Origin of the sequence: Pseudomonas fluorescens group sp., assembly GCF_020093335.1 — a bacterium.
GTDB classification, from domain to species: domain Bacteria; phylum Pseudomonadota; class Gammaproteobacteria; order Pseudomonadales; family Pseudomonadaceae; genus Aquipseudomonas; species Aquipseudomonas petroselini.
Window position 1 is genome coordinate 1 of record NZ_JAIOKW010000013.1, and the last position, 57,671, is coordinate 57,671.

The following is a 57,671-nucleotide window of genomic DNA, read 5'->3' on the forward strand; positions in this document are numbered from 1 at the left end:
TGCCCAGGTGGTGAAATTGGTAGACACGCCAGCTTCAGGTGCTGGTGATCGCAAGGTCGTGGAAGTTCGAGTCTTCTCCTGGGCACCAAATTCAGATCAAACCCGCGAAAGCGGGTTTTTTCGTTTCTGGGGTTTGAAAAAATCAGCGTGGAAACTTCCCCAGCGATTTGCCCCTCGTCCGCACTTGAGAAGTTTTATCGTTTATCCTTGTAAGTATTTGTTGCATACAAGTGAGGAACACCCCGGATGATGATCCGCGATACCCGTCTCAAGACATCCCTTCTGCGTGGCCTGACCATCACCCTGCTCGGCCTGACCCTGCTCTCGCCTACCGCCTATTCCGCCGACAAGGTCTCATTGACCCTGTACAACGGCCAGCACAAAGAGGTCGGCGACGAACTCGCCAAGGCCTTTGAGGCCAAAACCGGTATCCACGTCAACGTGCGCAAAGGCAGCAGCAACCAGCTGGCCAGCCAGGTCGTCGAAGAAGGCGACCGCTCCCCCGCCGACGTGATCTACACCGAAGAGTCGCCGCCGCTGAACAAACTCGGCGAGCAAGGCCTGCTGGCCAAGATTGACGCCAGCACACTCGACGTATTGCCCAAGGACTATGTTGGCGCCCATGGCGACTGGATGGGCGTGACCGCACGCACCCGCGTCGTGGCCTTTAATCCGAAACTGATTGCTGAAAAAGACTTGCCCAAGTCGGTTCTGGATTTCGCCGGTCCCGAGTGGCAAGGCAAAGTCGGCTTTGTCCCCACCAGCGGCGCCTTCCAGGAACAAGCCGTGGCGATCATCAAGCTGCACGGTCGCGAGGCGGCTGAAGAATGGCTGACCGGTTTGCGCGCTTTCGGCAAGGTGTACAGCAACAACATGGTCGCCCTCAAGGCTGTGGAAAATGGCGAAGTGGCCACTGTGCTGGTGAATAACTATTACTGGTTTGCCCTGAAAAAGGAAAAAACCAACCTGGATTCCCAACTGCATTACTTCACCAACGGCGATGCTGGCGGCCTGATCACCGTGTCCTCCGCCGCCGCATTGAAATCCAGCAAACATCCCAAGGAAGCCCAGCAACTGCTGGCATTCATGGCCAGTGAAGAAGGCCAACGCGTGATTACCAACACCTCGGCGGAATACCCGCTGCGTAAAGGCATGGAATCCAACCGCGGCCTCAAGCCTTTCAGTGAGCTGCAACCGCCGAAAGTCACCCCCGCCGACCTGGGCAACGCCGAAGAAGCCCTGGACCTGGAACGTGACGTTGGCTTGAACTGATGAACCCATCGCTACCCGCTTCCGCCCTGCACGGGGGGTTGCGCCCAAGGCGCAAGCGCCCGTCGATCTGGCTGGTGCTGCCCGTCCTGTTCCTGGTGGGCTTGAGCCTGCTGCCGCTGGTGTATGTCGGACTCAAGGCCTGGCAGGCCGGCTGGGCGGAGGCGGTGCATCTGCTGTGGCGGCCGTATGTGTTCGGGTTGCTGCGCAATACCCTGGCATTGATGGTCGGCGTGACGCTGGTATGCGGCGTGGTCGGCCTGTCCCTGGCCTGGTTGCTGGAACGCAGCAACCTGCCGGGGCGACGTATCTGGGGCGTGGTGCTGTGCCTGCCGTTTGCGGTACCCGCCTTTGTCAGCAGCTTTACCTGGGTGTCGCTCAGCGCCCATTTCGAAGGGCTGGGCGGCGCCATCCTGGTGATGAGCCTGTCCAAGTACCCGCTGGTGTTTCTGCCGGTGGCGGCGACATTGCGCAATCTTGATCCATCCCTGGAGGAGTCTGCACGAACGCTGGGACTGAATCGCTGGGGCGTGTTTTTTCGGCTTACGCTGCCTTTGCTGTGGCCTTCGCTACTGGCGGGAGCCCTCTTGATCGCCTTACATATGCTGGTGGAGTTCGGCGCCTTGTCGATCATCGGCCTGCAGACCTTTACCACCGCGATCTATCAACAATTCGAGCTGGAATTCAGCAATGCCAATGCCGCGATGCTGTCGGCAGTGCTGCTGATGATGTGCCTGACCCTGCTATGGCTGGAGCTACGGGTACGCGGCAAGGGCCGACATGTTCGTATCGGCCAGGGCGCTGCGCGGCATGCAGAGCAGGTGCGACTGGGCAAGTGGGCACCGCTCGGCCAAGCCTATTGCCTGGCGCTGGCAATCATCGGCAGTGGCATTCCGCTGGGGATGCTCGGTTATTGGCTGGCGGTGGGCTCTTCCGCCGCATTCCCGGTCGCCGAGATCAGCGAGGCACTGCTGTCCTCCCTGGCGCTGTCGCTCGGCGGCGCCGCACTGTGCCTGGTATTGGCGGTGCCGGTGGGGCTGCTGGTGGTGCGCCACAAAGGCCAACTGGCGATCTGGGCCGAGCGTCTGCCGTACTTGCTGCACGCGCTGCCCGGTTTGGTGATTGCGCTGACGCTGGTGTACTTCGCACTGCATTACGTGCCGGCGCTGTATCAGACGTCGGCATTGTTGCTGATCGCGTATGCGTTGTTGTTTCTACCGCTGGCTCAGGCACCGATTCGTACGGCCCTGAACAAGGCGGCGCCGCAACTGGAAGAGGCCGCACGCACGCTCGGGGCGTCGTCGTTCAGCGCGTTTTGTCGGGTTACCTTGCCGATTATTTTCCCGGCCTTGGGCGCGGCGTTTGCGCTGGTGTTCCTGGATGCGATGAAGGAATTGACGGCGACATTGCTGCTCAGTCCGACAGGGTTGAATACCTTGGCGACAGCGGTGTGGGCGCACACCTCGAATGTGGAATTCGCGGCGGCGGCGCCGTATGCGGCGCTGTTGATAGTGGTGTCGGGGTTGCCGGTTTACCTGCTCACGACACGGATGTATTTGAGCCGCTGAAACCGCTATCGGGGGCAAGCCCCCTCCCACAGTTGACCGAGTTCCAACGCTGGAATGCAGGTAAATGTGGGAGGGGGCTTGCCCCCGATGAGGTCGGTACAGGCGATACTAGGCCCTGAACTGCCCCAAGCTCGCCTTCAACTGCGCTGCCAACCCATCCAGCACCTTGCCACTGGCCGTCGTTTCCACCACCGCCTGCGCAGCCCGCTCGGCCTGGGCGTGGATCACCTCAACCCGCCCACGCACCGCATGCGCACCTTGCGCCTGATGCTCAGCCGCGCGCGTCGCCAAGCCAATCGCCGCATGCACCTGCTCCACCGAAGCCTGCACCGTCTGTTGCAGGCGCACGCTGTCGCGCAGCACCAGCAAACCTTCGCTGGCCTGGCGCCCGGCCTTACCGATGGTTTCCACCGCCTCGCGCGCGCCCTGCTGCAACGCCACGATATGCGCCTGAATATCGCCCGTGGAGCTTTGCGTCTTGCTGGCCAGCGCACGCACCTCATCCGCCACCACCGCAAAACCACGCCCAGTCTCGCCGGCACGCGCTGCTTCGATGGCCGCGTTGAGCGCCAACAGGTTGGTCTGCTCGGCGATGCCGTGAATCACGGTCAGCACCACCTCGATCTGCTCACTTTGTTGAGCCAGGCGCTCGATGACCTGAGAGCCTGCCTGCACCTGGCCCGCGAGCGCCTCGATCAGGCTGCCGACTTCGGCTGACGTGCGCGAGTTCTCATCCGTGGCCTGGCGAATATCCACCACCTGCTGCAACGCCGCCTGCATCGCATGGCTTTCGGCCTGCGCCTCGTCGGCCATTTGCGACAGTGCGCGCAGGCTTTCAGCCACCTCATCACGCTGCAAGCCGGCCGCTGCGTCAGCACCGGCATTGCGCAAGGTCATTGCACCGATTTCCACGCCGGTACGCTGAGCCACATCTCCCGCCTCACGCACGATAGGCTGCAACTTATCCACAAAGCGATTGACCGCCGAGGCCATATCGCCGATTTCGTCCTTGCTGCTGATCTGCACGCGCTTGGTGAGGTCCCCCTCGCCCGCCGCCAAATCATCCATGGCTGCGATCAGCAGCTTCAGGCGGTTGACCACACGGCGGCCCAGCACGATGGCGATCAACAGCAATACGCCTAGACCGACCAGCGCAAGCCCCATGCCGATGCGCCAGCGCAAGGTGCCAGCAGCGTCCTGAACGGCGCTGGTGGTGTTGGCGGTCATCTGGGTGGCGGTGGCCTGGGCGGACTGCAGACGGGCGCCCATGGCGGCAGCGCTGTCGGCTGCCGCACCCTTGAGGCTATCGCCGACCAGTTGATCACCGCTGGCGATCAGGGCTGCGAAGCGCTTGTCGAGCGCTTGCAGATCCGCTTCAACCGAGGCGGTCGAAACGCCCATGCGCACCTTGCCGATCTCTACCCCATTGGGGCTGATGGATGCTTCCACGTAGTAAACAGAAGAGTCGCTCTTAGCCGCATCCAGCACTTTATCCAGTGCACGGTCACCGGCGCCCTTTGCCAGCAGCGCCTGATTGATCGGGTTTTCACGGTTGAGGTAGCGGGTCAGGTGCTCGCCAGCCGCGTCGTCGTAGACCACAAACAGCACATTGGGATTGCGCTGGGCGCGTCGCGCAAACTCCGACAACGTCGGCACGTCGCTGTCCCACATGGCGCGGGGCGCCACTGAGGCCAGTAACTGCGCCATGTCATTGGCGGAGTCCTGCAGGTCTTTTTCCAAGGTCGCGCGCAGTTGCTTCTGCTCTTCCTGCAGGCGGGTCGACAGCCCCGCCGTCAGACGCTGACGGGTGCTGGTGGAGAGGCTGTCCAGGCTGGAGGTGACTTCCTTGCCGGCCTGGGCCAATTCACCGGACAGCTTCTGGCTGTCGATTCCCAGGCGATTGCCCAAATCCGCTTCCAACGCCGTGACCGTGCTCCGGGTTAGAGCGACGGCCACCAGCACTTGCACTAAAAGAGCGATACCTAGGGTAACGAACACCGGCCGCAACAAACGGCTTTGTAACAATGAGAGAACGGCAGACATCGGGAATCCCTCCACCACGGGTGCCATTAATTTGATAGCACCGCGAAAAAGAGAAACACAGCAAGGGTCGTGCCGCTTGGCGAGCAGATACGACAAAGGGCTCCCGAAGGAGCCCTTTGCTTTTTACATCAACAGCTTATTAAGCGAACGGGTGACGCAGAACGATGGTCTCGTTGCGGTCCGGGCCCGTCGAAATAATGTCGATCGGTGCGCCGATCAGCGCTTCAACGCGCTTGATGTACGCACGGGCGTTAGCCGGCAACTCTTCCAGGGTCTTGGCGCCCACGGTCGATTCGGTCCAGCCCGGCACTTCTTCGTACACCGGCTGCAAGCCCACGTAGCTGTCAGCGTCAGTCGGGGCAACATCGTTACCGTCTGCGTCTTTGTAGCCGACGCAGATGTTGATGGTTTCCAGACCGTCGAGCACATCCAGCTTGGTGAAGCAGATGCCCGAGATGCTGTTCACATCGATAGCGCGACGCAGGATAACCGCGTCGAACCAGCCGCAACGACGCGCACGGCCAGTGGTCGCACCGAACTCATGACCTTGCTTGGCCAAGTGCGCACCGACTTCGTCGAACAGCTCAGTCGGGAACGGACCCGAACCCACACGCGTGGTGTAAGCCTTGGTGATGCCCAGGATGTAGTCCAGGAACATCGGACCAACACCCGAACCGGTCGCAACGCCGCCCGCGGTGGTGTTGGAGCTGGTCACGTACGGGTAGGTGCCGTGGTCGATGTCCAGCAGGGACCCCTGGGCGCCTTCGAACATGATGTCTTTGCCGGCGCGACGCAGGTCGTGCAGCTCAGCCGTCACGTCGAGCATCAGCGGCTTGAGCAGCTCAGCGTATTCCTTGCACTCAGCCAGGGTCTTTTCAAACTCGATGGCCGGCTCTTTGTAGTAACCCACCAGCATGAAGTTGTGGTAATCCACCAGTTCACGCAGCTTGTCTTCAAAGCGCGGCATGTTGAGCAGGTCGCCCACACGCAGGCCACGACGTGCAACTTTATCTTCGTAAGCCGGGCCGATACCGCGACCGGTAGTGCCGATCTTCAGCTCGCCACGGGCCTTTTCACGGGCCTGGTCCAGCGCAACGTGGAAGGACAGGATCAGCGGGCAGGATGGGCTGATACGCAGGCGCTCGCGCACCGGTACGCCTTTCTCTTCCAGCTTGGTGATCTCGCGCAACAGGGCGTCAGGTGCAACCACCACGCCGTTGCCGATCAGGCACTGCACGCCTTCGCGCAGTACGCCCGACGGAATCAGGTGCAAAACGGTTTTTTCGCCATCGATGACCAGGGTGTGGCCAGCATTGTGGCCACCTTGGTAGCGCACTACGGCGGCAGCATGTTCGGTCAGCAGATCAACGATCTTGCCTTTGCCCTCATCACCCCATTGGGTGCCCAGGACTACGACATTCTTACCCATAACACTTGTCCTCATTCGCGCAAACTTGGTGCCGGCAATGAGCCGGCAGGAAAACTCAAGAAGCCAGTGGCGATACTTGCCAAAGCCCGTTCTGCAGAATCAATTGCCGGTCGCAGTCCGCTTCACGGGCGGCGGCCAATGGCTGGCCAGGCAACGCCTGGACAACACGCTGACCCTCACTGCGCAACTGGCAAACCTGCTGCCAGAGTGCTGCGTCCGTACTGTCGGGCATCCAGATGCCACCAGACGGCAGCTCGACCTCAGCACGCCCCAGGGTCACCAGGGTTTTCAAATCGGTGGAAAAACCGGTGGCCGGACGCGCACGACCGAAGTCGGCGCCGATATCGTCATAACGACCGCCTTGGGCGATGGCTTGGCCAACACCCGGTACAAATACCGCGAACACCACACCGGTGTGGTAGTGGTAGCCGCGCAACTCACCCAGGTCAAAATACAGCGGCAACTGCGGGAAGCGCGCCGACAGTTGCTCGGCAATGGCCAGCACGTCGTCCAGTGCCGCCAGTACCGGCGCCGGCGCATTGGCCAGGCGCTCACGCGCAGCTACCAGCACTTCACGGCCGCCACACAGGTTCACCAGCGCACGCAGCATGCCGGCGAGATCCGCAGGCACACCCTCGGTCAGCGCGATAACTTCATCGATAGCCTTGCGTTGCAGGGCATCGAACAACTGTTGTTCCACTTCACCGGACAACCCGGCCGCACGGGCCAGGCCACGGTAGATACCGACGTGACCCAGGTCCATGTGGACATCCGGCACGTCAGCCAGTTGCAGCATGGCCAGCATGAGGCTGATCACTTCAACGTCGCTGCTCGGGCTGGCATCACCGTACAACTCGGCGCCCAACTGGATCGGGCTGCGTGAAGACGACAATGCACGCGGCTGCGCATGCAGCACGCTGCCGGCATAGCACAGGCGGCTCGGACCTTCACGGCGCAGGGTGTGCGCATCAATGCGCGCCACTTGCGGTGTGATATCGGCACGGAACCCCATTTGCCGGCCCGATTGCGGGTCGATGACCTTGAAGGTGCGCAGATCCAGGTCCTGGCCCGCGCCGGTCAGCAGGGATTCCAGGTACTCGATATGGGGGGTCACGACAAACTCGTAACCCCAGCTCTGGAACAGATCCAACACCTGGCGACGCGCAACTTCAATGCGCGCAGCTTCTGGTGGCAGTACTTCTTCGATGCCATCTGGCAGCAGCCAGCGGTCTACCGTTGCCATTACGCCATTCCCCTATGATCCGGGCGGCCAGCCCTCGGCCGAGCCTTGAGTGAAGCAGAAAACACCCGCCCCCTGCATAAACCACGCGCAAGAGCGACGTGACGAACGACCTGCAAACGGCCTCGTCGGGCACTTTCCTCGAAAAACCTGTCACGCCTGCCGAATCAAACATGCAGACGCAAAAAAGCCGGGAATTTCCCGGCTGCCGCATCATACACCCGTTTTCTGAAAGGATCACCCCGCCAGGCGTTTTAGCCGCCCGACGGGAGTGAGCCCTACAGAATCACAGGCCGGTTACTTGGACTTTTCCAGGTAGCGGAAGAACTCGCTGCTTGGGTCCAGCACCATGACGTCGGTTTTGTTCGCGAAGCTTTCACGGTAGGCGCGCAGGCTACGGTAGAACGCGTAGAACTCCTGATCCTGGCCGTACGCCTTGGAGTAGATCGCCGCAGCTTGGGCATCACCATCACCACGCGCCTCTTCAGACTCGCGATAGGCCTCTGCCAGCAGTACACGACGCTGACGGTCGGCATCCGCACGGATACCTTCAGCCAACTCGTTACCCTTGGCGCGGTGCTCACGAGCCTCACGCTCACGCTCGGTGCTCATACGCTCGAACACGCTGCGGTTCACTTCCTTCGGCAGGTCGATAGCCTTGACCCGAACATCGATCACCTCGATGCCCAGCTCTTTTTCCGCCATCGTGTTCAGCGATCGCGTGATGTCCGCCATCAGCGCATCACGCTCACCGGACACCACCTCGTGCAGGGTGCGCTTACCAAACTGGTCACGCAGGCCCGATTCCAGACGGCGCGACAAACGCTCGTCGGCAATCTGCTTGAGGCCGGAGGTCGCGGTGTAGAAGCGCTCGGCATCCTTGACGCGCCACTTGGCGTAGGCGTCAACCATCACGGCTTTCTTTTCCAGGGTCAGGAAGCGCTGTGTAGGTGCATCCAAGGTCATCAGGCGCGCGTCGAACTTGCGCACCTGGTTGACGTAGGGGACTTTCACATGCAGACCCGGCTGGACATCCGCCTGGACCACGCGACCGAATTGCAGCAGCACCGCACGCTCGGTCTGAGCCACGATGTAGAAGCAGTTCCAGGCAGCGATGACCACGACGACGCCCACAATCAGGGCGGTCAGCGATTTATTGCTCATCAACGACTCTCCCTGGTACGTGTTTGCTGTTGCAGCAAGTCGGCGGCCGCACGGGCGCTCGCTTCGTTGGCAGCGGCATTGGAACCGGTGGACGGTGCGCTGGTGCTGCTACGACCACCTTCGATCATCTTGTCCAGCGGCAGGTACAGCAAGTTGTTCTGCCCACCTTTGCTGCCGGTCACGAGGACCTTGCTGGTGTTGCTGAAGACTTCCTGCATGGTGTCCAGGTACAGACGCTCACGCGTCACCTCTGGAGCCTTGCGGTACTCGGCAACCAGCTTGGTGAAGCGATCCGCCTCACCCTTGGCGCGGGAGACCACTTCGTCGCGGTAACCATTGGCATCCTCGAGGATGCGCTGGGCCTGACCACGGGCTTCCGGCACGACGCCGTTGGCGTAGGTCTCAGCCTGGTTGCGCGAACGCTGCTCGTCTTCACGGGCGCGGATCACGTCATCGAAGGCTTCCTGTACTTCACGCGGTGCGGCTGCGCTTTGTACGTTGACCTGGGTAACCGTGATACCGGTGCGGTACGTATCGAGGAAGCGTTGCAGACGCTCCTTGATCTCACTGGCCATCAATTCACGACCTTCGGTCAGCACCTGGTCCATCGCGGTGGAACCGACGACGTGGCGCAGGGCACTTTCGGTGGCGTGTTGCAGGCTGATTTCCGGCTGGTCGACGTTCAGCACGAAGTCCTGCAGGTTGCTGATCTTGTACTGCACGGTCAGCGGCACTTCGACGATGTTCTCGTCTTCAGTCAGCATCTGGCCCTGCTTGGTGTAGGCACGCTCACGCGTGACGTTCTCCATGTACTTCTTGTCGATCGGCGGGAAGTAGATATTCAGGCCTGGGCCGACGGTTTCGTAGTACTTGCCGAAGCGCAGCACCACGGCTTGCTCCTGCTCGTCCACTACGTATACGGCGCTGTACAGCCATACGGCCGCCAGCACGACAAGACCCAGGCCCAGCAGGCCGTAGCCGCCGCCCTTGCTTGTGCGACCGCCTTCGTCACCACCGCGTTTTTTCCCACCACCGAACAACCCATTCAGGCTTTCCTGCAGCTTTCGGAAGGCCTCGTCGAGATCTGGTGGCCCCTTGCGGTCGCCATTATTGCGGCGTTTACCACCCCAAGGATCCTGATTATTCGAGTTGCCACCCGGCTCATTCCAAGCCATAGCGCTCTCCATCTGATAAAGCAAAGACGCACCCACGGCGCGCCGACCAATGCTACAGAATGCCTGCCACTGCGGCACAACCGCTTTCGGAGGCTTTTATTGCAAAGTGTGTTGTTCGATGAACTCTGTCGGTACCACACCTTCACGGCTGACCAGCCGATTCAGCTCCGAGCGCGGCAATCGAACGGCCAGCAAGCTGACACCTTCTTCGTCGTGTTCTTCTTTCTGGACCGCGCCCAGCTCGAAAAACTGTGCACGCAGTCGAGCAAAACGCTGGGGCAAGCGCAAGGTGCCAACGAACAAATCACCGCCGAGCAACTCGGCAATCGCTTGTTCAAGCAACTCAAGGCCACTGCCATCTCGCGCCGACAACCACACCCGCTGGGGTTTGCCGTTCTCGTCGCGCTGGATTTGTGGCTCAACGCCTTCAAGCAAATCGAGTTTGTTATAGACCTCGAGGATCGGCAAGTCCTGGGCACCAATCTCGCCCAGCACCAGCATCACCTGTTCAATCTGCAACATGCGATCCGGTTCGGCCGCATCGATCACGTGCAACAGCAGGTCGGAATTGCTCGACTCTTCGAGCGTAGACCGAAATGCCTCGACCAGCTTGTGCGGCAAGTGACGAATGAACCCCACGGTATCGGCCAGGACAATCGGCCCCAGGTCGTCCAGATCCAGACGACGCAAGGTCGGGTCAAGGGTGGCGAACAGTTGGTCGGCCGCGTACACGTCCGATTTCGTCACGTTGTTGAAGAGCGTGGATTTGCCTGCGTTGGTATAGCCCACCAGGGACACGGTAGGGATATCTGCGCGCGAACGGCCACGTCGCGATTGCTCGCGCTGGCTGCGGACTTTCTCCAGGCGGCCCTTGATCTGGCGCAGGCGAACCCGCAGCAGGCGGCGGTCGGTTTCGAGCTGGGTTTCACCCGGCCCCCGCATGCCGATACCGCCACCCTGACGCTCAAGGTGAGTCCAGCCGCGGACCAGCCGCGTGCTCATGTGGTCAAGCTGGGCCAGTTCGACCTGTAGCTTGCCTTCATGGGTACGGGCGCGTTGGGCGAAAATATCGAGAATCAGACCGGTGCGGTCGATCACGCGACACTCGAAGACACGTTCGAGGTTACGTTCCTGACTGGGCGTAAGGGTGTGATTGAAGATCACCAGATCGGCTTCTTCAGCGTGGACCAGGTCGCGCAGTTCCTCGACCTTGCCGCTGCCAATCAGGTATTTGGCGGTTGGCCGATGACGCGGTACGTTAAAAAACGCAACGGTCTCGGCGCCGGCCGAATTTGCCAACTCCTGAAACTCCTGCGGATCTTCGCGCGCCTCAGGGTCCTGTCCATCCAAGTGAACGAGGATTACTCGCTCACCACCACCGTGGCGCTCAAAGAACAAAGGAGACTCCTATCAGGCGTTACCTGGCTCAGCGTCAGCTGCATCATCACCTGCTGCGCTAGGCAGACGGATTGGACGAACGGGGACGACTGTCGAGATAGCGTGCTTGTATACCATCTGGCTGACGGTGTTTTTCAGCAGGATCACGAACTGGTCGAACGACTCGATCGTGCCTTGCAGCTTGATACCGTTGACCAGGTAGATGGAAACCCCCACTTTCTCTTTACGTAAAGTATTCAAGTAAGGGTCTTGTAGCGAATGCCCTTTTGACATGTGCCGCACTCCTTTAAGGATCAATAATAAAAAATCGGAAAATAGATAGCTTATGGCCGTCACACCCCCAAGGATAGACGGCAATTGCAAGGACTCAGCTCAATATGGAGACCGTTCCCAAGTATTTCAAGGCGCGTGACAGATTGTCGCTGTCCAGGCTGTCCAGCCAGTGTAAATCGCTCCAGCTGCGCAACCAGGTGAACTGGCGTTTCGCCAATTGGCGCGTGGCAATGATGCCGCGCTCCTGCATCTCAGCTGACGTCAGCTTTCCATCCAGATGATCCCAGACTTGGCGGTAGCCTACAGCACGTATCGACGGCAACCCTGGATGCAGGTCACCTCTTGAACGCAGTGCTACGACCTCGTCCACAAACCCCTGTTCCAACATAATTGTGAATCTTTGTGCAATTCGTTCATGCAGCACCTGGCGATTTGCCGGAGCGATGGCCAGATTCGCCACAGTATAGGGCAATTGTGACTGCCCAGATGCGCCTGCGTCAGCACTTTGCGCACTTTGTTTCAGCCGGTGTTCAGTCATGGTCTGCCCGCTCACACGCCAGACTTCCAGGGCCCGTGAAAGGCGCTGGGGGTCGTTGGGGTGAATGCGCGCGGCGGATACCGGGTCTATTGCCGCCAACTGGTCGTGCAGGGCTTGCCAGCCAAGGCGTGCAGCCTCTTCCTCAAGCTCGGCGCGCACCTGGGCGTCGGCCGCCGGCATATCCGCCAGCCCCTCCTGCAAAGCCTTGTAATAGAGCATCGTACCGCCCACCAGCAGCGGAATATTGCCCCGCGCGGTGATCTCGGCCATGGCGGCCAGCGCGTCGGTACGGAAATCCGCCGCCGAATAGCTCTCGGCCGGGTCGATAATGTCGATCAACTTATGCGGATACTGTGCCAACAGCGCTTTGGAAGGCTTGGCGGTGCCAATGTCCATGTCCCGGTAAACCAGGGCAGAGTCGACACTGATCAGCTCGCATGGCAACACCTTGGTCAGCTCGATGGCCAGGTCGGTCTTACCGGCGGCCGTAGGACCCATCAGGAAGATCGCGGGGGGCAAGGCACTCATCAACGGCCGCGCAAGAACAGTTTGTCCAGGTCGTCCAGGCCCATCTGGGTCCATGTCGGCCGGCCATGGTTGCATTGCCCGCTGCGTTCGGTGTTTTCCATGTCGCGCAGCAAGCCGTTCATTTCCGGCAGGGCCAGGCGGCGATTGGCGCGGATGGCACCGTGGCAGGCCATGGTGCCGAGCAATTCGTTGATGTGCGCCTGGATACGGTCACTGGTGCCGTACTCCATCAGGTCGGCGAGTACGTCGGCTACCAGCCGATTGGCCTCGGCCTGCTTGAGCAGTGCGGGGATCTGGCGGATGGCCAGGGTTTCCGGGCCCAGGCGTTGCAGTTCAAAGCCCAGCTTCTGGAACACGCTGTGGTGCTCTTCTGCGCAATCAGCCTCACGCTGGCTGACCGCCAGGGATTCCGGCACCAGCAGCGGCTGGCCGCTGAGGCCTTCACTGGCCATGGCAATCTTGAGGCGCTCGTACATGATCCGCTCGTGGGCGGCGTGCATATCCACCAGCACCAGGCCATGGGCGTTTTCCGCCAGGATGTAGATACCCTTGAGCTGCGCCAGCGCATAACCCAACGGCGGAATATCTCCACCGCCCTCCGGCAAGGCGACAGGTGCACCCGGCTCAGCCCCCGGCAGCGGCGCAAAAAACTCGCGGTACGCCGCCTGGGCCTCGGCCACCGGCACCGCCGATTGCGGACGCGGCGTGTATTGGTACTGATAACCCGCCCCCGAACCGGAACCCGGCGCGGTGTACGACGGCTGCGGCTGCGGCGATTGCAGCAGGTTGGCCGCCAGGCTCATTTCGCCCTGGGGGCCGAACTCACCGGCTTCCGGGCCGCTCGGCCGCACCACTGCCGTCACGATTGGGGCAGACAACTGATCATCCGGACGCACATCGCCCAGGGTGCGGTGCAAGGTGCCGTAAAGGAAGTCATGCACCATGCGCCCATCACGGAAGCGCACTTCGTGTTTGGTGGGGTGCACGTTGACGTCCACCACCGACGGGTCGACCTCGAAGAACAGCACAAACGTCGGGTGCCGCCCATTGAACAGCACATCGCGGTACGCCTGGCGCACCGCATGGGCTACCAGCTTGTCGCGCACTGCACGGCCGTTCACAAAAAAGTATTGCAGGTCCGCTTGGCTGCGGGAGAACGTCGGCAAACCGACCCAGCCCCACAGCCGCAGGCCATTGCGTTCGATTTCAATCGGCAGCGCCTGCTCCAGGAACCCCGCGCCGCAAATAGCCGACACCCGGCGAGCACGCGCTGCGTCGTCATGGGCTTCATGCAGGCTGAGGATGGTCTTGCCGTTGTGGCGCAGGTGGAAGGCCACGTCGAAACGGGCCAGGGCCAGGCGCTTGATGACTTCCTGCAGGTGATCGAATTCGGTTTTTTCGGCCTTGAGGAATTTGCGTCGCGCCGGGGTGTTAAAGAACAGGTCGCGCACTTCCACCGACGTCCCCACCGGGTGGGCGGCCGGCTGGACTCGAGGCGCCATGTCGCGGCCTTCGGTTTCCACTTGCCAGGCTTGATCGGCGTCACGGGTGCGTGACGTCAGGGTCAGACGTGCTACGGAGCTGATCGACGCCAGGGCCTCACCGCGAAAGCCCAGGCTCATCACGCGCTCAAGGTCTTCCAGGTCGCGGATCTTGCTGGTGGCGTGACGGGCCAGGGCCAACGGCAGGTCGTCGGAGGAGATGCCACTGCCATCGTCACGCACCCGCAGCAGCTTCACGCCGCCCTGTTCCACGTCGACATCGATACGCTTGGCGCCTGAGTCGATGCTGTTTTCCAGCAACTCCTTGATCACCGATGCGGGACGCTCAACCACTTCCCCCGCTGCGATCTGGTTCGCCAGGCGCGGGCTGAGCAGCTCGATACGCGACCCACTGTTCAAGGTTGATTCGCTCATTACTGTGCCGCCAATTCAGTGCCGGGGATGGTCAACACCTGGCCGACTTTGAGCTCATCGGTTTTCAGGTTGTTGGCACTGCGCAAGGTAGCGGCCGAGACCTGGAACCGCACCGCCAGCATCGCCAGGGTGTCGCCGGGCTGCACGCGATGATCACGCGGGCCCTGGGCGATTTTGCCCGAGTCACGCAGCCAGGCGATGTAGGTGCCCGGTGGCGGATTCTGCTGGAAGAACTGGCGAATACCGGCACTGATCGAGCGTGCCAGCGCCTGTTGATGGCTGGCGCTGGCCAGCTTCGAGGCTTCGTTGGAGTTGGAGATAAACCCGGTTTCCACCAGGATCGACGGGATGTCCGGCGACTTCAACACCATGAACCCGGCTTGCTCCACGCGCTGCTTGTGCAGCGAGGTCACCCGGCCGATGTTGCTCAATACTTTTTGGCCAACGTTCAAGCTGGACGTCAGCGAGGCCGTCATCGACAGGTCGAGCAGCACGCCGGCGAGCATTTTGTCCTTGTCATCGAGGGACACATTGCCGGCGCCGCCGATCAAGTCGGAACGGTTTTCGCTGTCGGCCAGCCAACGCGCAGTCTCGGACGTAGCGCCGCGATCCGACAGGGCAAACACCGACGCGCCAAAGGCAGCCGCTGAAGGCGCGGCGTCGGCGTGGATCGACACAAACAGGTCGGCGCCTTTCTTGCGGGCGATTTCGGTACGCCCGCGCAATGGAATGAAGTAGTCGCCGGTACGCGTCAGCTCGGCGCGATAGCCTTTCATGCCATTGACCTGGCGCTGCAACTCGCGGGCGATGGCCAGCACCACGTCTTTTTCATGTTGGCCGCGCGAGCCGGAGGCCCCCGGGTCCTCGCCACCGTGGCCGGCGTCGATCACCACAATGATATCGCGCTTGCCGGCCGGAGCCGGTGGCGGCGGTGGCAGCTTGACCTGCGGCTGCGACGGGCTGACCGGCACGGCCGGCACCGTTGCGACGCTTGGGGTTGGAGCGGGTGGCGGTGCGGCATCGGCGGCATTGTCGAACAGGTCAACCACCAAGCGGTTGCCATACTGTGCGTTTGGCGCCAGGGAGAAGCTTTTCGGGGTCACGACCTTTTTCAGGTCGATCACCACGCGCAGGTCGGTCGGCGTACGCTGGGCCGAGCGCATGGCGGTGATCGGGGTGTTGGCGGTGGAGACTTTCAGCGGCGCGGCCAGGGTCGCACCGTTGATGTCGATCACCAGGCGATCAGGCGCCGTCAGGGTAAAGACGCTGTGCTGGACCGGGCCAGACAGGTCGAACACCAGTCGCGTGTTATCCGGCGCTCGCCACAGGCGAACGCTTTTCACCTGTGAAGCAGCCAGAGCATTGACAGTCATTGCCGCAAGCAACACCCCTACGACAGCAACCAACGCGCGAAAGCGCATACCTAACCCCACCAATTATTTGAATTCCAATGCCAAAGCGGCGCACCACGACTGGCCGCGCGCGCTTTGGGGCAACAACTTCAGCTGACGTCCATGCTCATGCGGCGTAATGGTAATGGTCAGGTCCGGCTTTGGCAAAAAGCCTGTGCCTTTATCTGGCCACTCGATCAGGCACAGCGCATCTTCATCGAAGTAATCACGGATGCCCATGTACTCCAGCTCTTCGGGATCGACCAGGCGATAGAGGTCGAAATGGAACGCCCGCACCTCGCCAATTTCATAGGGTTCCACCAAGGTGAACGTCGGGCTTTTTACCGCCCCGGCGTGCCCCAATCCGCGAATGATCCCCCGGGACAGTGTGGTCTTGCCCGCCCCCAGGTCGCCCTCCAGAAAGATCAGCCCTGCCCCGGCGGTGACCTGGGCAATGCGCTGGCCGAAAGCAACCATGGCCTCTTCATCGGCCAGGAAAAGGATTACTTCAGACACGGCGACTGCTCCTCCAGCAATTGACGAATGGCGGGTATCAGGTCGCTTGCCGCCAGCCCGCGACCAAAGGTCCCCTGGCGATCCCCCGCGGTGGCGTGCAACCACACGGCCAGGCAGCTTGCCTCAAAAGCCGGCATGCCTTGGGCAAGCAGTGCACCCACCAGGCCGGCCAACACGTCACCGAGCCCCGCCGCGGCCATGGCCGGGTGGCCTTGGTCACATCGCGAAACACGTCCGTCCGGGCTGGCAATCAAACTGCCAGCCCCCTTGAGGATAGCCACGGCGTTGAATTTCTCGCTCAACGCGCGCGCTACCTTAAGACGATCAGCCTGAACCTCGGCTGTCGACATACCCAGCAAGCGCGCAGCCTCCCCCGGATGCGGAGTGATCACGCAGTTGTCCGGTAGGACGACGCTGCCGGTGGCGAGTTGATTCAGCGCGTCGGCATCCCAGACTTGCGGCTGCTTGGCGTTGGCCGCAACGGACAAGAGGCTTTTGCCCCAAGCGGCATCGCCCAGGCCGGGACCGATCACAATGACCGAGATTTTTTCCAACAGGCTCATCAGTTGATTGGCCGAGCTCACCCCAACGGACATGACCTCCGGCAAACGCGTCAACGCCGCGGGAACGTGCTCCAGGCGGGTCGCCAGGGACACCATGCCGGCGCCACTGCGCAGGGCACTTTCGGCACTCAACAGCGCTGCGCCGCCAAAGCCGCGGTCACCGCCAATGACCAACAGGTGGCCGAACTGGCCTTTATGGGCGTCCGGGGAACGTGCGGCCAGTTGCGGCAAGTGGCCGTGCAACAGGGGCTGTACGTCGGTTATTGCGTGTTTTGTCTGCGGCATGCGTCTTCAAGCTCCGATGTCTGGCAGAATTATACCTATCTAACCTGCGGTTTCCCTTGTCTCATGCCTGCCATCACCACCGATCTGCCTGCCCTCGCCCAATCGATCAAAGACTGGGGCCGCGAGCTGGGCTTTCAACAAGTCGGCATCAGCGGCCTGGACCTGGCCGAGCATGAACAGCACCTGCAACGCTGGCTCGACGCGGGTTACCACGGCGAGATGGAGTACATGGGCGCCCATGGCAGCAAACGCTCGCACCCCGAAGAGCTGGTGCCCGGTACTTTGCGCGTGGTCTCGCTGCGCATGGACTACCTGCCCGGCGACACGCAGATGGCGCAGCTGCTGGCCAAGCCGGAAAAAGCCTATATCTCGCGCTACGCCCTGGGCCGCGACTACCACAAGCTGATCCGCAAGCGCGTGCAGCAACTGGCCGACCGCATTCAAGCGCAGATCGGCCCCTTTGGTTTCCGCGCCTTCGTCGACAGCGCACCGGTGCTGGAAAAAGCCATCGCCGAAAAAGCCGGGTTGGGCTGGATCGGTAAAAACACCCTGGTTCTCAATCGCAAGGCCGGCAGTTACTTCTTCCTGAGCGAACTGTTTGTCGACTTACCGCTGCCAGTGGACCCGCCCCACAGCACCGAACACTGCGGGCGCTGCACGGCGTGCCTGGATATCTGCCCCACCAATGCCTTCGTCGGCCCCTATGTGCTGGACGCGAGGCGCTGTATTTCCTACCTGACCATTGAGCTCAAAAGCGCGATCCCCGAAGACTTGCGCCCGTTGATCGGCAACCGCGTGTTTGGCTGCGATGACTGTCAGATCGTTTGCCCGTGGAATCGTTTCGCCGGCGCCACCGCCGAAAGCGATTTCAAGCCACGCCACAACCTGGATAACGCGGAACTGGCCGAACTGTTTATGTGGGACGAGGATAAATTCCTCAGCAGCACCGAAGGCTCGCCGCTACGTCGCGCCGGTTATGAGCGCTGGTTACGCAACCTGGCGGTAGGCCTGGGCAACGCGCCGTCGAGCATTCCGGTGCTGGAAGCCTTGAAGGCACGCCAGGATTACCCCTCCGAGCTGGTGCGCGAGCACGTGGAATGGGCGCTGAACCAGCACGCTTCGCGCTAGTGCACGTCGTCGTTGTAGACGAACTTGGGCATTTCCCAGTGAAAGCGGATTGCCAGCAGGCGCAATAGAAAACCGCTGAACAGGGTCAGCAGAATCGCTTGTTCGCTGGGCAACTCCAGATAAAGGCAGAGCAAATAGAACCAGGCGGCGAGGAACGACACGCTGGCATACAGCTCGCGGCGGAAGATCAGCGGGATATCGTTGCAGAAAATGTCGCGCAAGATGCCGCCGAATACGCCGGTGATCACCCCGCTGACCGACGCCACGAGCATGCCGTGGCCCATTTCCAGGGCGGTCATGCAGCCGATCAGGGTGAAGGCCACCAGGCCCACGGCGTCGAGCGCCAGGAACAGCGAGCGCAGATGGCGCATCAGTGGGGCGATGAAGATCGTCACCAGCGCGGCAACGGAGGTCAGCACCAGGTATTCCGGGTGTTTGACCCAGGTCAGCGGGTAATGGCCGAGCAGCACGTCACGCACCGAACCGCCGCCCAGCGCCGTCACACACGCGATCAGCACCACGCCAAACCAGTCCATGCCACGCCGCCCGGCGGACAACGCTCCGGTCATGGCTTCGGCGGTGATGGCGATGAGGTAGAGCATCAGCAGCATGAGGGCGATCCTTGCATTGAGGCCGGCAGTCTAATCATTTGCTGATGGCACCAAAAGGGGGCGCTTGGCGAAAGACCGCGTCACGTCATCGGGGGCAAGCCCCCTCCCACATTTGACTGCGTTCACACATCAAGGTGTGGAAGGGGGCGTGCCCCCGATGAGGCCGATACAGGCGCCAAACACTCAGGCCTTGATGAAATGCTTGCGGTAATGCTGCAGCTCAGCAATCGACTCGCGAATATCGTCCAGCGCCAAGTGAGTGCTGCCTTTATGGAAGCTGTCTTTGACTTCCGGCGCCCAGCGCGCAGCCAGCTCTTTCAAGGTGGACACATCCAGATTGCGGTAGTGGAAGTAGCTTTCCAGCCCCTTCATGTGCGTATAAAGGAAGCGCCGGTCCTGGCAGATGCTGTTGCCGCAGATCGGCGACTTGCCCTTGGGCACCCACTTTTCCAGGAAGGCGATGGTTTCAGCCTCGGCCTCAGCCATGCTGATGCGACTGTCGCGCACGCGCTGGGTCAGGCCGGAGTTGCCGTGGGTGCGGGTGTTCCACTCGTCCATGGTGGCGAGTACGGCGTCGCTGTGGTGGATGGCGATCACCGGACCTTCCGCCAAGGTATTGAGGTTGCTGTCGGTGACAATGGTCGCCATCTCGATGATAACGTCGGTGTCAGGGTTCAGACCGGTCATTTCCAGATCGATCCAAATCAGGTTCTGTGGGTTTTGCATGGCTTGATTCTCTTGGCACCTTGGCGTAGCTGCGCAGTTTAGCAGGCAGGGGCGTGCTAGACTCGCGACCGTTTTACCTAACCTTTGCATTATCGACACGGAACACCAATGGCCAAACGCCAGCTCAACCGTCGCCAAAACTGGCGCATCGAAAAGATTCAAGGCGAACGCGCCGCACGCGCCGCCAAACGTGAATCCTCCGCCGTGGAAGCGCTCGAGGGCGGCGACCTGGGCCCCGAGCAGACGGGCCTGGTGATCGCGCACTTTGGTGTGCAGGTCGAAGTCGAGGCGCTCGAAGGCGAACTCGCAGGGTCAGTGTCCCGTTGCCACCTGCGCGCCAACCTTCCTGCACTGGTCACCGGCGATAAAGTGGTATGGCGGGCCGGCAACCAGGGTATCGGCGTGATCGTCGCCCAGTTGCCACGCACCACCGAACTGCGTCGCCCGGACAGTCGTGGCCAGCTCAAGCCGGTAGCGGCCAACGTCGACATGATCGTCATTGTGTTCGCGCCGCTGCCCGAGCCCCATGCCAACCTGATTGACCGTTACCTGGTCGCCGCCGAGCACGCGGGCATTCGTCCGCTGCTGCTGCTGAACAAATTCGACCTGATTGACGAGCAGAACGCCCCAGCGCTCAACGCCTTGCTGGCGGTGTACCGCACCCTCGGCTACCCAGTGCTGGAAGTGTCGGCGCATCACGGCAATGGCATGGAACAGCTGCAACAGCAGCTGGACGGACGTATCAGCGTGTTTGTCGGCCAATCGGGCGTGGGTAAATCCTCGCTGGTCAACAGCCTGCTGCCGGAAGTCGACACCCGCGTGGGCCCACTGTCGGAACTGTCCGGCCAGGGCACTCACACCACCACCACCGCGCGACTGTTCCACTTCCCCGGAGGCGGTGAGCTGATCGACTCCCCGGGTATCCGCGAATTCGGCCTCGGCCACGTCAGCCGCAGCGACGTGGAAGCGGGCTTTATCGAATTCAACGACCTGATCGGCACCTGCCGCTTCCGCGATTGCAAACACGACCGCGAGCCGGGCTGTGCGCTGCTCAAGGCCTTGGAAGATGGCCGTGTGCAGCAGCAGCGGATGAATAGCTATCGGTCGATTATTGCGAGCTTGCCCGAAAGCAGTTATTGAGCGGCCATTTCTTGACACATATAAATGGCGGCGCAAAGCGCGCTAGTCCATTGATTTAACGGGGGCTGGCATCAAGAATTCGAAACAACTGGGTGGCTCGTCGACGCAAGCCAGCTTGAATTCGAAATCCCTGATGCTCATAATCTCTCCGTCACCAGCGCAAGCTGGCAGGAGTCTGGATCCTTCTCGGGGTTGATCCAGCGGCGCAGAAGGGGCGAAGCAAGCTCCACTGCGCGTCGAATGAAGCCGCCTTCGGGCGGCTTTGCTTTTTGTGGGGAATTAACGATTGGCTCTCTACTATCACCCCAAACAGGGCGATGTACTGCTCTGCGACTTCACACGAGGTTTTGTTGCCCCGGAGATGCTGAAGATCCGCAAGGTCGTCGTGATATCCCCTACTGCAACCCATAATCGCAAACTCTGCACCGTGGTGCCGATCTCATCTACCGCTCCCGAGATACAGCACGACTGGCACCACTTGCTACGTACAAATCCACTTCAATCCGATGGCTACAAGGCGCTGTGGGTGAAGTGCGACATGATTTATACCGTCAGCTTCGAGCGCCTCGACAAACTCCATAGGAAGACCCGATCGAAAGGGCGCGAGTACTTCGTCCCACGCCTCTGCACCGAGGACATGCGAGGCGTCATCAGCGGTGTCAAAGCCTATCTCCCGCTCTGACCAGAAATTAAAACGCCCCGATCAGTCGGGGCGTTTTAATGGGTGGTGCCTATAGGATGTGGCTTACGACCCAGCCTTAGGCACCGTAGGATCCTTCACCCCACCCTCATCAAACAGATTCAGCTTCTGGCGCAGTTCATGCGCCGGCAATGGCTCTTGCCCTGGCGGAATGGCGTTCGGATCGGTCGGAACCTCACCCGGTGCGCCTGCACCCGGAGTGGGCGGCGGAGCCGGCTGCTGATCACCTTCAATCGCACGCTGGGCCTTTTTGGTCAGCACGACGATATCGATACGGCGGTTGATCGGGTTGAACGGGTCCTTGTGATCAAACAGCTGCGACGATGCAAACCCCACCACCCGCGCCACTTGCGGGTCCGGGTAGCTGCCGGCCACCAGCGCGCGACGTGCGGCGTTGGCACGGTTGGCCGAAAGCTCCCAGTTGCCGAAGTCGCCCTGGCCCGCATACGGCTTGGCGTCGGTGTGGCCGCTGATGCTGATCTTGTTCGGCACCGCCTTGATGGTGTCGGCCATGGCCAGCAGGATGTCTTCAAAGTACGGCTTCAGGCGCGCACTGCCAGAGTCGAACATCGGCCGGTTGGCCGCATCGGTGATCTGGATGCGCAAGCCGTCCGGGGTGATCTCGAACGAAATCTGGTCCTTGAACTTCAGCAGTTGCGGGTTTTCCTCAACCTTGGTCTGCAGTTCTTGCAGCAACAGTTCCAGGCGCTCTTGCTCGACCTGCTCCGCCATGGCCTCAACGGTATCGCGCTCAATCGGGATCTTTTCCTGAGGCGCTTCGGTTTTGACTTCCGGGTTGATAGTGCGCTCAGGCGCCAACTGCGGCGAACCGCCCAGGTCGATCACGAAGGGCGTGCCACTTTCCGAGAAACCAATGGGGTCTTTGAAGTAGCCGGCGATGGCAATCTTCTGTTCCGGCGTGGCGGTGGACATCAGCCACAGCACCAGGAAGAACGCCATCATCGCCGTCGCAAAGTCGGCGAAGGCGATTTTCCAGGCGCCACCATGGTGCCCCGCAGCGAAGCGCTTGACGCGCTTGATGATTATCGGCTGGTTGTTTTCCATGGCTTAGCGACCGCGAACCGCTTGTTCCAACTCGGCGAAGCTTGGGCGATGCTTGGGGTACAGCACTTTACGACCGAACTCCACCGCCAGCGACGGCGGCATGCCGGAAGCGGAAGCCACCAGGCTGGCCTTGATCGATTCGTACAGGTTGATTTCTTCCTTGGCGTCATGGGCCAGGGAGGTGGCCAACGGACCGAAGAAGCCGTAAGCCGCGAGAATACCGAAGAAGGTACCGACCAGTGCCGCACCGACGTGCATACCGATGGCGGCCTGGTCGCCTTCACCCAGGGAGGCCATGGTCACCACGATACCGAGTACCGCCGCGACGATACCGAAACCCGGCATACCATCAGCGATACCGGTCACGGCGTGGGACGGGTGCTCCAGCTCTTCCTTAAGGCTGAACAACTCCATGTCGAACAGGCCTTCCAGCTCATGGGGAGCCATGTTGCCGGAGGACATGATGCGCAAGTAGTCACAGATATAGGCGGTCATGCGCTCATCTTTGAGCACGGCCGGGTACTTGGCGAAAATCGGGCTGGCCGCAGCGTCCTCAATGTCACCTTCGATGGCCATCATGCCTTCGCGGCGGCTCTTGTTGAGGATCTCGTAGACCAGGCCCAACACCTCCAGATAGAAGGTGTGAGTGAAGCGTGAACCGAACATGCCCAGGGATTTCTTGACCACGTGCATCGTCATGTAGCCGGGGTTCGCCTGCAAGAATGCGCCGAATGCCGCACCACCGATGATCAGCACTTCGAAGGGCTGGATCAGCGCAGCAATTTTACCGTGGGACAGGACGTACCCACCGAGCACACTTGCGATGACGACAATGATGCCGATAATTTTAGCCATAGGAGATGAGTACTTGCGCCGTCGGGTTCATGGACATATTGGGGGGAACTGAAAACTCTTGTTCCTCTTATCGGCAAAACTGCGCCAGACTATAGCCCGTTAAGGCGAAAAGCCAGTTCGGCCCGCTCCGGGTGTGTTGACCGCAAGTGATGATCGCGCCCCAATCATGGCTAATGAAACGACAGTCCCAACTGCTAAACCTACCTCTCTCGCCGCTTGGATCAAGCGCCTGGACGATGTGCTGCTGCCTGTTCCACAGGCCAGCCACGACCGTGTGTGCAAGGGCATCCGCGACAGCCGCAGTTCATTGCGCGATATTGCCGAGCTGATGCAAGACAGCCCGGCGCTGGTGCTCAGCGTGATGCGCGAGGCCAACAGCCACACCCATGGCAGCCTGGCTGAGCCGGCAGAAAATCTCGAAGTGGCGCTTAACCGCCTGGGCCTCAAGCGCGCCGAAGAACTGCTGGCGCGCTTGCCCGCAGTGCCCGAAAACGAGATTCCCGTGGCACTGCGCCAATTGTTGCTGGTGAGCCAGCACGCTTCGCAGCAAGCCAACGGTTTGTTCGGCAGCCGCCTGGCGCGCCTGTGGCAAGACATTCACTGGGGTAGCCTGCTGTTTCTGTCGCCGCTGTGGCCGATGGCGGTCGCGTACCCCAAACTCCTGGAAGAATGGGAACTGCGGGTGATCCACAAAGGCCAGTCGGCCCGCGAGGTGGAACAGGCCTTATTCGGCGTGCGCCTGCTGGACCTGTGCGTCGGCCTGACCGACGCCTGGCACCTGCCGATCTGGGTATCCCAGGGCTACAAGCTGCTGTTGACCGAAAAGCGTTTGCTGGTCAAGGCGCTGCATATCGCCCGCGAAGATGACTCCCTGCGCCATCAACAATTGCTCGACGCCGAACCCAACCTGCGCCGCTGGCTCAACCAGCCGGCCAATACGGTGTTGCTGGCCAACGGCCTGGCGATGTCGGCCCAGGAGTCCTGGACCTGCCCGCATACCGAGCGCTGGCAGCGCCTCACGGCGCTGTACCTGCAACAGCCGTTGGGCGAGGTGCAACAACAGGTTCACCAGCAAGCCGTCGCCAGCGCCCGCAACACGTTGATGCCCGACCTCTGGCACCCGGCGCTGTCGCTGATCTGGCCCTGGCATGTGCAGAAAATTCATCGTGGCCTGCTACCCGCGCCACCGCCCACCGCCGAGGCCCTGGCCGTGTGGCGCAAGCGCTGCACCGAGCTGCTGGTAGAGCCCAGCCGCTTTGCCAACGCCATGCACCTGACCACGTGCGCCAAGGAGGCCTTGGTGGCCAGCGGCATGCAGCGGGTCATGCTGCTGATGACCGATCGCGCGCAGAGCATGTTGCGCGTGCACCAGGTCGACGGCCTGCCGAAAGACGCAGCCAACCTGAGCCTGGACGTGGTCAACAGCACGCTGCTGCAACGCCTGCTGGAAAAGTCCGCCCAGGTGCGCCTCACACCGGACAACCATGCGCAGTTCTCGGCGCTGCTGCCGCCGATCCTGCGCCGCCTGTTTACTGGCGAACACCTGTTGCTGCGCTCCCTGAGCTGCAATGGCAAGGTGGTGATGCTGATGGTGGCCGACCAGGGTGGCGGGCCGTTCTCGGAAACCACCGTGCAGGCCTTCGGCAAAACCGCCCAATGCATCGAGAAAGCCCTGCACTGCTTTACCAACCGCAGCGCCTGATGCTTGCGCTACAATCGCGGTCCTTTAATGCCAACATTTGTGCCCAGGAGACCTCACATGCCTGACTTCTCTGGCTTGCCGCTGGTGATCGAATCCGGCGACCTGCTCGGCCGCCTGGAGGCCGAACACCTGATTCTGGTGGACCTCACCAGTGCCGCCCGCTACGCCGAAGGGCATATCCCCGGCGCGCATTTCGTTGACCCCAAGCGCACCCAGTTGGGCCAGGCGCCGGCGCCCGGTTTGCTGCCCAACAAAGCTGACCTGGAAACACTGTTCGGCGAATTGGGCCATACCCCCGACGCCACCTACGTGGTCTATGACGACGAAGGCGGCGGCTGGGCCGGGCGTTTTATCTGGATGCTCGATGTGATCGGCCACCAGAAATACCACTACCTTGACGGCGGCCTGCTGGCGTGGCTGGACGAAAAACACCCGGTCTCCACCGACGTGCCCGCGCCAGTCGGCGGCCCGGTCAGCCTGACGCTGCACGACGGCCCCACCGCTACCCGTGAATACCTGCAAAGCCGCCTGGGCGCGGCCGACCTGGGCATCTGGGACGCACGCGGCCCGCTGGAGTATTCCGGCGAGAAGGTGCTGGCGGCCAAAGGCGGGCATATCCCCGGCGCGGTGAACTTCGAATGGACGGCCGGCATGGACAAGGCACGCAACCTGCGTATCCGCCGCGACATGCCGCAGATCCTCGAAGACCTCGGCCTGACCAAAGACAAAGAAATCATCACCCACTGCCAGACTCACCACCGCTCTGGCTTCACCTACCTGGTGGCCAAGGCGCTCGGTTATCCGCGAGTCAAAGGTTATGCCGGTTCCTGGGGCGAATGGGGCAACCACCCCGACACCCCCGTCGAGATTTAAGGTTTAAGGACAGTAAATGAAAAAGCAGTTGTTTATCCTCAGCCAGTACTTGCTGCCGCACCACCTGCTGTCGCGCCTGGCAGGCTGCATTGCCGAGTGCCGCGTGCGCTGGTTCAAGAATGCCTTCACCGCCTGGTTCGCCAAGCGCTATCAAGTGGACATGTCCCAGGCCCTGGTTGAGGACCTGACCGCTTATGAGCACTTCAACGCCTTCTTCACTCGCGCATTGAAAGACGGCGCACGCCCACTGGATCAAACCCCTGGTGCAGTGTTGAGCCCCGCCGATGGCGCAGTCAGCCAGCTTGGCCCGATCGAGCATGGTCGTGTGTTCCAGGCCAAAGGCCACAGCTTCAGCGTGCTGGAACTGCTGGGTGGCGATGCGGCCTTGTCGGCGCCGTTCATGGGCGGCGATTTCGCCACCGTTTACCTGTCGCCGAAAGACTACCACCGCGTGCACATGCCACTCGCCGGCACTCTGCGCGAGATGGTCTACATCCCTGGACGTATCTTCTCGGTGAACCAGACCACCGCGGAAAACGTACCCGAGCTGTTCGCACGTAACGAGCGCGTTGCGTGCATCTTCGACACCGAACGCGGCCCGATGGCCGTGGTATTGGTGGGCGCGATGATTGTGGCGTCGATTGAAACCGTGTGGGCCGGGCTGGTGACGCCGCCGAAGCGCGAGCTGAAAACCTTCCGCTATGACGAAGCAGCACGTGCGCCGATTCACCTGGAGAAGGGTGCGGAGCTGGGTCGCTTCAAACTGGGTTCGACCGCGATCGTGCTGTTCGGGCCGGATCAGGTGAAGTGGGCGGAAGAATTGGTGGCGGGCAGCCCGGTGCAAATGGGCCAAGGCATCGCCGCGCCTAAAGCTTGACGCAAACTCAATGTGGGAGGGGGCTTGCTCCCGATGGCGGTGTGTCAGCCAACTTATCTGCTGACTGATACACCGCTATCGGGGGCAAGCCCCCTCCCACATTTTGAACTGCGTTTATTCAGTTAAAGCTGACCATCGCGGTCGCGGAAGCCCAACAGATACAACACCCCGTCCAGCCCCAACGTCGAAATCGCCTGCTTGGCCGACTGTTTCACCAGCGGCTTGGCACGGAACGCCACGCCCAACCCGGCAATCGCCAGCATCGGCAAGTCATTGGCCCCATCGCCGACCGCAATGGTCTGTTCCAGGCGCAACCCTTCCTTGTGGGCCAATTCCTTCAGCAAGTCCGCTTTGCGCTGGGCATCGACAATCGGCTCCACCGCCACGCCGGTCACCTTGCCATCCACCACTTCCAGCTCGTTGGCGAACACATAGTCGATGCCCAGCTTGGCCTGCAATTGCTTGGCGAAGTAGGTGAAGCCGCCTGACAGGATGGCGGTCTTGTAACCCAGGCGCTTGAGTTCGGCGAACAGGGTTTCGGCGCCTTCGGTCAGGCGCAGGGAGGCGCCGATGGCGTCCAGCACGCTCACGTCCAGGCCCTTGAGCAGCGCGAGGCGCTCTTTGAAGCTGGCGCGGAAATCGAGTTCACCGGCCATAGCGCGCTCGGTGATTGCGGAAACCTGCTCGCCCACGCCGGCCGCCTTGGCCAGTTCGTCGATGACTTCAGCTTCGATCAGCGTCGAGTCCATGTCGAACACCGCCAGGCGACGGTTGCGACGGAACAGCGAATCTTCCTGGAAGGCGATATCGACGTTCAGCTCCTGGGCCACGCTGAGGAATTCGGCACGCAGGGCTTGCGGGTCGGCCGGTTCACCGCGCACGGAGAACTCGATGCAGCCCTTGCCCTTGTCGGCCGGGGTGTCCAGCGGCATGCGACCCGACAGACGGTCGATATGGTCGATATTCAGGCCATAGTGCGCGGTGATGGAGCTGACGCGCTGCAGTTGCTCGGCGGTGACCTTGCGGGTCAGCAGCGTCACGATATGGCGTTTCTTGCCCTGGCCGGCGACCCACTGCTGGTAGTCCTCTTCGGACACTGGCGTGAAACGCACCTGCTGGTCCAGCTTGTAAGCCGTAAACAGGATGTCCTTGAGTACCGAAGACGCCTGTTCCGTGCTCGGGATCTCGACCAGGATCCCGAACGACAGGGTGTCGTGGATCACCGCCTGGCCGATGTCGAGAATGTTCACACCACCCTGGGCCAGCACTCCCGTAATAGCCGCAGTAAGACCCGGGCGGTCTTCACCAGTGATGTTAATCAGGACAATTTCGCGCAAGGCGCACCCCCAGGCTGGAAAAAAACCGCATTCTACCCACTTTCAGTGACCATCGGGCACAGCCAGCGCTTTGCCGGTCCTAGGGCTGTCGCTATACTGCGCGTCAACTTCACGGACCAAGAGCCGAGCGCAAGTGAACCGGCCCACGCCAGTAAAAACCGATAATTTCTTCCTGCTGATCTTCCGGGCACTGCGCCACCGCCGTGTACCGATCGCATTACGCATCGCCAGCCATAACGTGATCCTGGTCGCCCTGGCCCTGGTGATCTACGCCTGCGTGATGGGTTTGCAGTTCAAGCAGGCCATGCACGAGCAAGCCGATGCCCTGGGCGAGAGCTTGACCACCCAGACCGCCACCTCGGCGACTGAGCTGCTGGTGTCCAACGACATCCTCAGCCTCAACGTGCTGCTCAACAACCTGACCAAGAACCCGCTGGTGGCCCACGCCGCCATCTACAGCGTGGACAACCGGATCATGGCCGAGGCCGGGCAACGCCCGAAAAACGGCTTGCTGGGTGAAGCCGAAGGCCTCTACCAGAGCAACATTACCTTTCAGGATGTGAAGGCCGGCCAACTGCGCATCAGCCTGGACATGCAGCAATTCCAGCAGCCGATGACCATCAGCCTGCAGAGCATGGGGATCCTCAGCGCGATCCTGCTGGCATTGGCCCTGGCCTTGAGCTTACGCCTGGGTCGGCATATTTCCACGCCCTTGATGCAACTGCGTATCTGGCTGCGGGACATTGACGAGCACACCCCGGCCACCGACCGCCAGGATGAAATCGGCGACCTCGCCCGCCAGTTACACGCCAGCTTTGCCCCGGAACCCGTGGTGCCTGAAGTTGAGCCGGAACCGGAGTTCGTCGACACCGACTACGAGCAAGAGCCGGAGTTTGAAGTACGCAACCTGCGTGATCCGGGTTTCGACGAGCGCCCTCCGGTGGCGGGCCTCAAGCCTGCGCCGCGCCATGCATTCAAGGCCGAAGAAGACGAGCTGGACGAAGACGATCCCTTTGCCGACCTGCGTGATACGTCCGCCGACAGCAGCGCCATTGCGCCCAAGCCGGCCCCGGTACGCAGCACCGAGCCGCAATACAGTGCAGTGCTCGCCGTACAACTGGGCGCCCAGGACCAACTGCGCCGCCTGCCCCGCGCCCGCCTGACCGAATTGCTGGAACGCTACCGTGACTGCCTCGACCAGGCTGCTTCGCTGTACCAGAGCGAACTGCACACCCTGAACGATGGCAGCACGTTGATGCTGTTCCACAGCGAAGACAGCGGCGAAGACTACCTGACCAACGCGATTTGCTGCGGCGAGCTGCTGCGCGCCCTGGGCCATGAATTGCAGATCGAAGTGGCCGACAGCGGCATCACCCTGCAATTGCAGCTCGGTCTGACGGTAGGCGACGACCTGTTCGGCATGAGCCAGATCGACCTGTTGCTGACCGAAATGGCCCAGGATGCATTGGCCCTCTCACAACACAGCCGCAACCTGCTGCTGGTGGAGCGCAAGATCAGCGAAGACACGCTGATCCGCCAACGCGCGCGTATCCGCCCGATTGCCAGCCCTGAGGGTGCCAGTTGCGTGGAGCGGTTGATGGAGCCATACCCGTCGATGCTGGAACGGCAGTTGGCGCGGATGCATGAGACCCGCACCAAATAAAACGGTAGGACTCCTGTGGGAGGGGGCTTGCTCCCTCCCACATTGGGTCCGCGGCGTGGCTCAAACCGCGCACAAATAAAAAGGCCCGCTGAGTCAGCGGGCCTTTTTTATGCGCGATTCAGATCAGAACCTGAACACTTCCATGTCCGTACGGATCGGCGTAGCCATCGGCATCTTCGGCTTCTGCGGCTCTGCCGGCTTGGCCTGTACCGGGGCGCTCTGCTTGCGGGGCGCCTCGGCAATCGGCGGTTGGTTGGCCAATGGCTTGAGAGCCACCGACAACTGCTGCGCCAAATGCTGCAACAACACGCCCTGTGCCTGGACCTGGGACGCGGTGCTACCGGTGTGTTCTTCCTGCAGGTGCACGATGCGGTTATCGCGTACCTGGCCACGACGGTCGATCAAGCGCCATTGCGCATCGAGGATCGCCGGTTGCGACGTACCGGAGTCGAGCCGGGTAATGGTCAGCAAGACCTGTACATCCGGCGAAAAACCGGCTGGCGCCGGCGCCAGGACCACACGCTGACTGTCCAACTGACCCGCCACCTGGCGCAACATCAGTTGGTTGATGTCGGACGATAAACTGCCCGCCCAACGACCATCGGTGGAACCTTGCAGGCTGCCGTCGTTCTGACGTTGCAGAAGGGTTTCACGTTGCAGGTAGTCGGCGACGACCACCGGGCCCAGCAACACCGCCATGCCGGCAGTCTGCGCAGGTTGAGCTGGACTTCCGCTGTCCAACTGGTACAGCGACACCGGCTGGTGTGTGCTGCAACCCGCCAGGCCCAAAAGGCCAGCGAGCATGAAAATAAAAGGAAGGCGTGGAGCAGTCATCATCCCATCCAGGTGGCTGCCACAAGGCGAACCACAATGTAATACTAAAAATAACCTAAACACGCTCGGCCACGCCGGCGCTGGAAAGGCCATATCATCCGTGAATATGCGCCATGACTCCAGCGCCAAAGCGTCGATCTACGCGTTAAATCGTAGATCGAGGGCTCTAAAACGCGTTAAACCGGCGTTTCCACCAGCAACGCATCCACTCGCTGGAAGCCCCGAGGCAGTTTGTTACCACGCCGACCACGCTCGCCCTTGTAGTGCTCAAGGTCATCGGGACGCAGTGACAACGTGCGTTTCCCGGCCTGAAGCACCAAGGTTGAGCCTTCCGGGATCACTGCGATGTCGGTCACGTACTCTTCGCGACTGGCCACCCGCTCGCCGGGAATACCAATGATCTTGTTACCCTTGCCTTTGCCCAACTGCGGCAAGTCGCTGATTTTGAACACCAACAAACGCCCTTCGGTGGTCACCGACGCCAGCCAGTTGCTCTCACGGTCGTCGACTGGCCGCGGCAGGATCACCTTGGCGTTGTTCGGCAAGCTCAGCAAGGCCTTGCCCGCTTTGTTCTTGGCCTGCAGGTCTTCACCCTTGACCACAAAACCGTAACCCGCGTCGGAGGCGATCACGTAAAGCGCGTCGTCGTCCGGCAGCAGCACACATTCAAAATTCGCCCCCGGCGGCGGCGTAAGCCGCCCCGTCAACGGCTCGCCCTGGCCCCGTGCCGATGGCAAGGTGTGGGCCGGCACCGAATAACTGCGTCCGGTGGAGTCAATAAACACCGCAAACTGGTTGGAACGCCCGGCGGCAGCGGTCTTGAACCCGTCACCCGCCTTGTACGACAAACCAGTGGCGTCAATATCATGACCCTTGGCGGAACGAACCCAACCCTTTTCCGACAGAACGACGGTAATTTTCTCGTTCGGCAGCAGCTCGGTTTCGGTCAGCGCTTTTGCCTCTGCACGCTGCACGATCGGCGAACGACGGTCATCGCCATAGGTTTCGGCGTCTTTGATCAGCTCGCTGCGCACCAGCTTCTTGAGCTTGGCTTCGCTGCCCAACAGCGCTTGCAGCTTGGCTTGTTCCTTGAGCAACGCGTCCTGTTCGTCACGCAGCTTCATTTCTTCCAGTCGCGCCAATTGGCGCAAGCGGGTGTCAAGGATGTAGTCAGCCTGGATTTCGCTCAGCTCGAAACGCGCGATCAGCTCGGCTTTCGGGTGCTCGGCGGTACGAATGATGTGGATCACTTCGTCCAGGTTGAGGTAGGCGATCAGCAAGCCGTCCAACAGGTGCAAGCGGCGCTCAACCTTATCCAGGCGGAATTGCAGGCGGCGGCGCACGGTATTGATCCGGAACTCCAGCCACTCCACCAGCAGGTTGCGCAAGTTTTTCAGCTGCGGCTTACCGTCCAGGCCGATGATATTGACGTTGACCCGGTAGCTGGACTCCAACTCAGTGCTGGCGAACAGGTGTTGCATCAGCACTTCGTGGTCGACCCGGCTGTTGGTCGGGATGATCACGATGCGGCATGGGTTTTCGTGGTCGGACTCGTCACGCAGGTCGGCGACCTGCGGCAGTTTCGACGGTTTGGCCTGCATCAACGCGGCGATCTGCTCCAGCACCTTGGCGCCCGACACCTGGTGCGGCAGCGCGGTGACGATAATGTCGCCATCCTCGATGTGGTACACGGCACGCATGCGCACCGAGCCCTTGCCGGTTTCGTACATCTTCAGCAGGTCGGCACGCGGCGTGATGATTTCCGCTTCGGTCGGGTAGTCCGGGCCCTGGATGTGCTCGCAGAGTTGCTCCACCGTGGCCTTTGGCTCATCAAGCAAACGCACGCAGGCCGTGGCGACTTCCCGCAGGTTGTGCGGTGGTACATCGGTGGCCATACCGACGGCGATACCGGTGGTGCCATTGAGCAGGATATTCGGCAAACGTGCCGGCAACACCAGCGGTTCGTCGAGAGTGCCGTCAAAGTTCGGCCCCCAGTCCGCAGTGCCCTGCCCCAGCTCGCTCAGCAGTACTTCCGAATAACGCGACAGACGCGCTTCGGTGTAACGCATCGCGGCGAAGGACTTTGGATCATCCGGCGCACCCCAGTTGCCCTGGCCGTCCACCAGCGTGTAGCGGTAGCTGAACGGCTGGGCCATCAGCACCATGGCTTCGTAGCACGCCGAGTCGCCGTGGGGGTGGAACTTACCGAGCACGTCACCGACGGTACGCGCCGATTTCTTGTGCTTGGAATCGGCGTCCAGGCCCAACTCACTCATGGCGTAGATAATGCGCCGCTGTACAGGCTTCAGGCCGTCGCCGATATGCGGCAGGGCACGGTCCATGATCACGTACATGGAGTAGTTGAGGTAGGCATTTTCGGTGAAGTCAGCCAGCGACCGGCGTTCTACGCCGTCTAAGCTGTCTGCGAGGATGTCACTCATGCGGGCCTCATCATTGTTTGGTAAGGCGCAGCGGAACTGCCGCTGCGCCGGGTCAATTCAAAAAAAGCGGGGCTCATGGCTGGGCGCTCCAGCCGCCGGCAGGGGCGGCGAAACGATAGACCACGGGGCGTTTTTCACCATCGGCGCGCGCGCCGAAATTATTGTCGATACCCAGCCAGGCACCCTCGGCATCCACCACCAGGGCTTCGGCCAGGCCATAGGCTTGGGGGTAACGCCGTTCGGGCGTCAACGTCTCATCGGCAAACGACCAGCACAGTTCGACCTTGGCCGTGGCCGCATCGCGCCGGCATATCTGGAACGCATTGCGCTCAAGGGTGAACAGCTTGCCGTTGAACAGCGCCAGGTCGGCGAAGTCCTTGGACACCGCCTTGGCATTGGGGAACTTGGCCGGCTGCACTTCCTGGCCGGCCTCGCTCAACAACACACACGGACCGTCACAGTCCCACAGGCTTTGCGGACGCTTGATCGAAATCAGTCCGCGTCGCTCACGCTCGGCCGCCAACCACATCTGATTGCCTTCGGGGTTGATCGCCAGGCCTTCAAACAACGCGTTGAAGTGCAGCAACATGCCGCTCGCCCGGGCCTCCCTGACCATGCTCGGGGCAATCTTCAACCACTGCGGCGCACCGGTCACCGGCACTTGCAGCACCGCCGCATGGGCTTCGCTGACGATGTAGCGGTTACCGGCGGCGTCGCAGGTGATGCCTTCGAAATCCAGGTCGCCACCGCGAATCAACGAGGCGGCTTTGGTGCGCGAACGCAAGCCCCAAGGCAGCCCGGACTCCGGCACCGGCGGCACGTCGATCTTGACCGTTTCGGCTTGCCAGGTCGGCGCGCTGATATCCAGGCGGTAGATCTGGTCGTCATCACGGTCGGAGACTGTCCACAATGCCTGGCCACACAGCGCCAGGCCCGACAGGTTTCCGCCGCGCATGCCGTCCACCGGGTGTTCGGACACCAGCTTGAGCTCAGCCACGGGCGCGGCAACCACGTGGGTGGTCACCAGCCCGCTCACTATCAGGATCGCCAGGGCGAAACCTGTGCGCATCAGCCCAGAACCTCAGCCAGGTTGCCTTTGGATTCCAGCCAGGACTTGCGGTCCGGCGCGCGCTTCTTCGCCAGCAGCATGTCCATCATTTCAGAGGTGGCGGCGAAGTCATCCAGGGTCAACTGCACCAGGCGCCGGGTGTTCGGGTCCATGGTGGTTTCGCGCAGTTGCGGCGGGTTCATTTCACCCAGGCCTTTGAATCGCGTGACCTGTGGCTTGCCGCGTTTTTTCTCGGCCACCAGGCGGTCGAGAATGCCGTCACGCTCGGCCTCGTCCAGGGCGTAGAAAATCTCTTTGCCCAGGTCGATGCGGTACAGCGGCGGCATGGCGACGTAGACGTGACCGGCATCCACCAACGGGCGGAAATGCTGGACGAACAGCGCGCACAACAAGGTGGCGATGTGCAGGCCGTCGGAGTCGGCGTCGGCGAGGATGCAGATTTTGCCGTAACGCAGCTGACTCATGTCCGCCGCGCCTGGATCAACGCCAATGGCCACGGCGATGTTGTGCACTTCCTGGCTGGCCAGGACTTCGCTGCCGTCGACTTCCCAGGTATTGAGGATCTTGCCGCGCAACGGCAGGATCGCCTGGAATTCTTTGTCCCGCGCTTGTTTGGCGGAACCGCCGGCGGAATCACCTTCCACCAGGAACAGCTCGGAGCGCATCGGGTCCTGCCCGGCGCAATCAGCCAGCTTGCCGGGCAGCGCCGGGCCCTGGGTGATGCGCTTGCGCTCGACCTTCTTGCTGGCTTTCAAACGACGGCCGGCGTTGTTGATCGCCAGCTCGGCCAGGGCCAGGCCCAATTCCGGGTGCTCGTTGAGCCACAGGCTGAAGGCATCCTTGACCACACCGGAAACAAACGCCGCCGCCTCACGGGACGACAGGCGCTCTTTGGTCTGGCCAGAGAACTGCGGCTCCTGCATTTTCATCGACAGCACGAACGCAATGCGCTCCCACACGTCTTCCGGCGCCAGCTTCACGCCACGCGGCAGCAGGCTGCGGTATTCGCAGAATTCGCGCATGGCATCCAGCAAACCTTGGCGCAAACCGTTGACGTGGGTGCCACCCTGGGCGGTAGGGATCAGGTTGACGTAGCTTTCCTGCACGCTGTCGCCGCCTTCCGGCAACCACAGCAGCGCCCAGTCGACCGCTTCTTTATTACCGGCCAGGCTGCCGCAGAACGGCTCGTTGGGCAGGCGTTCAAAATCGCGGACGGAGTCTTCCAAGTAGGAGCGCAGGCCGTCTTCGTAGTGCCACTCGACCTTCTCGTTCGTGCCTTTGTCTTCAAAGGTCACCAGCAGGCCCGGGCACAGCACGGCCTTGGCCTTGAGCACGTGCTTGAGGCGGCTGATGGAGAATTTCGGTGAATCGAAGTATTTCGGGTCCGGGGCAAAGTACACGCTGGTGCCGGTATTGCGCTTGCCAACGGTGCCGATCACCTGCAGGTCGGTGGCTTTATAGCCATCGGCAAAGGTCATCTCGTACTCGTTGCCGTCGCGCTTGACCTTGACCCGCACGTGGTTGGACAGGGCGTTGACCACGGAAATACCCACACCGTGCAAGCCACCGGAGAACTGGTAGTTCTTATTGGAGAACTTGCCGCCGGCGTGCAGCTTGGTGAGGATCAGCTCAACGCCCGACACCCCCTCTTCCGGGTGAATGTCCACCGGCATGCCGCGACCATCGTCGGACACTTCCAGGGAGTGGTCAGCGTGAAGGATGACATGCACCGATTTGGCGTGCCCGGCCAAGGCTTCGTCGACGCTGTTGTCGATGACTTCCTGGGCAAGATGGTTCGGCCGACTGGTGTCGGTGTACATGCCGGGGCGTTTGCGCACCGGGTCGAGGCCCGAGAGGACTTCGATGGCGTCGGCGTTATAAGAGCTAGCGCTGGGAGTGGCCATGGGGTCTCGTCGTGAGTCGTTCGATTAAATAATGACCTGCGATTCTTACAATGAAGAAAAATCGAAGGATTGATACTGATCTGCGCCAATGCCGGCAAAGCTCAACATGGCCGGTAATTGCTGGGCGAACCCCTGGTACCCATGGTCGCCGCCGGCCTGGATGCGCAAGGCACAGGCCCGGTAATACTGCTGGGCGAGGCGATAATCCAGTGTTTCATCGCCGGTCTGCAACCACACCTGATAACGCGCGGCGTCCTGGGGAGCCGGTACTTCCAACTCAGCCAGCGCCGTGACGTGGTCGTGGGTCAGTTCCCAGGTTTCATCGGTGTAGAGGTTCTTCTGGGTGCCCAGGTAACCGTCGAACATCCGATGAGGGCTGACCGCCGGGTTCACCAGCAACGCCTTGAGGCCATGGCGTTCGGCAAGATGGGTTGCATAGTAGCCGCCGAGTGAGCTGCCGACTAGCAGTGGCCGCCCCAGTTCGGCGATAGCCGCTTCCAACTGAGGAATCGCCTGACGGGGATGGTGATGCAGGGCCGGTACGCGCAGTTGCTGGGCCAGGCCAAGGTTGTCCATCACGGTGATCAGCTGGCTGGCCTTGTTGGACGCCGGCGCGCTGTTGAAACCGTGGATATACAGGATCGAAGCGGACATGCCGGGCTCTCCATGACTCAGCCAAAGAGGCGCAGTTTACAGGGATCCAAGCCTTGTGTGATGACCTCTGCCTTCAATACACCGAAGATCCAATGTGGGAGGGGGCTTGCTCCCGATAGCAGTGGGTCAGCCAGCCTATGTATTGCCTGACACCCCGCTATCGAGAGCAAGCCCCCTCCCACATTTTTGATCGGTGTTTACAGCTTTTAGTAGCCGTTGCTGCCGTAGTCCACGGTAAATTCGAAGTCTTGGACGCGCTCCACCCCCGTCTCCAACCGTCCGTCGGCATGCAGGCGCAGCCAGCGATACCCCGGCGCTTGCTCACTGACCTTGAAATCCTCGCTGCCCGGCGCGAACTGGATGCAGGTGGACGGCGACGCCAGCAGGCGCACGCCGTCACGCTCGCGATCGATCTCCTGATGCACGTGCCCCCAAAGTACCGCGCGCACGTGGGGGAAACGATCGAGCACGGCAAACAGGGCTTCAGGGTTGCGCAGGCCAATCGGCTCCATCCAGGCGCAACCGATGGACACCGGATGATGGTGGAAGCACACAAGGTGGTGAAGGTTCGGCGCTTCGCTCAGGGCCTGGGCGAGCAGTTGCAGTTGGCTGTCCTGAAGGTAACCGGGCACCGAACCGGGTACAGCGGAGTCCAGCAGGGTGATGCGCCAATGACCGATATCGACTACCGGCTCCAGAAAATCGCTGTGCACGGCAGCATGGGCCATGATCTGCGGCTCATCGTGGTTACCAGGAATCCAGCGCGTTGGGGCGCCGATGGGTGCAGTCATATCGCGAAACTGCTGATACGACTCCAGTGTGCCGTCCTGGGAAAGATCCCCCGTGGCCAGCACCAGGTCGATCCGCGGCTGCTGCGCGCGCGCCAACTCAATCACCCTTTGCAGGCTGTCACGGGTGTTCATGCCCAGCAACGTGCCGTCGCCCTCGGCAAACAGATGGCTGTCGGACAGTTGCACCAGCAACGCTGAACCGTCGGGGTTCACAGTGGATACGCTCGGCAAGGCGCTCTCCCAAGGCAATCACAGTAAAGGGTCGTTTGGCGTGATTATGCTGGGGCAGGACACAAAGGGGAAACCCAGGAAGCGGACGCAGTTCACATCTACCGCACAGCTTCGAACTCATGGCCCAGGGCCAGGCAGTGGCTCAACCATTCACCGAGGAACACATTGAGCTGTGCTTTCTCATCGGGTTGGTGCATGAACACGTTAGGGTAAGGATAGATGCTGCGAAAGCGTCGCGCATGTTCGGCGCTGATCACTTCGGCCATCCGCGCATCGTGGTACACCTGTACTTCCAGCTGCGGCACCGGCAGCCACGGCAGGCTGTGTTCCTGGCGCACGCGCAGGGTGGTGGTGTAGGGGCAATTGACGATGACTTCCAGGGCCAGCACGCCGAGCATCTGGTCGCCATGGGTGACGCCGATGCGCCGCGCCTCGGGGGCGTGGCGCATGTCGGGGAGCAGGCGCATCAGCCGCGCATAGTTGGCCTCGCACGCCGCTTGCAGCCCGATCAGGTCGACTCGATAACGTTCCCGTGCCTTTACTGCCATAACCCCCTCACTTCCGCGCGATTAAGCGCAAGCCATTGCAGGGCGATAATGCTGGCTGCGTTGGAAATTTTGCCGTCACGCACCGCTTGCAGGGCGTCTTCGAAGGCCCATGCGGTGACGCGGATATCTTCAGCTTCTTCTTCCAATCCATGGACGCCACCCGCGCCCGAGCTGTCGCAACGGCCCAGGTACAAATGCACGAATTCAGTACTGCCACCGGGCGATGGAAAATATTTAGTGATCGGCCACAGCGCGGAGAATGTAAGCCCAGCTTCCTCCTCGGCTTCGCGGTGTGCAACCTCCTCGGGCTCTTCGTCCTTGTCGATCAGGCCTGCGACCATTTCCACCAGCCACGGGTTGTCGGTGCGGCCCATGGCGCCGACGCGAAACTGCTCGATCAACACCACTTCATCGCGCTGCGGGTCGTAGGGCAGCACGCACACAGCGTCGTGACGAACGAAGACTTCCCGATTAATCACCCGGCTCATGTCGCCATCGAATTTCTCGTGGCGCAGCTGCACACGGTCAAGCTTATAGAAGCCCTTGTAGGCATTTTCGCGCTGAACAATCTCGATCTTGCTCGGCGTCGATTTTGCAAAGTCCGTCATGTCCCATCCTCGTTTAGCCTGCGCAATGGGCGCCATCCTAACGCGCTCCTGCACCTTGGCGCAGCCCCTTTCCGGTTGCCGGGATAGACGGCGGGCGTCAAACACACTCTAATCAGCTTAGTGGCGAACTGACTGCCGTGCTGGCAGTCGAAGCTGCACAAATTTCGCTCTTATCGATAGACGAAGGACTTACATGTCGCTTTTAAAAATCGCCTCCGTGGCCTGCATCGCATTGACCCTCGGCGCTTGCCAGAGCCTGTTCCAACCGAGCTTCAAGACCCCGCTGGAAGCCACTCGCGACGCCACCGAGCAAAGCAAGCCAGGCTGCGCCAGCGCCGACTGCCCGCTGGTGAATATCGACACGGTGCACTTTGCCAAGGAGCCCAAGCTCGATGCGCTGATCGAACAGCGCCTGCTGGAAATGACCAGCACCAGCCCTAACGACCCGCTGCCGACCAGCCTTGACACCTACCGAGAGCAATTCCTGCGCACCGCCGCCCCGCGTAACAGCATGTACTTGCAGGCCAAGGTACGTGAGCAGCATGACGGCTTGGTGATCATCGAGCTATCCAGTTACCTGGACCAAGGCGCCACCCACGGCGAGCCTGGCCGGGCCTTCATCAACTATTCGCGCCAGCAACAAAAAGCCCTGACCCTGACCGACATGCTGTTACCCGGCAAGGAAGACGCGTTCTGGAAAGCCGCCCAAGTGGCACACAACAGCTGGCTGATCAGCACCCGCCTGAGCCTGGAGCCGGAGTATGTGAAGACCTACCCCTTCCAGAAAACCCCAAACGTGGCGCTGACCTATGGTGGCGTGATCCTCAAGTACCCCACCAGCACCATCGCGCCGTATGCCCTGGGCCATGTCGAGTTGCAGATCCCCTACTCGCGCCTCGATGGCATCCTCAAGCCTGAGCTGGTGCCGGCGCGCCGCTGAAGGCTCGCCCCAGGATGAGCTGCAACAGCCCTGCCAGCACCAGCGCCGGCAGGGTCGCGCCGATGTCCGGATACAGATTGGCCAGCAGGTGGTAAGTCGCGATGCCACCCAGCCAGGCCAACAACGCCGGCCAACGCAGAGCGGCGATCGCCCCTCGGCCACGGCGACGCAAGATGAAGTGATCCACCAACACTACGCCAAACAGCGGCGCAAACACCGAACCGATCAGCAGCAGGAAGTTCTGGTACTGGGCCAACGGCGCAAAACAGGCGATCAGGGTGCAGATCACACCGATGGCCAGCGCCAGGTGCTCAACCTTCAAGCGCAACAGAATCCCGCTGGACACCGCCGCCGAGTGGATATCGGCAAAGGCGTTTTCCGACTCGTCCAACAGGATCAGCAACAGCGGAATACCCAGGCCCGCACCGGCCAAGGCCAGCAATAGCGCATTCACCTCACCGCTCGGCGCAAATGCCAGGGTATAGGCCACGCCCAGGCTCATCAGCCAGAAGTTACCGATAAAGAAGCCCAACGCCGTCCCTCCAAACACGCTTTTTGCGCGCTTGCCGAAGCGTGAGTAATCGGCAATCAGCGGCAGCCATGAGAGCGGCATGGCGATGGCGATATCAAAGCCCACCGCGAACGGCATCGAACCGTCACCGGCCTGGGCCCAGAGAGCGGCGAGGTCGGCCTTGGCGAACAGGTTCCAGGTCAGCCACAGGCAGGCGGCGAGCAGCAGCCAGATACCCCATTTGCGCAGGATCTGGCGCACGAAGGTCAGTGGACCGCTGACCGCCAACAGGGTCGCCAGACCGCCAAAAAACAGGGTCCACAGCAATGGGCTGGCCAGCAGGCTACCGTCGCTGAACGCCCGCGCGCTCAACAGACTGGCCGCGTCGCGCATCACGATGATTTCGAAAGAGCCCCAGCCGATCAGCTGCAGCAGGTTGAGCAGTGCCGGCAGGCTCGCCCCCTTGGCGCCCAGGCTGAGCTTGAGCGCGGCCATGGCGGACAGGCCGGTATCACTGCCGATCACGCCGACGGCGGCCAGCAGCAGCACGCCGACCAGGGTGCCAAGCAAAATCGCCAGCAACGAGCCGGACAGCCCCAGGCCCGGCGCGAGTAACGCGCCGGTCTGCAGGACCATCAGGCCGATGCCGAGGGAGAACCATAGGGAGAACAGGTCACGGGCGCCGAAGACGCGTTTGTCAGCGGGAACCGCGATGTCCGGGGAATAGGTGCTGGGTTGAATGCTCAAGGGGGTTATCTCTGAGGAATATTGTTGTAAGCCCTTGCTCCCGCTGGGGGGCGAAGCCGCCCCACAACCGGCAACCGAAGCGTGTCAGTAAAAACACCCTTGCAGGGAGTGGGAGTGCTGTGCACTCCAACGGGAGCAAGCTCCCTCGCCACAGGTCTAGGGTCAGACCTTTTTGTACAGCTGACTGCCTTCCTGCTTGAACCGCTCCGCCTGTTCAGCCAAGCCCTTGGCCACCTCCACGTCCACCGCTTCAATCCGTTGGTTGGCCGCGTATTCACGCACTTCCTGGGTGATTTTCATCGAGCAGAACTTCGGCCCGCACATCGAGCAGAAATGCGCGACCTTGGCCGAGTCCTTCGGCAGGGTTTCATCGTGATACGAACGCGCGGTGTCCGGGTCCAGGCCGAGGTTGAACTGGTCTTCCCAGCGGAACTCGAAGCGCGCCTTGCTCAAGGCGTTATCGCGGATCTGCGCGCCCGGATGGCCTTTCGCGAGGTCAGCCGCGTGGGCAGCGATCTTGTAGGTGATGATCCCGGTCTTCACGTCATCCTTGTTCGGCAGGCCCAAGTGTTCCTTGGGCGTGACGTAGCAAAGCATGGCGCAACCGAACCAGCCGATCATTGCCGCACCAATGCCGGAGGTGATGTGGTCGTAGCCCGGCGCGATGTCGGTGGTCAGCGGGCCGAGGGTGTAGAACGGCGCTTCGTCACAGCACTCGAGCTGCTTGTCCATGTTCTCCTTGATCAACTGCATCGGCACGTGGCCAGGGCCTTCGATCATGGTTTGCACGTCGTGCTTCCACGCGATCTTGGTCAGTTCGCCCAAGGTTTCCAGCTCGCCGAATTGCGCGGCGTCGTTGGCGTCGGCAATCGAGCCCGGGCGCAGGCCGTCACCGAGGGAGAAGCTGACGTCGTAAGCCTTCATGATTTCGCAGATTTCGTCGAAATGCGTGTAGGTGAAGTTCTCTTTGTGGTGCGCCAGGCACCACTTGGCCATGATCGAACCGCCACGGGACACGATGCCGGTGACGCGCTTGGCGGTCAGCGGCACGTAGCGCAACAGCACGCCGGCATGGATGGTGAAGTAGTCGACGCCCTGCTCGGCCTGCTCGATCAGGGTGTCGCGGAACAGCTCCCAGGTCAGGTCCTCGGCGGCGCCGCCGACTTTTTCCAGGGCCTGGTAGATCGGCACGGTGCCGATTGGCACGGGCGAGTTACGGATGATCCACTCGCGGGTTTCGTGGATGTGCTTGCCGGTGGACAGGTCCATCACCGTGTCCGAGCCCCAGCGAATGCCCCAGGTGAGTTTCGCCACTTCTTCTTCGATGGACGAACCCAGGGCGCTGTTGCCGATGTTGCCGTTGATCTTCACCAGGAAGTTACGGCCGATGATCATCGGTTCCAGTTCGGTGTGGTTGATGTTGGCCGGGATGATCGCTCGGCCACGGGCGATTTCTTCGCGCACAAATTCAGGGGTGATGATTTTCGGCACGCTGGCGCCGAAGCTATGGCCGGCGTGTTGCTGGTCGAGCAGGCCGCTGGCGCGGGCTTCTTCCAGCTTCATGTTTTCGCGGATGGCGACGTATTCCATCTCGGCGGTGATGATGCCTTTGCGTGCGTAGTGCATCTGCGTGACGTTGGCACCGGCCTTGGCGCGGCGCGGGTTTTTCACGTGGGCGAAGCGCAGGGCGGTCAGTTCGGCGTCGCTGAGGCGCTGTTGGCCAAAATGCGAGCTGAGGCCGGACAGGCGCTCGGTGTCACCACGCACTTCGATCCACGGCGAGCGCACATCGCCCAGGCCTTTGCGCACATCGATGATCACATTCGGGTCGGTGTACGGGCCGGAGGTGTCATAGACCACCACGGGGGCGTTGATTTCACCGCCGAAGTCGGTAGGGGTGACGTCCAGGCTGATTTCGCGCATCGGCACGCGGATGTCCGGGCGAGTGCCCTGCACGTAGATTTTTTGCGAGCGGGTAAACGGCTGCACGGAGCCGGAGTCGACCTTGGCCGATTCACTCAAGTGCACGGTGTTTTTCAGTTTTGTACTTTTTATTTCTGTGCTCATCACGGGCTCTCCAACTATCCAGGCGGTGGATTTTTGTCGGAGCGAACCTGTGACGGATGGACGCACTGAAACCAGTGCTGTGCTAGGCACGAGGGCTGTTCGATGGTCGAACAGCATCCCGGACGAAGCACAAGAGGACTCGCCGGGTGACGAGAAATCTTGTTCCCTACGCAGGCGCTAACCTGATCAGGTTCAACGGGATCCGGTATTTACCGATCTCAGCCTTCCAACAAGGCACCCCGACAAGAACGCGGCCAGTCTAGACCATGCCATGGGGAAATTGCCAATGGCGGTGCATTCAGCGTGATGAATGGCTCTTTTGCAGGATTGTTGTGTGGTGATCGCGCCACTACACTCGGTGACTGCTCAAGCCCTTGACGCTAGGCGTTCGCCGCCTTAGCCTTGAGCGCCAAATTACAATCGTAATATTCAAACTAGGGATCGCCTCATGCTGCGCAAACTTTCACTGGCTCTCGCCGTGTCTTGTGCGACCAACGGAATGGTCTGGGCAGCTGAAGCGCCCTTGTCCGCCAAAACTGACTTGGTCAGCGTCTACCAGGAAGCGGTGGACAACAACGCCGACCTGGCCGCTGCCCGCGCCCAGTACGGCGCGCAAAAAGAAGTGGTGCCCCAGGCCCGTGCCGGGCTGCTGCCCAACCTGTCGGGCGGTGCCGATATCAACAACGTGCGCACCCAGATCGACACCCCGGCCGCCACCGCCAACCGCGATGCGCATTCCTGGCGCGCGACCTTGAGCCAGCCGCTGTTCCGCGCCGACCGCTGGTTCCAGTTGCAGGCTGCCGAGGCCACCAACGAACAGGCCGCGCTGCAATTGTCGGCCACGGAACAAAACCTGATCCTGCAAAGCGCCGAAAGCTACTTTGCCGTGCTGCGCGCCCAAGACAACCTGGCCTCGACCAAGGCCGAAGAAAACGCCTTCAAGCGCCAGCTGGACCAGTCCAACGAGCGCTTTGACGTGGGCCTGTCGGACAAGACCGACGTGCTGCAATCCCAAGCCAGCTACGACACTGCCCGTGCCAATCGGATCCTGGCCCAGCGCCAAGTGGAAGACGCCTTTGAAGCACTGATCACCCTGACCAACCGCCAGTACAACTCGATCCAGGGCATCGTCCACACGCTGCCGGTGCTACCGCCGCTGCCAAACGACGCCAAGGCCTGGGTTGAAACCGCCGGCCGCCAGAACCTTAACCTGCTCGCCAGCAACTACGCCGTTACCGCCGCCGAAGAAACCCTCAAGCAGCGCAAGGCCGGGCATGCCCCGACGCTCGACGCAGTGGCGCAATATGAAAAAGGCGATAACGACGCCCTTGGTTTCAGCAACCCGAATGCCTTCGGCACCCCCTATCGCGGCGATGTGGAACAACGCACCATCGGCCTGCGCCTGAACATCCCGCTCTACAGCGGTGGGCTGACCAGTTCACAAGTGCGTGAATCCTACTCGCGCCTGGGCCAGACCGAGCAACAGCGCGAAGGCCTGCGCCGCCAGGTGGTGGAAAACACCCGCAACCTGCACCGTGCGGTGAACACCGATGTGGAACAGGTACAGGCACGCCGCCAGTCGATCATCTCCAACCAGAGCGCGGTGGAAGCCACGGAAATCGGTTACCAGGTGGGGACGCGCAACATCGTCGACGTCTTGGATTCCCAACGCCAGCTCTACGCATCGGTGCGCAACTACAACAACAGCCGCTATGACTACATCCTCGACAACCTGCGCTTGAAGCAGGCGGCGGGCACCTTGAACCCAGGTGACCTGCAGGACTTGGCGCGCTACCTCAAGGCTGACTACAACCCCGACCGCGACTTCCTGCCGCCGGACCTGGCCAAGGCGGCGGCCGAACAGCTCAAGGCCCGCCCCGCCAACTGAATCCACTGCAAACCCATGTGGGAGGGGGCTTGCCCCCGATAGCAGAGTGTCAGGCACTGTATAGGTGACTGATCTACCGCCATCGGGGGCAAGCCCCCTCCCACATTTGGTTAGGTGGTGATTCAGTTAGCTAGCAGTCGACCTAAACCATCCAGTAAACGCCTCAACGCGCCCTGGTTGGCCTGCATCACGTTGAGCCCCGCCTGCGCCATCTTGCGGGCATCCTGCGGCAGTTCGAACAACTGCCGTACGGCCTCAGCCAATCCTTCAGCGTCCTCCACTTCTCGCAACGCACCCGCTTCACGCATCATTGCGGTGATTTCGAGGAAGTTGAACACGTGGGGGCCCATCATCACCGGCTTGGCCAGCGCGGCCGGCTCCAGCGGGTTATGCCCACCGGTCGCCACCAGGCTGCCGCCGACAAAGGCGCTGTCGGCCAGGGCATAGAGAAACAGCAGCTCGCCCATGGTGTCGCCGAGCAACACCGAAGTGCCCGCCGTGACCGGCTCGCCGCTGGAACGACGCACCGTGGTAAAACCTTGCTGCTCACACAGTTCGAACATCGGGCCGAAGCGTTCCTGGTGACGCGGCACCAGGATCAGCAGCGCGTTAGGATAGCTTTCGAGCAGTTGACGATGGGCGGCCAGCACCACTTCATCTTCACCTTCATGGGTGCTGGCGGCGATCCACACCGGACGCTCGCTGGCGCCCCATTGCTCGCGCAACGCCGCCGCACGCACCGGTAACTGGAGGTCGATGGTCAGGTCGAACTTGATCGAGCCTGTGACTTCAACGGTTTCCGGTCGGGCGCCGAGGCTCAGGAAGCGCTGGGCTTCGGTCTGCGTCTGCACGGCGAACAAGCTCATCTCAGACAGCATCGGCGCCGTCAGCTTGGCAAAGCGCGCGTAGCCCTTGGCCGAGCGCGCCGACAACCGCGCATTCGCCAATGCCACCGGAATGCCGCGCTGGGCGCAGGCGTGGATATGGTTGGGCCACAGCTCGGTTTCCATGATCACCGCCAGTTTCGGCTGCACACGATCAAGGAAACGCTTGGCGGCGCACGGCAAGTCATAGGGCAAGTAGCAGTGCTGAATTCGAGGTTCATTGGCAAACAGTGCCTGGATGCGCTCGGAACCGGTCGGCGTCATGCAGGTAACGGTGATCGGCAACGTCGGATAGCGTTCCAGCAACCCGCGCACCATCGGCGCGGCAGCGATGCTTTCGCCCACCGATACCGCATGCACCCAGATCCCGCCCGGCTGCATCACCGGCAAGCCATAGGAGAAGCGCTCGCCAACGCGCTTGGCGTAGGCCGGCGCCTTGCGCGCGCGCAGCCACAGACGTAAAGCCACCAAGGGCAGCGCCAGGTAAAACAGACAGCTGTAGAGAGTTCTATTCATGGCGGCGGAGTTTATCGGCTTTTTCAGTCGATCGCCTGCAAGCACTCGGCAAATCGTTTGGCCAGGAAGCGCGCGGCGGGCCCCAGATGCTCGTCGCGCCGCCACACCAGCTCCACCACCAGGGCCGGCGGCGTCCATTCGCTGTCCAGTTCCACCATCTGTTGCTGATAGGTCGGGTACTGCACGATATGCCGGGGCAGCCAGGCCCAGCCCAGGCCACTCATCAGCCATTCGGCCAGCACGTAGAAACTGTCGGCACGCCACACCAGCGGACTGGCCGCTTCGCTGCCGGGGTAGACACTGGTCTGGGTCGACATCAGCAACTGCCGGAACTGCGCCAGGCGCTGGCAGGTCACGTACGTTTCCTTGGCCAGCGGGTGATTCACGCCACACACCGTGACCATCTCCACGCTGCCGACCACCCGCCGCTCGAGGGCTTCGGGGATCTGGTCGTGATAGAACAGCAAGCCTAAATCAGCCTGGCGCTCCACCAGTTTGCGCGCCACATCGCCCTGGGCCGCGCTGGACAGTTGCACCTCCAGCAACGGGTATTGCACGGCCAGTGCCTCCAGGCTATCGAGCACCGGCTGGAACAACATCGCTTCATCCTGGGCCAGGCGCAGGCAAGCCTCCTCACCGCGTGTCAATGACAGCGCCCGGCCATTGAGCCGCTCGCACTGGCGCAGCACTTCGCGCGCCTCCTCCAGCAACACGCTGCCGGCTTCGGTCAGCCGCGGCTGGCGGCCGCTGCTACGCTCGAACAGGCTCACGCCCAGGTCCGTCTCCAGCATCGCAATCGCGTTACTGACCGCCGATTGTGCCTTGCGCTGCTGGCGCGCTACCGCCGAAAACGAACGCTGCTCGGCGACGCTGACAAACAGGCGCATCTGCTCCAGATCCCATTGCACGCTCATGGCTCAACCCATCTCTAATTCGGATAGGTAATGACTTTACCCCATCTGATTGAAGGCTAGAATGCCAGCCTTATCTGATTGCATTACCCCGAGGATTGACCCATGAACGCCGCTTACTGCTACCTGGCCATTGCCATCTGCTCGGAAGTGATCGCCACCGTTTCCATGAAAGCCATCAAGGGCTGGAGCACGCCGATCCCACTGCTGCTGGTGATCGTCGGCTACGGCGTGGCGTTCTGGATGCTGACGCTGGTCGTGCGCACGGTGCCGGTGGGCGTGGCCTACGCGGTGTGGGCCGGGATGGGCATTGTGATGGTGAGCATCGCGGCGCTGTTTATCTACGGGCAGAAGCTGGATATTCCGGCGATGCTGGGGATGGGCCTGATTGTGCTGGGCGTGGTAGTGATTCAGTTGTTCTCGAAAACCGCCGGGCACTGACCACCTCTCAACAGCCTGTATACTGCGCCTCTTGTCTTGAACACTGAGGTCGCCCATGCCATCCGTTATTTCCACCGACGTTCTGATTGTCGGCGCCGGGGTTGCCGGCCTCTGGCTGAATGCGCGCCTGCGCCGCCAGGGGTTTTCCACGGTGGTGGTGGAAAGCGCCACCTTGGGGGGTGGGCAAAGCGTGAAGTCCCAGGGGATTATTCACGGCGGTGCGAAATACGCCCTGCACGGCGCGCTCACCGGCGCTTCCGAAGCCATTGCCGATATGCCGCGCCGCTGGCGTGAAGCGTTGGCGGGCAGTGGCGAGCTGGACCTGTCCGGCGTGCGCTTGCTGTCCGAAGCGCATTACCTGTGGTCCCCCGGCACCCTCGCCGGCAACCTCACCAGTTTTTTCGCCAGCAAGGCCGTGCGCGGCCGTGTCGACCAGGTCAAGGGCGACGACCTGCCCCTGGCCCTGCAAGACCGCCGCTTCAAGGGCAAGGTCTATCGCCTGGCGGAGCTGGTCATCGATGTGCCGAGCCTGATTGATCGCCTGGCGCAACTGGCCGGCGATGGTTTGCTTGCCGGGCAACACATCGAACCGTTGCGCGAAGGCGACGCACTGGTAGGCCTGAAGGTCGACGGTCGCGAGATCCGCGCCCAGCGCATCGTGCTGAGTGCCGGCGCCGGCACGGCTGATCTGCTGTCCGCGCTGGGCCTGAGCCAGCCGGCCATGCAGACGCGCCCCTTGCACATGATCATCGCCAAAGGCCCCGGCCTGAAACCGCTGTACGCGCACTGCCTGGGCGGCGGTACCAAGCCGCGCATCACCGTCACCACGCACCCGGCGGCGGATGGCAACTGGGTCTGGTACATGGGTGGCGACATCGCCGAAGCCGATGGCGTGGCCCGCACACCGCAGGAGCAGATCGCCACGGCCCAGAAAGAGCTGGCGCAATTGCTGCCGTGGATCGACATGAGCCAGACCCAATGGGCCACGCTGCGCGTCGACCGTGCCGAGCCGCTGCAATCGGGCCTGAGCCGCCCCGACAACGCCTTCCTCGCCGAGCAAGACCGCCTGCTCGTGGGCTGGCCGACCAAACTGGCGTTGGCACCGGACTTCGCTGATCGCGTCATCGGCAGCCTCGAACGTGACGGCATCCGCCCAAGCACCAGCGAGCCGTTGCCCGACCTGCCAAAACCCGCCATTGGCGTACCTGCCTGGGAGCAACTGTTGCCATGAGCCTACCCACCCTGCACGACCTGCATCGCCCCCTGGGCAGCACCGGCCTGTTGGTCTCGCCGCTGGGCCTGGGCACCGTGAAGCTGGGGCGCGACCAAGGGGTCAAATACCCCAGTGGCTTCCAGATTCCCGGTGACGACGAAGCCCGCATGCTGTTGCGCCAGGCTCGCGAACTGGGGATCAACCTGATCGATACCGCGCCGGCCTATGGCATGAGCGAGGAACGCCTGGGACCGCTGCTGCGTGACCAGCGCAAGGACTGGGTGATTGTCAGCAAGGTCGGTGAAGAGTTCGAGAATGGCGCGTCCAGCCACGACTTCAGCGCCGCTCACACGCGGATGTCCATCGAGCGCAGCTTGAAACGACTTGAAACTGATTTTATCGACCTGGTGCTGGTGCACTCCGACGGCAACGACCTGCACATCCTCAACGACTGCGAGGTGTACGACACGCTGGCGGCGCTGAAGCAGGAAGGTAAGATCCGTGGTTTCGGCTTCTCCGGGAAAACCGTCGAGGGCGGCGTGAAGGCTCTGGAACAGGGCGATTGCGCCATGGTCACCTACAATCTGAACGAACAGGCCGAGAAAGCCGTCATTGAGTATGCAGCGGCACACGGCAAGGGCATCCTAGTGAAAAAAGCCCTGGCCAGCGGCCACGTGTGCCTGGAGCCGGGAATGGATCCAATTCGTGCCAGTTTCATGTTGTTGTTTGCGCAAACGGGCGTCGCCAGTGCTATTGTCGGGACCATTAATCCGCTGCACCTGGCCCATAACGTGGCGACCGCTGCCCAAGTCATTCGTCAACTCTGATGCCGCCGACGCGGCCGACCCCGTCGCAAGAAGGAGCCGACATGCCGCGAACGCTCATAAGAAAAAACCCCAGCAACTTTAAAACACTGCCGCTGCACGTCGAAGCCACCCCCGAAGGCCTGAGCTATCAGAGCGTTGGCATGCCGCTCAACTTTGCCCAGACCCTGCAACGACGCAAGCCGGTGGAGGTGGCCGACCCCGAGCGTTTCGCCCTGGAACTGGCCAACCTCGGCGTGTCGGTGCGCCTCACCCTGCATTGGCAAAACAAGGACTACTGGGTGCTGGTGCGCCAGCGCCGCCAGGACCGTGGCGACGTGGTGCTCAAGCTGATCTCCGGCTACGTGCCCGCCCATGAACTGAACCTGCCGCTGCACACCGCCATCCAGGAAATCGCCGAAGAATGCCTGCTAGAGACCCCGGAGGGCTGGCTCAGCGGGCGCTTCAACGACACGTGGCTGCCGGCGCCCTACTCGGCCGCGCTGCATTACCGCGAAGCCCTGCCCTTTCGCCTCAGCCCGCTGTCCGGTGCAGCCCGCCCGGTTCGATGCGCCACCACGCAGTTGATCGAACGCCCGCGCGCCTATGTGCACCTGCCCACCGCATCGCTGCAATTGATTTACGACCTGCGTCTTGAAGTCCCCAAGGAAGCCAAATCCCTGAGCCTGTTCCATGTGGACGAGCGCCTGGAAGGCGACCAACTGGTTGCCCGCCTCGACCGTCAGCGCCCCGACCTGTACCTGATGCCGCTGAAAGACGGCCAACCCCAGGCTGAGCTCTACACGGTCAAGAAAGACCAGCTGTACCCAGCAAGCACGCGGGGGTTGTACCTGGCGGAAAGCTTCGCCCAGCAGGAAGGCTGGCTGGTGCGTGAGGAGCGGATTCGCTGGAAGGATTGGCTGCGTCAGCAAGGCCTGGCAGCGCCTGAGAAAGAATCGAAACTAAAGCGCCTGGCCCAGCGGGTACTGCGCAAGATCGTGCCGAAGAAAAAAGCCAAGGGCTGAATCAGACTGTAGTGAGCGGGCTCGCCCCGCGCCGGGTGGCGCAGCCGCCCCAACAGGGCCGCCTCATTGTATCAGGTACACCGCGTTGCCGGGTTTGGGGTGGCTTCGCCACCCAGCGCGGGGCAAGCCCGCTCACTACACATCGTGCCAGCCGTTGAGCAAGCGCTGGTTATTCGCCCGCGAGAGGATTGGCTACGCAAACTAAGGGCTAAGGACTGTAGTGAGCGGGCTCGCCCCGCGCCGGGTGGCGCAGCCGCCCCAACAGGGCCGCCTCATTGTATCAGGTACACCGCGTTGCCGGGTTTGGGGTGGCTGCGCCACCCAGCGCGAGGCAAGCTCGCTCACTACACATCGTGTCAGCCGTTGAGCAAGCGCTGGTTATTCGCCCGTGAGGGGATTGGCTACGCAAACCAAGGGCTAAGGACTGTAGTGAGCGGGCTTGCCCCGCGCTGGGTGGCGCAGCCGCCCCAACAGGGCCGCCTCATTGTGTCAGGCACACGGCGTTGTGAGGTTTGGGGTGGCTTCGCCACCCAGCGCGAGGCAAGCTCGCTCACTACACATTGCGTCAGCCGTTGAGCAAGCGCTGGTTATTCGCCCGCGAGAGGATTGGCTACGCAAACCAAGGGCTAAGGACTGTAGTGAGCGGGCTTGCCCCGCGCTGGGTGGCGAAGCCGCCCCAACAGGGCCGCCTCATTGTGTCAGGCACACTGCGTTGTCGGGTTTGGGGTGGCTTCGCCACCCAGCGCGGGGCAAGCCCGCTCACTACACATCGCGTCAGCCGTTGAGCAAGCGTTCCAGTCCGACCTTCAACGGGGTGGGCTCGGGCAGCGTGAAGCTCGCCAGCAAGCGCTGGTTATTCGCCCGCGAGTGGCGGATATCACCAGAGCGCGCCGGCCCGTAAGTGATAGTCGGCAATGTGCCCACCACTTCCTCCAAAGCCTGCAACACTTGCTTGAGCGTAGTGGTGCGGTTCCAACCCACATTGATTGCGCCCAGCGGCGCGGCTGGCGCTTCGATGGCCTGCACCAGCACATCCACCAGGTCTTCCACGTACATGAAGTCACGGGTTTGCTCGCCATCGCCAAACACGGCAATCGGCACGCCCTGCTGCACGCGCTCGCTGAAGATACTGATCACGCCGGAGTACGGCGATGAAGGATCCTGGCGTGGCCCGAAGATGTTAAAGAAGCGGAAGATCACCGGCTCCAGACCGTGCTGGCGGCGGTAGAAGTCGAAGTAGTGCTCGCTGGCCAACTTATCGGACGCATAGGGCGTCAACGGCGCCTTGGTGGTCTCTTCGTCAATCGAAGCACCCTCGCCGTTGTTGCCATACACCGCAGCGCTGGAGGCATATACCACGCGTTTGACGCCTGCTTTGCGCATGGCTTCGCAGACATTCAAGGTGCCGACGAAATTGCTCTGGTGCGTGCTGACCGGGTCATCCACTGACGCCTGCACCGAGGCCACGGCCGCCAGGTGCACCACAGCCGTTGCGCCGACGGCAGCACGGGCTACCAAATCGGCATCGGCCACATCACCTTCCAGCAGTTCGACGCGCGGATCGTGCAACGGCAAGTTACTGCGCTTGCCGGTGGACAGGTTGTCCAGCACCCGCACGCCGTAGCCCTTGGCAAGCAGCGCATCGACCAGGTGCGAGCCGATAAAACCGGCGCCGCCGGTGATAAGAACCTGCTTACTCATTGTTGCGGATCTTCTCGACAATGGCGGTGGTCGAGCTGTTCTCGACCAAGCCCAGTACTTTGACCTTGCCACCGTAGGCACTGACGATATCTGCCCCCACGACCTGGTCGACGGAATAATCGCCGCCTTTGACCAGCACATCCGGCTTGACCTGGGCCAGCAGGTTTTCCGGGGTCGCTTCCGGGAAGCTGATCACCCAGTCCACCGCGCCCAGGCCAGCCAGCACGGCCATGCGCCGGTCGACACTGTTGATCGGGCGGCCAGGGCCTTTCAGGCGGCTCACCGAAGCGTCGTCGTTGACCGCAACGATCAGGCGATCGCCTTGGGCACGTGCTTGTTCAAGGTAAGTCACGTGACCGGCGTGCAGGATGTCGAAGCAGCCGTTGGTGAACACAATGCTTTCGTTGTGGGCACGCGCATCGTCAATCGCCAGCAGCAGTTGCTCGATGGTCAGCACACCACGTTCCGAACCTTCGGAACGCTGGATCGCACGGCGCAATTCAGGCGCGCTGATCGCGGCGGTACCCAACTTGCCCACCACGATACCCGCCGCCAGGTTGGCCAGGGCCACGGCGTGGGGCAGTTCTTCACCCGCCGCAATCGAGGCGGCCAAGGTGGAAATCACGGTGTCGCCAGCGCCGGTGACGTCGAACACTTCACGGGCCCGTGCTGGCAAGTGCATGGCCGGGTGGCCGGGGCGCAGCAAAGTCATGCCGTGCTCACCACGGGTCACCAGCAAGGCGCCCAGGTCGAGGTCGGCCATCAGCGCCGCGCCCTTGGTCACCAGGTCGTGCTCATCGGCGCAACCGCCGACGATGGCTTCGAACTCGCTGAGATTAGGCGTGATCAGGCTGGCTCCACGATAAATCGAGAAGTCCTTGCCCTTGGGATCGGCCAATACCGGGATGCCCTTGGCCTTGGCGGCCTGGATCAGTTCCTGGTGGTTCTTCAAGGCGCCTTTGCCGTAGTCCGACAACACCAGCACCTTGACGCCTTCGAGCAACTCGTCGACCTGACCGTTCAGGGCCAGGGCGTCGGTGGCGAAGGGTTCTTCAAAATCGATACGCAGCAATTGCTGGTGACGGCTCATGACCCGCAGCTTGACGATGGTCGGCTGGTGGGCAATGCGCTGGAACAGTGCGCGCACGCCAGCACCGCGCAAGCTGTTGGCCAGGCTTTCGGCGGCTTCGTCGTCGCCGGTCACACCGACCAGGGAGGCCGGGGCGCCGAGGGCGGCAATATTAAGGGCAACGTTGGCAGCGCCACCTGGACGGTCTTCGATTTGCTCGACCTTGACTACCGGTACCGGCGCCTCAGGGGAAATCCGTGAGGTACCGCCATGCCAGTAACGGTCGAGCATGACATCGCCGACCACCAAGACAGGGGCTTGATCGAATCGCGGCATGGACAACTTCATGGAGCAACCCACATACAAAATGAACAGGGGCGCGATATTAGCACAGGGTTACAGGAGGCTTGTGGAGCAGTGAATCCGCTGAGGGTCAAATGGGGGAGCGGGCTTGCTGTGGTGAGGGGCGGGGCAAGGATTCGACGGGCCCCTCCCGGCGGGTACATTGAAGATCCAATGGGGCTGCTTCGCAGCCCAGCGCGGGGCAAGCCCGCTCACCACAGGAAGCCCACTCACCACAGCAAGCCCGCACACATGAGGCTTGTGCAGCCATTGGATCAGGTGATGTCAGCCGACACCGGCGCATCCAGGCCCATGGCGTGCAGGCGGGCGTAGTAGCCGTTCTGCGCCAGCAGCTCGCTGTGGGTGCCACGCTCGACGATCCGGCCGTCGTCCATCACCAGGATCAGGTCGGCCTTCTCGATGGTGGACAAACGGTGCGCGATCACCAGGGTGGTGCGGCCTTGCATGACCTTGTCCAGCGCCGCCTGAATGTGCCGCTCGGACTCGGTGTCGAGGGCCGAGGTGGCCTCGTCGAGAATCAGCAACGGCGCGTTCTTCAGCAAGGCACGGGCAATCGCCAGGCGCTGGCGTTGGCCACCGGACAGCAATACGCCGTTTTCGCCAACCTGGGTGTCGAAGCCCTTGGGCAGTTGGTCGATGAAGTCCTTGGCATTGGCATCCGCCGCTGCCGCTTCAACGTCCGCCCGTGGCGCGCCGGCCAGGTCGCCGTAGGCGATGTTGTTGGTCACCGTGTCGCTGAACAGCGTCACGTGCTGGGTCACCTGGGCGATGTGCTTGCGCAGGTTGAGCAGCTTGTAGTCTTCGATCTCGACGCCGTCCAGCAGGATTTCACCGCTGGCATGGTGGTAGAAACGCGGGATCAGGCTGGCCAGGGTCGATTTACCGCTGCCCGAGCGCCCGACCAGCGCGATCATCTGCCCAGGCTCGGCGGTAAAGCTGATGTCCTTGAGCACATGGCGTTCGGTGCCGGGGTAGGTGAAGTTCAGGTTGCGCACATCAAGACGACCGCTGACCTTGTCACGCTCGACGGTGCCGTTGTCGATTTCAACGTCTTCGTCCAGCTGTTCGAAGATGCTTTCAGCACCCGCCACACCCTTTTGGATGGTCGAGCTGACTTCCGAGAGCTGGCGAATCGGCTTGGGCAGCAGGCCGGCCAGGGTGATGTAGGCCACCATGTCACCGGCCGAAGCATCGCCACGCAGATAAAGGACCAGGAACATCAGCACCGCCATGGCGGTGTAGATCACCAGTTGCAGCGCCGGCGTGTAGATCGCCCCGGTGCGGGTCATGCGCAGTTGCTTGTCGGTGTTGCTCTGGCTGGCCTTGAGGAAGCGTTTTTCCTCGTAGACCTCACCCCCGAAGCTGCGCACCACGCGGTAGCCCTGGATGGTTTCCGAGGCGACGTGCGTGACGTCGCCCATGGCCACCTGGATCTTCTTGCTCTGCTTGCGGAATTTCTTGCTGGCCGTGCTCACCATCACCGCGATCAACGGCAGGATGGCGATCATCACCAGCGTCAGGCGCCAGTTCATGTACAGCAGCGAGGCAAACAGGAAGATCACCGTCATGCCTTCACGGATCACCACCTTGATCGCATCGGTCGCCGCCCCCGTGACCATGGTCACGTTGAAGGTGATGCGTGAAATCAGGTGCCCGGAGTTGTGATTGTCAAAGTAGCGGTTGGGCAGCGTCAGCAAGTTGTTGAACAACTGCACGCGCAAGTCATGGACCAGGCCCAGGGAAACCTTGGCCAACAGGTAGTTGCCCAGGAACGAACCGAGGCCTTGCCAGGCGGCAATCAGGATGATCAGCAGCGGCACGGCTTGCAGCAATTGCAGGTCGCGCAGGAATGGCACGCTGGGGAACAGCACGGCTTCAGGGTTGGAAAGGCCGTCGACGAAGTACTTGAGGATGTACCCCAGCATTGGCTGGGTCGACGCGAAAATCAGAAATCCGACGATACTCAATGCGAACAAGCCGGCATAAGGCTTAACGTAACTGAGCAGGCGGAAGTATATTTTCAAGCTCGAAGGGCTTGCGCTCGGACTGGAGTCGGTCATATCACGCGGCGTTTTGAAAAAGGAGGCTGACTTTAGCACAGCTTCTCTGTTGTACTTGCACCCTGCATGACCCGTAGCCCGGTTGGATCCAACCGGCGACATTATATAGCCACTACTTTAAGATGGTCGGCTTTCTCAATCTGGAATGGCTTTTACTGTATGCACTCCAAGCGCCTGATCTATGGCTCAAATCGCGTTTTCGACTTCCTGGTCCTGTGGATTTTGCCCATTGGCTTGTTGTTGCTGCTGAGCTCGCTGTTCTTCGTCACCAATCGCAATGTGCTGCACAAGTTCTACTACGGCCTGTTCAGTGCTCCCACCCTGTTGCTGCTGTGCCTGCGCCCCAGGGAAATCAAGGAGCTGCTGCGCGAGCCTCTGGCGATCGCGTTCCTGGTGTTTTCCGCCTGGGCGCTGACCAGCCTGCTGTGGAGCCCGGAGCATCACGCCGACACCGACCTGTTCAAGCGCCCACTGCACACCTTCATGCTGTTTGCCGGCTGCGGGCTATTGCTGCATTACCGCAATGAGCTGTTCAAGCCGGTCTTCTTCAGCGCCGCCGTGATTGCGCTGGTGGTGTGCGTGTGCAACCTCGTGGCGTTCTCCAAGGGTTTTGAACCCGGCACGGGCATGCGCATGATCGGTGGCCGTGGCGCCCTCGACAACCCGCTGCTGAGCTCCCACGTTTTCGGCTTTTTCTGCGTCTACTGGCTGTACATCTGCATGACCACCCAGCGCCTGCAGGTGCTGTGGTTCAGCATTCCAGCCCTGGCAATCATGACCTTGACGGTGCTGGCCACCGGCTCTCGCACGCCACTGGTCGCGCTGACCCTGACCATTCTCTGGATGACCTTCGTCAGCCGCAACCGCCGCTCGGCGCTGCTGATCGCCGGCATGGTCCTGGGTGCCGCGGGGCTCCTGCTGTTCTACCCGGAGCTGATCACCAACCGCGGCAGCTCGTTCCGCTTCGAGCTCTGGGGCATGTCGCTTCAACGCATCGCCGAACACCCATGGATCGGCCACAGCTACGATTCCGAGCTGTACCTGACCCTGGCCGACGGCTACGAACTGCGCGAACCGCACAGCTTTGCCCTGGGCGTGCTGTATTACGTCGGCATCATCGGCTTTATCCCATGGATCTTCATGATCGGCTGGGGACTCTACAAAGGCCTGAAAGAACGCGCCCAGCCACTGTTCATCCTGGCGTCCTCCCTGCTCACCTACGGTATCGGCGCCGGGCTGACCGAGGGCGGTGGCATCCTGTCGCGGCCCAAGGAGCATTGGTTCCTGCTGTGGATCCCGCTGGCCATCATCGCCGGCCTGAGCATCGCCCAGCGCCGCCGCAGCATGTTGCGCATGCCGGTGCAAACGCTCAAGCCCGAGGCTTTCGACCAACTGTGCAGCGATGCCCAGGTGATTGAAGCCGACGGCCTGGGGCCCAAGGTGCTGCGTCTGGCCGACGGCCGCTTCCTGAAGATCTTC

48 protein-coding genes, 1 tRNA gene and 1 riboswitch (1 of these 50 running past the window's edge) are annotated in these 57,671 nt (G+C 61.7%); of the genes, 17 read left to right on the forward strand and 32 right to left on the reverse strand.

What is annotated here, in order from left to right:
* The first annotated feature begins 1 nt into the window (after position 1).
* The 3 genes from K7431_RS15615 (at position 2) to K7431_RS15625 (ending at position 2,837) form a co-directional block, all read left to right on the forward strand.
* Positions 2-88 (forward strand) — tRNA-Leu (locus K7431_RS15615).
* A 158-nt stretch (positions 89-246) separates the two neighbouring features.
* A complete protein-coding gene (locus K7431_RS15620) occupies positions 247-1,272 on the forward strand; it encodes an iron ABC transporter substrate-binding protein (RefSeq protein ID WP_012721922.1) in 1,026 nt (341 codons plus the stop codon).
* The gene (locus K7431_RS15625; RefSeq protein ID WP_012721921.1) at positions 1,272-2,837 is read left to right on the forward strand and encodes an ABC transporter permease; all 1,566 of its coding nucleotides are present in this window, start codon (positions 1,272-1,274) and stop codon (positions 2,835-2,837) included. The genes K7431_RS15620 and K7431_RS15625 overlap by 1 nt, the downstream gene beginning before the upstream one ends.
* A gap of 108 nt (positions 2,838-2,945) precedes the next feature.
* Here the strand turns inward: K7431_RS15625 and K7431_RS15630 are convergent, their stop codons facing one another.
* The 12 genes from K7431_RS15630 to K7431_RS15685 all read right to left on the reverse strand — a co-directional run bounded on the left by K7431_RS15630 (position 2,946) and on the right by K7431_RS15685 (position 17,296).
* Complete coding sequence (locus K7431_RS15630; protein WP_012721920.1) at positions 2,946-4,880, reverse strand: methyl-accepting chemotaxis protein; 1,935 nt, start codon at positions 4,878-4,880, stop codon at positions 2,946-2,948.
* Between the two features lie 139 nt (positions 4,881-5,019).
* A complete protein-coding gene (locus K7431_RS15635; protein WP_012721919.1) occupies positions 5,020-6,309 on the reverse strand; it encodes an adenylosuccinate synthase in 1,290 nt (429 codons plus the stop codon).
* Between the two features lie 55 nt (positions 6,310-6,364).
* Entirely contained in the window at positions 6,365-7,552 is a 1,188-nt protein-coding gene (locus K7431_RS15640) for an ATP phosphoribosyltransferase regulatory subunit (protein WP_012721918.1), read from the reverse strand.
* Positions 7,553-7,846: 294 nt separating this feature from the next.
* A complete protein-coding gene (hflC, locus tag K7431_RS15645; RefSeq protein ID WP_043204695.1) occupies positions 7,847-8,713 on the reverse strand; it encodes a protease modulator HflC in 867 nt (288 codons plus the stop codon).
* A complete protein-coding gene (gene hflK, locus K7431_RS15650) occupies positions 8,713-9,888 on the reverse strand; it encodes an FtsH protease activity modulator HflK (protein ID WP_012721916.1) in 1,176 nt (391 codons plus the stop codon). The genes hflC and hflK overlap by 1 nt, the downstream gene beginning before the upstream one ends.
* Positions 9,889-9,984: 96 nt before the next feature.
* Entirely contained in the window at positions 9,985-11,286 is a 1,302-nt protein-coding gene (gene hflX / locus K7431_RS15655; RefSeq protein WP_012721915.1) for a ribosome rescue GTPase HflX, read from the reverse strand.
* 12 nt (positions 11,287-11,298) lie between these two features.
* Positions 11,299-11,559 carry an RNA chaperone Hfq gene (gene hfq / locus K7431_RS15660; protein WP_003171355.1) on the reverse strand — a complete coding sequence of 87 codons (261 nt, stop codon included), beginning with the start codon at positions 11,557-11,559 and terminating at the stop codon, positions 11,299-11,301.
* A gap of 94 nt (positions 11,560-11,653) precedes the next feature.
* Complete coding sequence (gene miaA, locus K7431_RS15665; RefSeq protein WP_012721914.1) at positions 11,654-12,625, reverse strand: tRNA (adenosine(37)-N6)-dimethylallyltransferase MiaA; 972 nt, start codon at positions 12,623-12,625, stop codon at positions 11,654-11,656.
* On the reverse strand, positions 12,625-14,541 hold the full coding sequence (gene mutL / locus K7431_RS15670; protein ID WP_043204692.1) for a DNA mismatch repair endonuclease MutL: 1,917 nt from the start codon (positions 14,539-14,541) through the stop codon (positions 12,625-12,627). The genes miaA and mutL overlap by 1 nt, the downstream gene beginning before the upstream one ends.
* Complete coding sequence (locus tag K7431_RS15675) at positions 14,541-15,962, reverse strand: N-acetylmuramoyl-L-alanine amidase (RefSeq protein WP_012721912.1); 1,422 nt, start codon at positions 15,960-15,962, stop codon at positions 14,541-14,543. The genes mutL and K7431_RS15675 overlap by 1 nt, the downstream gene beginning before the upstream one ends.
* A gap of 15 nt (positions 15,963-15,977) precedes the next feature.
* Positions 15,978-16,448, reverse strand: coding sequence for a tRNA (adenosine(37)-N6)-threonylcarbamoyltransferase complex ATPase subunit type 1 TsaE (tsaE, locus tag K7431_RS15680; RefSeq protein WP_012721911.1), 471 nt, complete (start codon positions 16,446-16,448; stop codon positions 15,978-15,980).
* Entirely contained in the window at positions 16,436-17,296 is an 861-nt protein-coding gene (locus tag K7431_RS15685) for an NAD(P)H-hydrate dehydratase (protein WP_012721910.1), read from the reverse strand. Before K7431_RS15685 ends, tsaE begins: the two co-directional genes overlap by 13 nt.
* Before the next feature lie 63 nt (positions 17,297-17,359).
* Here K7431_RS15685 and queG point away from each other — a divergent pair, with 63 nt between their 5' ends.
* On the forward strand, positions 17,360-18,424 hold the full coding sequence (gene queG, locus K7431_RS15690) for a tRNA epoxyqueuosine(34) reductase QueG (protein WP_012721909.1): 1,065 nt from the start codon (positions 17,360-17,362) through the stop codon (positions 18,422-18,424).
* Here the strand turns inward: queG and K7431_RS15695 are convergent.
* Complete coding sequence (locus K7431_RS15695; RefSeq protein ID WP_012721908.1) at positions 18,421-19,035, reverse strand: trimeric intracellular cation channel family protein; 615 nt, start codon at positions 19,033-19,035, stop codon at positions 18,421-18,423. The genes queG and K7431_RS15695 overlap by 4 nt on opposite strands.
* 183 nt (positions 19,036-19,218) lie before the next feature.
* The gene (gene orn / locus K7431_RS15700) at positions 19,219-19,761 is read right to left on the reverse strand and encodes an oligoribonuclease (protein WP_003171343.1); all 543 of its coding nucleotides are present in this window, start codon (positions 19,759-19,761) and stop codon (positions 19,219-19,221) included.
* A 108-nt stretch (positions 19,762-19,869) separates the two neighbouring features.
* Between orn and rsgA the strand changes: the two genes are divergently transcribed.
* Together rsgA and K7431_RS15710 are read left to right on the forward strand one after the other, a co-directional pair.
* Positions 19,870-20,901 carry a small ribosomal subunit biogenesis GTPase RsgA gene (gene rsgA, locus K7431_RS15705; RefSeq protein WP_003171340.1) on the forward strand — a complete coding sequence of 344 codons (1,032 nt, stop codon included), beginning with the start codon at positions 19,870-19,872 and terminating at the stop codon, positions 20,899-20,901.
* 286 nt (positions 20,902-21,187) lie between these two features.
* Positions 21,188-21,583: a type II toxin-antitoxin system PemK/MazF family toxin gene (locus K7431_RS15710; RefSeq protein WP_012721907.1), complete on the forward strand. Its 396-nt coding sequence runs from the start codon at positions 21,188-21,190 to the stop codon at positions 21,581-21,583.
* 63 nt (positions 21,584-21,646) lie between these two features.
* On the opposite strand, the gene motB is transcribed toward K7431_RS15710, so the two are convergent.
* The gene (gene motB / locus K7431_RS15715) at positions 21,647-22,666 is read right to left on the reverse strand and encodes a flagellar motor protein MotB (RefSeq protein ID WP_012721906.1); all 1,020 of its coding nucleotides are present in this window, start codon (positions 22,664-22,666) and stop codon (positions 21,647-21,649) included.
* 3 nt (positions 22,667-22,669) lie between these two features.
* Positions 22,670-23,521: a flagellar motor stator protein MotA gene (gene motA / locus K7431_RS15720; protein ID WP_012721905.1), complete on the reverse strand. Its 852-nt coding sequence runs from the start codon at positions 23,519-23,521 to the stop codon at positions 22,670-22,672.
* A 166-nt stretch (positions 23,522-23,687) separates the two neighbouring features.
* Here motA and K7431_RS15725 point away from each other — a divergent pair, with 166 nt between their 5' ends.
* From K7431_RS15725 to asd, 3 genes are read left to right on the forward strand one after another with little or no spacing between them, the layout of a single operon-like run.
* Positions 23,688-25,223 carry an HDOD domain-containing protein gene (locus K7431_RS15725; protein WP_012721904.1) on the forward strand — a complete coding sequence of 512 codons (1,536 nt, stop codon included), beginning with the start codon at positions 23,688-23,690 and terminating at the stop codon, positions 25,221-25,223.
* Positions 25,224-25,280: 57 nt separating this feature from the next.
* Positions 25,281-26,096 (forward strand): rhodanese-like domain-containing protein, encoded by an 816-nt coding sequence (locus K7431_RS15730; RefSeq protein ID WP_012721903.1) that lies wholly within the window; start codon positions 25,281-25,283, stop codon positions 26,094-26,096.
* A 16-nt stretch (positions 26,097-26,112) separates the two neighbouring features.
* The gene (gene asd, locus K7431_RS15735; RefSeq protein WP_012721902.1) at positions 26,113-26,973 is read left to right on the forward strand and encodes an archaetidylserine decarboxylase; all 861 of its coding nucleotides are present in this window, start codon (positions 26,113-26,115) and stop codon (positions 26,971-26,973) included.
* Positions 26,974-27,095: 122 nt separating this feature from the next.
* On the opposite strand, the gene serB is transcribed toward asd, so the two are convergent.
* The gene (gene serB / locus K7431_RS15740; RefSeq protein ID WP_012721901.1) at positions 27,096-28,310 is read right to left on the reverse strand and encodes a phosphoserine phosphatase SerB; all 1,215 of its coding nucleotides are present in this window, start codon (positions 28,308-28,310) and stop codon (positions 27,096-27,098) included.
* A gap of 133 nt (positions 28,311-28,443) precedes the next feature.
* Here serB and K7431_RS15745 point away from each other — a divergent pair, with 133 nt between their 5' ends.
* Entirely contained in the window at positions 28,444-29,973 is a 1,530-nt protein-coding gene (locus tag K7431_RS15745; RefSeq protein WP_012721900.1) for an AhpA/YtjB family protein, read from the forward strand.
* A gap of 123 nt (positions 29,974-30,096) precedes the next feature.
* Here K7431_RS15745 and K7431_RS15750 read toward each other — a convergent pair whose 3' ends face one another.
* The 8 genes from K7431_RS15750 to K7431_RS15785 all read right to left on the reverse strand — a co-directional run bounded on the left by K7431_RS15750 (position 30,097) and on the right by K7431_RS15785 (position 39,053).
* On the reverse strand, positions 30,097-30,807 hold the full coding sequence (locus K7431_RS15750; RefSeq protein ID WP_043204688.1) for a PqiC family protein: 711 nt from the start codon (positions 30,805-30,807) through the stop codon (positions 30,097-30,099).
* Positions 30,808-30,983: 176 nt separating this feature from the next.
* Complete coding sequence (gene parC, locus K7431_RS15755) at positions 30,984-33,248, reverse strand: DNA topoisomerase IV subunit A (protein ID WP_012721898.1); 2,265 nt, start codon at positions 33,246-33,248, stop codon at positions 30,984-30,986.
* Between the two features lie 73 nt (positions 33,249-33,321).
* Positions 33,322-34,317: an esterase-like activity of phytase family protein gene (locus K7431_RS15760; RefSeq protein ID WP_012721897.1), complete on the reverse strand. Its 996-nt coding sequence runs from the start codon at positions 34,315-34,317 to the stop codon at positions 33,322-33,324.
* A complete protein-coding gene (gene parE / locus K7431_RS15765; protein ID WP_012721896.1) occupies positions 34,317-36,221 on the reverse strand; it encodes a DNA topoisomerase IV subunit B in 1,905 nt (634 codons plus the stop codon). Before parE ends, K7431_RS15760 begins: the two co-directional genes overlap by 1 nt.
* A gap of 45 nt (positions 36,222-36,266) precedes the next feature.
* The gene (locus tag K7431_RS15770) at positions 36,267-36,875 is read right to left on the reverse strand and encodes a YqiA/YcfP family alpha/beta fold hydrolase (RefSeq protein WP_012721895.1); all 609 of its coding nucleotides are present in this window, start codon (positions 36,873-36,875) and stop codon (positions 36,267-36,269) included.
* A 206-nt stretch (positions 36,876-37,081) separates the two neighbouring features.
* Positions 37,082-37,897: a 3',5'-cyclic-AMP phosphodiesterase gene (cpdA, locus tag K7431_RS15775; RefSeq protein WP_043204686.1), complete on the reverse strand. Its 816-nt coding sequence runs from the start codon at positions 37,895-37,897 to the stop codon at positions 37,082-37,084.
* A gap of 98 nt (positions 37,898-37,995) precedes the next feature.
* Complete coding sequence (locus K7431_RS15780; protein ID WP_012721893.1) at positions 37,996-38,445, reverse strand: DUF1249 domain-containing protein; 450 nt, start codon at positions 38,443-38,445, stop codon at positions 37,996-37,998.
* Positions 38,436-39,053: an NUDIX domain-containing protein gene (locus K7431_RS15785; protein ID WP_012721892.1), complete on the reverse strand. Its 618-nt coding sequence runs from the start codon at positions 39,051-39,053 to the stop codon at positions 38,436-38,438. The genes K7431_RS15780 and K7431_RS15785 overlap by 10 nt, the downstream gene beginning before the upstream one ends.
* Positions 39,054-39,246: 193 nt before the next feature.
* On the opposite strand from K7431_RS15785, the gene K7431_RS15790 reads away from it, so the two are divergent.
* Positions 39,247-39,993 (forward strand): RsiV family protein, encoded by a 747-nt coding sequence (locus K7431_RS15790; protein ID WP_012721891.1) that lies wholly within the window; start codon positions 39,247-39,249, stop codon positions 39,991-39,993.
* On the opposite strand, the gene cytX is transcribed toward K7431_RS15790, so the two are convergent.
* Positions 39,962-41,251: a putative hydroxymethylpyrimidine transporter CytX gene (gene cytX, locus K7431_RS15795; RefSeq protein ID WP_012721890.1), complete on the reverse strand. Its 1,290-nt coding sequence runs from the start codon at positions 41,249-41,251 to the stop codon at positions 39,962-39,964. The genes K7431_RS15790 and cytX overlap by 32 nt on opposite strands.
* A 162-nt stretch (positions 41,252-41,413) precedes the next feature.
* Complete coding sequence (thiC, locus tag K7431_RS15800) at positions 41,414-43,318, reverse strand: phosphomethylpyrimidine synthase ThiC (protein WP_012721889.1); 1,905 nt, start codon at positions 43,316-43,318, stop codon at positions 41,414-41,416.
* Positions 43,319-43,464: 146 nt separating this feature from the next.
* Positions 43,465-43,570: riboswitch (TPP riboswitch) on the reverse strand.
* Positions 43,571-43,766: 196 nt separating this feature from the next.
* Between thiC and K7431_RS15805 the strand changes: the two genes are divergently transcribed.
* Positions 43,767-45,206 carry a TolC family outer membrane protein gene (locus K7431_RS15805; RefSeq protein ID WP_012721888.1) on the forward strand — a complete coding sequence of 480 codons (1,440 nt, stop codon included), beginning with the start codon at positions 43,767-43,769 and terminating at the stop codon, positions 45,204-45,206.
* A gap of 122 nt (positions 45,207-45,328) precedes the next feature.
* Here K7431_RS15805 and waaA read toward each other — a convergent pair whose 3' ends face one another.
* Positions 45,329-46,606, reverse strand: a complete 1,278-nt coding sequence (gene waaA / locus K7431_RS15810) for a lipid IV(A) 3-deoxy-D-manno-octulosonic acid transferase (RefSeq protein ID WP_012721887.1) — start codon at positions 46,604-46,606, stop codon at positions 45,329-45,331.
* Positions 46,607-46,629: 23 nt separating this feature from the next.
* On the reverse strand, positions 46,630-47,520 hold the full coding sequence (locus K7431_RS15815; RefSeq protein ID WP_012721886.1) for a LysR family transcriptional regulator: 891 nt from the start codon (positions 47,518-47,520) through the stop codon (positions 46,630-46,632).
* Positions 47,521-47,622: 102 nt separating this feature from the next.
* On the opposite strand from K7431_RS15815, the gene K7431_RS15820 reads away from it, so the two are divergent.
* Genes K7431_RS15820 through K7431_RS15835 form a run of 4 tightly spaced genes read left to right on the forward strand, consistent with a single transcriptional unit; the run spans position 47,623 to position 50,999 of the window.
* Positions 47,623-47,958, forward strand: coding sequence for a DMT family transporter (locus K7431_RS15820; protein ID WP_012721885.1), 336 nt, complete (start codon positions 47,623-47,625; stop codon positions 47,956-47,958).
* Between the two features lie 55 nt (positions 47,959-48,013).
* Complete coding sequence (locus tag K7431_RS15825; RefSeq protein WP_012721884.1) at positions 48,014-49,189, forward strand: NAD(P)/FAD-dependent oxidoreductase; 1,176 nt, start codon at positions 48,014-48,016, stop codon at positions 49,187-49,189.
* The gene (locus K7431_RS15830; protein ID WP_012721883.1) at positions 49,186-49,998 is read left to right on the forward strand and encodes an aldo/keto reductase; all 813 of its coding nucleotides are present in this window, start codon (positions 49,186-49,188) and stop codon (positions 49,996-49,998) included. Before K7431_RS15825 ends, K7431_RS15830 begins: the two co-directional genes overlap by 4 nt.
* 41 nt (positions 49,999-50,039) lie before the next feature.
* A complete protein-coding gene (locus K7431_RS15835; protein ID WP_012721882.1) occupies positions 50,040-50,999 on the forward strand; it encodes a hypothetical protein in 960 nt (319 codons plus the stop codon).
* A 774-nt stretch (positions 51,000-51,773) separates the two neighbouring features.
* Here the strand turns inward: K7431_RS15835 and K7431_RS15840 are convergent.
* The 3 genes from K7431_RS15840 to msbA all read right to left on the reverse strand — a co-directional run bounded on the left by K7431_RS15840 (position 51,774) and on the right by msbA (position 56,192).
* Positions 51,774-52,700 (reverse strand): NAD-dependent epimerase/dehydratase family protein, encoded by a 927-nt coding sequence (locus tag K7431_RS15840; RefSeq protein ID WP_012721881.1) that lies wholly within the window; start codon positions 52,698-52,700, stop codon positions 51,774-51,776.
* Positions 52,693-54,117, reverse strand: coding sequence for a bifunctional D-glycero-beta-D-manno-heptose-7-phosphate kinase/D-glycero-beta-D-manno-heptose 1-phosphate adenylyltransferase HldE (hldE, locus tag K7431_RS15845; RefSeq protein ID WP_012721880.1), 1,425 nt, complete (start codon positions 54,115-54,117; stop codon positions 52,693-52,695). Before hldE ends, K7431_RS15840 begins: the two co-directional genes overlap by 8 nt.
* 269 nt (positions 54,118-54,386) lie before the next feature.
* On the reverse strand, positions 54,387-56,192 hold the full coding sequence (gene msbA / locus K7431_RS15850; protein ID WP_012721879.1) for a lipid A export permease/ATP-binding protein MsbA: 1,806 nt from the start codon (positions 56,190-56,192) through the stop codon (positions 54,387-54,389).
* A 159-nt stretch (positions 56,193-56,351) separates the two neighbouring features.
* On the opposite strand from msbA, the gene K7431_RS15855 reads away from it, so the two are divergent.
* A protein-coding gene (locus K7431_RS15855; protein WP_043204684.1) for a bifunctional O-antigen ligase/aminoglycoside phosphotransferase family protein crosses the window boundary here: on the forward strand, positions 56,352-57,671 show its 5' portion. 543 nt of this gene lie beyond the right edge of the window; the window shows 1,320 of its 1,863 coding nt (coding positions 1-1,320); it begins with the start codon at positions 56,352-56,354; its stop codon lies off the right edge, out of view.

What these genes read in the sequence shown, in the direction of transcription:
- queG (WP_012721909.1), top strand. Translation starts at nt 17,360, where the DNA reads ATGCCTGCCATCACCACCGATCTGCCTGCCCTCGCCCAATCGATCAAA.
- K7431_RS15815 (WP_012721886.1), bottom strand. Translation starts at nt 47,520, where the DNA reads ATGAGCGTGCAATGGGATCTGGAGCAGATGCGCCTGTTTGTCAGCGTC.
- K7431_RS15635 (WP_012721919.1), bottom strand. Translation starts at nt 6,309, where the DNA reads ATGGGTAAGAATGTCGTAGTCCTGGGCACCCAATGGGGTGATGAGGGC.
- msbA (WP_012721879.1), bottom strand. Translation starts at nt 56,192, where the DNA reads ATGACCGACTCCAGTCCGAGCGCAAGCCCTTCGAGCTTGAAAATATAC.
- parE (WP_012721896.1), bottom strand. Translation starts at nt 36,221, where the DNA reads ATGGCCACTCCCAGCGCTAGCTCTTATAACGCCGACGCCATCGAAGTC.
- K7431_RS15835 (WP_012721882.1), top strand. Translation starts at nt 50,040, where the DNA reads ATGCCGCGAACGCTCATAAGAAAAAACCCCAGCAACTTTAAAACACTG.
- motB (WP_012721906.1), bottom strand. Translation starts at nt 22,666, where the DNA reads ATGGAAAACAACCAGCCGATAATCATCAAGCGCGTCAAGCGCTTCGCT.
- K7431_RS15790 (WP_012721891.1), top strand. Translation starts at nt 39,247, where the DNA reads ATGTCGCTTTTAAAAATCGCCTCCGTGGCCTGCATCGCATTGACCCTC.
- K7431_RS15830 (WP_012721883.1), top strand. Translation starts at nt 49,186, where the DNA reads ATGAGCCTACCCACCCTGCACGACCTGCATCGCCCCCTGGGCAGCACC.
- K7431_RS15620 (WP_012721922.1), top strand. Translation starts at nt 247, where the DNA reads ATGATGATCCGCGATACCCGTCTCAAGACATCCCTTCTGCGTGGCCTG.
- K7431_RS15625 (WP_012721921.1), top strand. Translation starts at nt 1,272, where the DNA reads ATGAACCCATCGCTACCCGCTTCCGCCCTGCACGGGGGGTTGCGCCCA.
- thiC (WP_012721889.1), bottom strand. Translation starts at nt 43,318, where the DNA reads ATGAGCACAGAAATAAAAAGTACAAAACTGAAAAACACCGTGCACTTG.
- K7431_RS15805 (WP_012721888.1), top strand. Translation starts at nt 43,767, where the DNA reads ATGCTGCGCAAACTTTCACTGGCTCTCGCCGTGTCTTGTGCGACCAAC.
- K7431_RS15785 (WP_012721892.1), bottom strand. Translation starts at nt 39,053, where the DNA reads ATGACGGACTTTGCAAAATCGACGCCGAGCAAGATCGAGATTGTTCAG.
- waaA (WP_012721887.1), bottom strand. Translation starts at nt 46,606, where the DNA reads ATGAATAGAACTCTCTACAGCTGTCTGTTTTACCTGGCGCTGCCCTTG.
- miaA (WP_012721914.1), bottom strand. Translation starts at nt 12,625, where the DNA reads ATGAGTGCCTTGCCCCCCGCGATCTTCCTGATGGGTCCTACGGCCGCC.
- K7431_RS15630 (WP_012721920.1), bottom strand. Translation starts at nt 4,880, where the DNA reads ATGTCTGCCGTTCTCTCATTGTTACAAAGCCGTTTGTTGCGGCCGGTG.
- K7431_RS15780 (WP_012721893.1), bottom strand. Translation starts at nt 38,445, where the DNA reads ATGGCAGTAAAGGCACGGGAACGTTATCGAGTCGACCTGATCGGGCTG.
- K7431_RS15695 (WP_012721908.1), bottom strand. Translation starts at nt 19,035, where the DNA reads ATGCTGCTGATGCTCTACCTCATCGCCATCACCGCCGAAGCCATGACC.
- parC (WP_012721898.1), bottom strand. Translation starts at nt 33,248, where the DNA reads ATGAGTGACATCCTCGCAGACAGCTTAGACGGCGTAGAACGCCGGTCG.
- hfq (WP_003171355.1), bottom strand. Translation starts at nt 11,559, where the DNA reads ATGTCAAAAGGGCATTCGCTACAAGACCCTTACTTGAATACTTTACGT.
- K7431_RS15685 (WP_012721910.1), bottom strand. Translation starts at nt 17,296, where the DNA reads ATGCCGCAGACAAAACACGCAATAACCGACGTACAGCCCCTGTTGCAC.
- asd (WP_012721902.1), top strand. Translation starts at nt 26,113, where the DNA reads ATGAAAAAGCAGTTGTTTATCCTCAGCCAGTACTTGCTGCCGCACCAC.
- K7431_RS15820 (WP_012721885.1), top strand. Translation starts at nt 47,623, where the DNA reads ATGAACGCCGCTTACTGCTACCTGGCCATTGCCATCTGCTCGGAAGTG.
- K7431_RS15640 (WP_012721918.1), bottom strand. Translation starts at nt 7,552, where the DNA reads ATGGCAACGGTAGACCGCTGGCTGCTGCCAGATGGCATCGAAGAAGTA.
- K7431_RS15750 (WP_043204688.1), bottom strand. Translation starts at nt 30,807, where the DNA reads ATGACTGCTCCACGCCTTCCTTTTATTTTCATGCTCGCTGGCCTTTTG.
- K7431_RS15770 (WP_012721895.1), bottom strand. Translation starts at nt 36,875, where the DNA reads ATGTCCGCTTCGATCCTGTATATCCACGGTTTCAACAGCGCGCCGGCG.
- hflC (WP_043204695.1), bottom strand. Translation starts at nt 8,713, where the DNA reads ATGAGCAATAAATCGCTGACCGCCCTGATTGTGGGCGTCGTCGTGGTC.
- hflK (WP_012721916.1), bottom strand. Translation starts at nt 9,888, where the DNA reads ATGGCTTGGAATGAGCCGGGTGGCAACTCGAATAATCAGGATCCTTGG.
- mutL (WP_043204692.1), bottom strand. Translation starts at nt 14,541, where the DNA reads ATGAGCGAATCAACCTTGAACAGTGGGTCGCGTATCGAGCTGCTCAGC.
- K7431_RS15840 (WP_012721881.1), bottom strand. Translation starts at nt 52,700, where the DNA reads ATGAGTAAGCAGGTTCTTATCACCGGCGGCGCCGGTTTTATCGGCTCG.
- rsgA (WP_003171340.1), top strand. Translation starts at nt 19,870, where the DNA reads ATGGCCAAACGCCAGCTCAACCGTCGCCAAAACTGGCGCATCGAAAAG.
- K7431_RS15760 (WP_012721897.1), bottom strand. Translation starts at nt 34,317, where the DNA reads ATGCGCACAGGTTTCGCCCTGGCGATCCTGATAGTGAGCGGGCTGGTG.
- K7431_RS15825 (WP_012721884.1), top strand. Translation starts at nt 48,014, where the DNA reads ATGCCATCCGTTATTTCCACCGACGTTCTGATTGTCGGCGCCGGGGTT.
- motA (WP_012721905.1), bottom strand. Translation starts at nt 23,521, where the DNA reads ATGGCTAAAATTATCGGCATCATTGTCGTCATCGCAAGTGTGCTCGGT.
- K7431_RS15730 (WP_012721903.1), top strand. Translation starts at nt 25,281, where the DNA reads ATGCCTGACTTCTCTGGCTTGCCGCTGGTGATCGAATCCGGCGACCTG.
- K7431_RS15725 (WP_012721904.1), top strand. Translation starts at nt 23,688, where the DNA reads ATGGCTAATGAAACGACAGTCCCAACTGCTAAACCTACCTCTCTCGCC.
- hldE (WP_012721880.1), bottom strand. Translation starts at nt 54,117, where the DNA reads ATGAAGTTGTCCATGCCGCGATTCGATCAAGCCCCTGTCTTGGTGGTC.
- orn (WP_003171343.1), bottom strand. Translation starts at nt 19,761, where the DNA reads ATGCAAAACCCACAGAACCTGATTTGGATCGATCTGGAAATGACCGGT.
- K7431_RS15675 (WP_012721912.1), bottom strand. Translation starts at nt 15,962, where the DNA reads ATGCGCTTTCGCGCGTTGGTTGCTGTCGTAGGGGTGTTGCTTGCGGCA.